Source organism: Streptomyces sp. enrichment culture (assembly GCF_964272895.1).
Classification (GTDB): Bacteria; Actinomycetota; Actinomycetes; order Streptomycetales; family Streptomycetaceae; genus Streptomyces.
Window position 1 is genome coordinate 6,296,890 of the sequence record NZ_OZ186832.1, and the last position, 57,671, is coordinate 6,354,560.

Consider the following 57,671-nt stretch of genomic DNA (forward strand, 5'->3'; position numbering starts at 1 on the left):
AGGAACGCGTCCTCGCCGACACCCTCGGCACCACGCCCCAGGGACAGGTCCACATCGACGACGTACCGGCCCTCGGCGACTGGAAGACCGCCTGGGACCACATCGCCTTCGACGGGTTCCTCGGCACCCGCATGGTCCTGCAGACCATCTGGCAGGGCTGCGACTCCGCTCTCGCCGCCCCCCTCGTCCTCGACCTCGCCCGCCTCGCCCTCCGGGCCCACGAAGCCGGCCTCTGTGGCCCCCTCACCGACCTCGCCTTCTACTTCAAGGACCCCCTCGGCGACGGTCCCGCCTCCCTCGGCGAGCAGTACGCCGCCCTCCTGTCCTTCGCCGCCCGGCTACGACCGGCCCCGGCGGGCGTCCCGGAGGACCGGCGATGAGCGCGCCCACCCGCCGATCCCGGCCGCGCGGCGCGACCGAGCCGCCTGCCGTCACCGCCGAGCACCCCCGTGGCGCCGCCGAGGCGCCCCCGCGCCGACCGAGCCCGCGGGCCTGGGCCGAACTCCTCCGGCTCCCCGCCCTGTTCTCCGTCCCCGGCGACGCCCTGGCCGGAGCCGCGGCGGTCGGCGCGCGCCCGAACCCCCGCACCCTGCTCGCCATCGGCTCCTCCCTGTGCCTGTACGAGGCCGGAATGGCCCTCAACGACTGGGCGGACCGCGAGGAGGACGCCCGAGAACGCCCCCACCGCCCCCTTCCCTCCGGCCGGATACGCCCGGCCTCGGCCCTGCTGGCCGCGGGCGCCCTCACCGCGGCGGGCCTCGCCCTGGCCGCCCGTGCGGGCCGCCCCGCCCTGGCCGTCGCGACACCGCTCGCGGCCACGGTCTGGGCGTACGACCTCGCCCTCAAGCACACCCCGGCCGGCCCCGCGGCCATGGCCGCCGCGCGCGCCCTCGACCTGCTCCTCGGCGCCGCGGCGACCACCGGCCGGCCCCGTCCCGCGCTGCCCACCGCCGCACTGCTCGCCTCCCACACCCTCGCCGTCACCACCGTGTCCCGAGGCGAGACCACCGGCACCTCCCCGGCCCCACCGCTCGCCGCCCTCACCACGACCGCCCTGCTGACCCACCTCCTGACGAACACCACCCCCACCCGAGGGCCCGGCCCCGCCCCTGCGCACCGCCGCCCCCTCCCGCAAGCCGCCCGCAGCGCCCTCGGCACCGCCTACGCCCTCACCACGGCCCGCCCCTACTGGCACGCCGCCCTCAACCCCGCGCCCCCTCTCCTCCAGCGAGCCGTCGGCGCCGGTGTCCGCGCCACCATCCCGCTCCAGGCCGCGCTCGCCGCCCGCGACGGAGCCCCCGGCACCGCCCTGCTCATCGCCGCACTCGTCCCACCGGCCCGAAGGGCGGCGAGGCGGGTGAGCCTCACATGATCGACCGTCACGTGGCAGACCACCGGCCCCCGAACAACCCCCTCCGCTTCGGCTACGGCACCAACGGCCTCACCGACCTCCGACTCGACGACGCCCTGGCCCTGCTCGCCGACCTCGGCTACGACGGCGTGGGCCTGACCCTCGACCACATGCACCTCGACCCGCTGGCCCCCGACCTCGCCACCCGCACCGGACGCGTCGCCCGCCGGCTCCACGCGCTGGGCCTGGAGGTAACCGTCGAGACCGGGGCCCGCTATGTGCTCGACCCGCGCCGCAAGCACGGCCCCTCCCTGCTGGACCCCGACCCCGCGCAGCGGGCGCTTCGGACCGACCTGCTGATCAGGGCCGTCCGCGTCGCCGCCGACCTCGGCGCGCACGCCCTGCACTGCTTCAGCGGTGTGACCCCGCCCGGCACGGACACCGACACGGCCTGGAAACACCTCGCCGACGCGCTCACGCCCGTCCTCCACGCCGCCGACACCGCGGGCGTCCCGCTCGCCGTGGAACCCGAACCCGGCCACCTCCTCGCCACCCTCGACGACTTCCACCACCTGCGTCACCTCCTCGGCGACCCCGAGCCCCTCGGGCTCACCCTCGACATCGGCCACTGCCAGTGCCTGGAACCACTGCCACCCGCCGACTGCGTCCGCGACGCCGCGCCCTGGCTGCGCCACGTCCAGATCGAGGACATGCGCCGCGGCGTCCACGAACACCTCCCCTTCGGCGACGGCGAGATCGACTTCCCTCCCGTCCTCGCCGCCCTGACCGCCACCGGCTACCAGGGCCTGACCGTCGTCGAACTGCCCCGCCACTCCCACGCCGGCCCCGACCTGGCAGCACGCTCCCTTCCGTTCCTCCACCACGCGGCCACCCCCGGCGACCGCCCCGCACCCGCCCCGGCGACCACCCCGCCCCAAGGCGCACCGCGCCCCGCCGACCCGGCTTCCGCCCCCCGAGAAGGGAGCCCCCGATGAACCACCCGCGCCCACACGACCTGGACACGCCCCGCCCCACCCGAGCGACGCCCCCCACCGACTCCTCACCCGCACCTTCCGAACCCCGACCGGCCTCCACCGCCCCCTCACCCCTGCCGGCAGACACCCCGCCCGCGCCCGCACACACCCGGCCCGTGCCCGCAGACACCTCACCCGCCCCTCTCGACGCCCTCCGCGCCCGTCTCGACGCCCAGCTCGACGGCGCCGCCCGCGCCTGGCTCGACCAGGCCCTCGCCGAGGCATCCGCGCATCCCGGCGCGCACGGCCCGATCTCCGTGTGGGAGCTGCGGATCGCCGAGGCCGGCCGGCGCTGCGGCGCCGAGTACGCCGACGCCGCCCGCGTCCTCATCCTGGACGCCGCCCGCGCCGACCCGGCCGCCCTCACCCGCGTCTACGTCCAGGGCACCGGCGCCGAACGCCGTGCCGTCCTGCACGCCCTGCCCCACCTGGTCGCCGGCCCCGACGCCGTGCCCCTCGTCGAGGACGCCCTGCGCACCAACGACACCGGCCTCCTCGCCGCGGCCGTGGGCCCCTACGCCGCCCGGCACCTCGACCCGCACTCCTGGCGGCACGCCGTCCTGAAGTGCCTGTTCACCGGTGTCCCCGTCGACGCGGTGGCCGACCTGGAGCGACGGGCCCGCGGCGACGCCGAACTCGCCCGCATGCTCACCGACCACGCCGCCGAACGCACCGCCGCGGGCCGCCCCGTCCCCGCCGACCTGCACCGCGTCCTGGCCCTCGCCGACACCCCCGCGACCGGCCCGGCCCGGCACCGCACGGGCGACGACCCCCACGGCAAGGAGTCCTGATGCGCCTCTTCGACCCGCACATCCACATGACCTCGCGCACCACCGACGACTACGAGGCCATGCGCGCCGCCGGCGTCCGCGCCGTCGTCGAACCCTCCTTCTGGCTCGGCCAGCCCCGCACCTCGCCCGCCTCCTTCCTCGACTACTTCGACTCCCTGCTGGGCTGGGAACCCCACCGCGCCGCCCAGTACGGCATCGCCCACCACTGCACGCTCGCCCTCAACCCCAAAGAGGCCAACGACCCGCGCTGCACACCCGTCCTCGACGAACTGCCCCGCTATCTCGTCAAGGACCACGTCGTCGCCGTCGGCGAGATCGGCTACGACTCCATGACCCCCGCCGAGGACACCGCCCTCGCCGCCCAGCTCCAACTCGCCGCCGACCACGGCCTGCCCGCCCTGGTGCACACCCCGCACCGCGACAAGCTCACCGGCCTGCGCCGCACCCTGGACGTGGTGCGCGAGTCCGCCCTCGACCCGAGCCGGGTGCTGCTCGACCACCTCAACGAGACGACCGTCGAGGAGGCCAAGGACAGCGGCTGCTGGCTCGGCTTCTCCGTCTATCCCGACACCAAGATGGACGAGCGGCGGATGGTCGCCGTGCTGCGCACCTACGGCCCCGAGCGGGTCCTGGTCAACTCCGCCGCCGACTGGGGCCGCAGCGACCCCCTGAAGACCCGCGCGGTCGCCGACCTGATGCTGGCCGAGGGCTTCGACGAGGACGACGTCGACCGCGTCCTGTGGCGCAACCCCGTCGCCTTCTACGGACAGAGCGGCCGCCTCGCCCTCGACGCCCCGGCCCCCGCCGCCACCCACGCCGGCAACTCCATCCTGCGCGGCGGTGAGTGAGCCATGCGCTTCCGCCATGCCGACGGCTCGGTCGTCCACCTCGCCTACTGCACCAACGTCCACCCCGCCGAGACCCTCGACGGCGTCCTCGCCCAGCTGCGCGACCACTGCGAACCGGTGCGCCGCCGGCTGGGCCGCGACCGCCTCGGCATCGGCCTGTGGCTCGCCGCCGAAGCCGCCCGCACCCTGGACGCCGACCCGGCCGCGCTGCGCACCCTGCGCGCCGAACTCGACCGCCGGGGCCTGGAAGTGGTCACCCTCAACGGCTTCCCGTACGAGGGGTTCGGCACCGCAGAGGTCAAGTACCGCGTGTACCGGCCGGACTGGACCGACCCCGAGCGCCTGGAGCACACCACCGCCCTGGCCCGGGTGCTCACCGCACTCCTCCCCGACGACGTCACCGAGGGCTCGGTCTCCACGCTCCCCCTGGCCTGGCGCACTCCCTGGGACAGCCGTCGTGCCGAGGCCGCCCACCGCGCCCTGCGTACCCTCGCCGCACGTCTCGACGCCCTGGAGGACCTCACCGGCCGCCATGTCCGCGTCGGCCTCGAACCGGAACCGGGCTGCGTCGTGGAGACCACCGGCGACGCTCTCGCCCTGCTGGCCGCGATCGGCCACCCGCGCCTCGGCGTCTGTGTCGACACCTGCCATCTCGCCACCTCCTTCGAAGACCCGGACACCGCCCTGGACGCCCTCGCCCGAGCGGGTGTCCCCGTCGTCAAGTCCCAGCTGTCCGCCGCCCTGCACGCCGAGCACCCCCATCTGCCCGAGACCCGCGCGGCCCTCGGCGCCTTCGCCGAGCCACGCTTCCTGCACCAGACCCGCACCCGCACCGCCGCCGGACTGCGCGGCACCGACGACCTCGGCGAGGCGCTGGCCGCCGACGCCCTGCCCGACGGCGGCCCCTGGCGCGCCCACTTCCATGTCCCGCTGCACGCGGCCCCCGCCGATCCCCTCACCTCCACCCTCCCGGTGCTGGAGCGCGCACTGGCCCGCCTGGTGGGTGGCCCGCACCCGCTGACCCGCCACCTCGAGGTGGAGACCTACACCTGGCAGGCCCTGCCGCCCGCCCTGCGCCCCCGCTCCCGCGCCCAGCTCGCCGACGGCATCGCCGCCGAGCTCGCGCTCGCCCGTGATCTGCTGACCGACCTCGGTCTGAAGGAGCTGCCATGACCGGGCCCACCCCGCTGCTCGTGCTCGACGTGGTCGGCCTCACCCCCCGTCTCCTCGACCACATGCCTCATCTCCAAGCCCTCGCCGACACCGGCTCCCGGGCACCGCTCGGCACCGTCCTGCCCGCGGTGACCTGCGCCGCGCAGTCGACGTTCCTCACCGGCGCCCCGCCCCGCGAACACGGCATCGTCGGCAACGGCTGGTACTTCCGCGACCTGGGCGAGGTGCTGCTGTGGCGCCAGCACAACGGCCTGGTCTCCGGCGACAAGATCTGGGACGCCGCCCGCCGCGCACACCCCGGCTACACCGTCGCCAACATCTGCTGGTGGTACGCCATGGGCGCCGACACCGACTACACCGTCACCCCCCGGCCGATCTACTACGCCGACGGCCGCAAGGAACCCGACTGCTACACCCGCCCGCCGGCTCTCCACGACGAACTCACCGCCGAACTGGGCACCTTCCCCCTCTTCCACTTCTGGGGCCCGGGCGCGGACCTGGTCTCCAGCCGGTGGATCATCGACGCCACCCGCCACATCAACGCCACCCGCCATCCCGACCTGACCCTCTGCTACCTCCCTCACCTCGACTACGACCTGCAGCGCCACGGCCCCGACGACCCGCGGTCCCTGAAGGCCGCCGCCGACCTGGACACCGCCCTGGCCCCGCTCCTGGACGACGCCCGCGCCGAGGGCCGTACCGTCGTGGCCCTCTCCGAATACGGCATCACCCGCGTCAGCCGCCCGGTCGACATCAACCGCGCCCTGCGCCGGGCCGGGCTGCTGGAGGTGCACACCCAGGACGGAATGGAGTACCTCGACCCGATGGCCTCACGGGCCTTCGCGGTCGCCGACCACCAGATCGCCCACGTCTACGTACGCCGCCCCGAGGACATGGCCGCCACCCGCGCCGCCCTGGCCGCACTCGCCGGGATCGAGGAACTCCTCGACGACGAGGGCAAGAAGCGGCACGGCCTGGACCATCCGCGCTCCGGTGAGCTCGTCGCCGTGGCGGAGCCGGACGCCTGGTTCACGTACTACTACTGGCTCGACGACCACCGCGCCCCCGACTTCGCGCGGCTGGTCGAGATCCACCGCAAGCCCGGCTATGACCCCGCCGAGCTGTTCATGGACCCCTTCGACCCCTACGTCAAGGTCAGGGCGGGAACGGCGCTGGCCCGCAAGAAACTCGGCATGCGCTACCGCCTGGCCGTGGTGCCCCTCGACCCGACGCCTCTTCGCGGCAGCCACGGCCGCCTGCCCATGAGCGACGACGACGGTCCGCTCATCATCTGCTCCACCCCCCGCGCTGTCGGAGACCGCGTCGCGGCCACCGACGTGAAATCCCTGCTGCTCCATCTGGCCGGTCTGTCCTGACCTGTCATCAGTGAAGCACTCACCCCTGACAACGCCCCGCGATCACGAGGAGTTCCAGACATGAGCCGCTTTTCCCCGACCGATCCCGAACTCGTCCACCGCCTCAGCAGACGAGGCATGCTCGGCGTCGCCGCCGGCGCCACCGCGGCCGCACTGCTGGGCACGGCCGCCACCCCCGCGGCCGCCGTCACCGGCACCGCGAGCGGCGCCGCCGGACGCGGCCGCCCCGTCCTGCCGCCCGGCCGCCTCGGCATCCAGCTCTACAGCCTGCGCGACAAGGTCTCCACGCTCGGTTTCGCACCCGTCTTCGCCGAGCTGGAGAGGTACGGCTACGACGAGGTCGAGTTCGCCGGCTACACCCAGGGCTCGGCCGGGCCCATCACCCTCGCCCAGCTCCGCCGGCTGGCCCACGACCACGGCCTCAACCCGATCGGCAGCCACGTCGGCTACCACTCCAGCGACCCGAACGCCTACACCTTCGCCCAGAACCTCACCAAGGTCCTCGACGACGCCGAGGCCCTGGGCCTGAAGCACATCGGCACCGCCTCGAACCCGTTCCGCTACGGCTCCACCGTCGACGCCTGGAAGCGCGCCGCCGAGGACTTCAACACCTACGGAGCGGCGGCCCGGGCCCGCGGCATGAAGTTCTACCAGCACAACCACTCCGAGGAGTTCTCCTTCGCCACCGACGACCCCAAGGTGCGCCTGTACGACGTGCTGCTCGCCGAGACCGACCCGGACCTGGTGTTCCTGGAGATGGACATCTTCTGGGCGTACGTCGGCCAGTTCCGCTTCTCCAAGCGGCCCGACGGCACCGCCGCACCGTTCGAGCCCCTGGACTACGTACTGCGGCAGCCGCACCGCTACCCGCTGTTCCATGTGAAGGACGGGGAGAGGGATCCGTCGACCCAGTTCGGCTACCGCATGACCGACGTCGGCGACGGCGACATCGACTACCGCAAGTTCATCTCCGGCGTCACCCGGCTGCGGGGCGAGCGTCTGGCCCACCACTGGCAGGCCGAGCACGACCAGCCCGCCGACTCCTTCGCCTTCGCCCGCCGCTCCAGCGAGCATCTGCACTCCCTGCGCGAACAGTGCTGATCCGCCGGCCCAGGTGAGGGGGCCCTCCCCGCCACCGGGAAGGGCCCCTCACCTGGACGGCACCGGCCTCGGTCACTGTCGGTGAGGGATCGGGGCCGGAGCGTGGGGCAGGGCGCCGACCTGCGGTGGTGTGCGGATACGCAGGTGAAGGGCACTCCGAAACCTTGGTATTGTTGTCCATGTCGCCGCGGGGAACGCCCCGCGCAAGGCGGCAGACACCTGGTCCGGGTGGCGGAATGGCAGACGCGCTAGCTTGAGGTGCTAGTGCCCTTTATCGGGCGTGGGGGTTCAAGTCCCCCCTCGGACACCACAGAGAGTAACCGCAGCGTGTGCGGGTCGGGCAGGGTCCCGGCCCGCACACGCTGCTTTGCCGTGCCGCCCGCGGGCCCGGCTCAGGGGGCGGTGAGCGGGGTGTCGGGAGCCGCGGCGAGCTCGGTGAGACAGCCGAGGAAGGACTCGGCGAGGGCGCGGGCCGTGGCCTCGGTGAACAGGTCCGTGGCGTAGCCGAGGTGCCCCCGGATCGTGCCGTCCGGCATCTCGTCCAGGTGCAGTCCCAGATCGAACTTGGCCACGGACAGCGCTGCCTGGTCGGTCCGGCCGCGCAGCCCCGGCATCGCCACCGGCTGGTGCGCCCCGCCGCCGAAGGCGAGGGCGACCTGGAACAGCGGGTGGTGCGCGGAGGTGCGGCGCGGATTCAGGGCGCCGACCAGCTTGTCGAAGGGGACGTCCTGGTGGGCGTACGCCTCCAGGTCGGCGGTGCGGACGCGGGCCAGCAGTTCGCGGGGGGTGGGGGCGCCGGAGGTGTCGGTGCGCAGGACGAGCAGGTTCACGAAGTGACCGACCAGGTCGTCGAGGTCGGTGTGGCCACGGCCGCTGACGGGCGTGCCGATGGGGATGTCCTCGCCCGCCCCGGCCCTGGTGAGGGAGACCGCGAGGGCCGCCTGGAGCACCATGAAGAGCGTGGCGCCGGTCTCCTGGCCCAGCGCCTTGAGCCGGCCGGTGAGCTCGGCGTCCACGGTGAGCGGCTGGGCCGCGCCACGACAGGAGGCGACGGCAGGACGCGGCAGGTCCGTCGGGAGCGGCAGCGGGTCGGGCAGTCCCGCGAGGGCGGGCCGCCAGTACGCCAGCCGTGACTCCAGGGTGCGGGCGGCACTCTCGCGCTCCCACAGGGCGAAGTCGGCGTAGCGGACCGGCAGCGGGGGCAGCTGCGGGGCACGGCCGGCCAGCCGGGCGGCGTACGCCTCACCCAGATCGCGGACCAGCGGACGGACCGACCAGCCATCGCCGACGATGTGATGCATCACCAGCATCAGCACATGCTCACCGGGCTCGTCCTCGACCGTGAGCAGCGTGGCCCGCAGCGGTGGCGCGGTCAGGATGTCGAAGGGGTGCCGGGCGGCCGCCGCCTCGGCCTCGGCGAGCCCGGCGCGCGGGCAGCGGAGCGTGTGCAGCACCGGCCGGGCCTCCTCCGCCGGGAGGACGCGCTGGTGGGGTACCCCGCCGACCTCCGGGAAGACGGTGCGCAGCGGCTCATGACGGGCCACGAGGTCGCCGAGCGCCGCCTCCAGGGCGGCGGGGTCGAGCTCGCCGGACAGGCGTACGGCGACGGGGACGTTGTACGTGGGGCTGGGTCCGCCCAGCAGGGCCAGGTACCACAGGCCCTCCTGGCCGAAGGACAGCGGCGGGCGTTCGGGGCAGGGGAGGCCGCCGAGCACCGGCGCCTGCGCGGCCTGAGCCGGTGCCGGTCCGGCGGGCCCGCCCAGCGCTTGGGCCAGGGCGGCGACGGAGGGGTTGCGGAACAGGGTGCGGATGCTCAGCTTCAGGCCGGGGACCGACCGGGAACGGGTGACCAGGCGCATCGCGGCCAGGGAGTCGCCGCCCAGGTCGAAGAAGCTCGCGTCGTCGGGGATGCCGGAGCGTCCGAGGGTCTCCTCGAAAAGGGAACGGAGGGTCTCGGTGAGACCGGTGGAGGGGCCGGCGGTCGGGGTGTCCGGGGCGGTGGTGGGTGTGTTCATCGGTGGTCCTTGGAGCCTTGGAGGGGCGCTTGGCGGAGATCTCTCGGGGGAGGTCTCCTGGCGGAGACCCCCGGCGGCGTCGCTCAGAGGGGGTCGTGCAGCGGCGGCTCGGCGACGACTCCGCGCAGCAGCCGGTCGAGGGCTTCGCGGAATCGGCCGGTGAGCTCGTCGGCGTGGGCGTCGGTGAAGGCGTCGGCCGACAGGCGCAGTTCGCCGCGCATATTGCCGACGACGCCCCAGCCGAACTCCCAGTGGGCGGGGAACACCACCCAGGTGCGGGGCGCCGGCAGGGCTGTGCAGCGGGCGCCGTCGAGGCGCAGTCGCAGCGGCTCGTGGTCGATGTTGACGACGTGCAGGAAGAGGGGTGCCGCGTCGAGGGAGCGGCGTACGCCGGCCGCGTGCACGATCCGGGAGAACGGCAGCTCCTTGTGCGTCAGCGACTCCTCGATGGCGGCCGCGTGCGCGCGTACGGCGTGGGCCGGTGCGTCACCGGGGCCGAACCGGGTGCGCACGGGCAGGGTGTTGAGCAAGGGGCCCATGGCGGAGCGCAGTTCCGGCCGGTCCCGCAGGGCGGTGGGCAGGCCGATCACCGTCTCCCGTTCGCCCGGCCCCGCCGTGGCCAGGGAGACGGCCGTGAACAGCACCGCGGACGGTGAGACCCGGGCGATGCGGGCCAACTCCCGTACGCCCGCGGTGTCGTCGGCGTCCAGACGCAGGTCCCGTGAGATACGGGAGCAGCGCTCGCTCTCCGGCGGCGGGACGCGGCGCGGGAAGGGCCGGGGAGCGGTGCCGTGCAGCCGCTCGGCCCACCAGTCGGTGGCCGGTCCGCTCCGCGCCGCCGCCTTCTCGGCGCGGGCGTGCGCGAAGAAGTCGGGGGCCGGTTCGGGCCGAGGCGGCCGTCCGTCGCGGCGGAGCGCGCGGTACGCGGTGCCGAGGTCGCGCAGCAGGACGGCGAGCGACACGCTGTCACCGGCGACATGGTGGACCGCCAGGGCGAGCCGATGCCGGTCCGGGCCGACGCGGGCCAGGGCGGCCCGTATCGGGATCTCCCGCTCCAGGTCGAACGGCGCCCGCCAGAACGCGGCCAGCGCGGCGGAGACGCCGGGGGCCGCCGCGGTGTCCGGCTCCGCCGGGTCGACGGGCCCCAGCGCCCTGAGGAGCCCCGGCACGATCGCCTCGTCGGGCCCGGCCGGGGCACCGGCCTCCGCGTCGAGCCGTACCAACGGCGGGAGCGGGGCGGTGTCACCGAGCACGTGGGCCTCGACGCCGTCGTAGAACGAGCACAGGACCGGATGGCGCAGGATCACCTGGTGCAGGGCGCGTTCGAGGAGGCTGGGGTCGAGCGGGCCGGTGATGTCGTGGCAGAGCGGCATCGTGTAGATCGGCAGCTCTTCCAGGGCCTCGTGGGCGAGCATCGAGCGCTGCATGTCGGACAGCGGGACACGGTGTCCGGGCAGGGCGGGGGAGTGCGGTGCGGTCAGGGTCGCGGTCATCGGCTCACAGCTCCGGCGGATGGGGTCGCAGGCCGGCCGAGCGGACCCAGCCGGCGAAGTCCGGGGCGCGCAGCAGGCTGCTGGGCGGCAGTTCGAGGCCGGTGGTCTCGCGCACCCGGCCGACGATGCGCAGGGCGAGGAGCGAGTGCCCGCCGAGGGCGTGGAAGTCGTCCTCGTCGCGGACGGCGGCGACCCCGAGCGCGCGGCGCCAGATCTCCCGCAGCCGTTCCGCGGTGGCCGGGCCGGTGCCGGGGTCCTCCGTGGTCTCGCTCGTGCCCTCGGCCGGGCGGGGCAGACCGGCGCGGTCGACCTTGCCGTTGGCCAGCCGGGGCAGTTCGGGCAGCAGGACCGTCCGCTCGGGCCGCAGCGCGGGCGGCAGGGCCTCGGTGGCGTAGGCGCGCAGCTCGTCGGGTTCGAGGTCCCCGGCCGGTACGACGTAGGCCACCAGACGGGGCCCGGTGTCGGCGACGACGACCGCGTCGAGGACCGCGGGGTGGCGGGCGAGCACGGCCGCGACCTCGCCCGGCTCCACCCGGACGCCGCGGATCTTGACCTGGTCGTCGGTGCGACCGTGGTATTCGAGGTAGCCCGCCGGGTTGAGGCGGACCAGGTCACCGGTGCGGTACAGGGTGCCGGGGCCGCCGGACGGGTCGGGCAGGAAGCGTTCCGCGGTGAGTCCCGCGTCGAGATAGCCCTCGGCGACGGGGGTGCCGCCGACCCACAGTTCGCCGGTGTCGCCCGGCGGGACGGGTCTGCGGTCGGGGCCCAGGACATGGAGCGCGGCACCGTCGACCGGCCGGCCGATGGGGGCGATCGCCCCGTCGTGTCCCTCGCGGGCGTCCCAGTAGGAGACGTTGACGGAGGTCTCGGTCGGCCCGTACTGGTTGAAGAGCAGGCATTCGGGCAGGGTGCGGCGGAACTCGCGGACGAGATCCATCGGCAGGGCCTCGCCGCCGCAGAACAGCAGGCGCAGGTCGAGGCAGTCGGCGAGCTCCGGCTCGGCCAGCAGATAGCGCAGCACGGACGGCACGAAGTGGGCGGTGGTGATCCGCGCGTCCTGCATCAGCCGGACCAGGCCCAGGCTGTCGTACTGCAGGCCGGGCGGCGCGACGACCAGGGTGCCGCCGGCGCACAGCGGGGCGAAGATCTCGTGCAGCGACGCGTCGAACGAGATCGACGCCTTGTGCAGGACCCGGTCGCCCGCGTGGAAGGCGTACTGCCGCTGCCCCCAGCGGATGCGGTTGACCAGTCCGGCGTGGTGCAGCCGCACGCCCTTGGGCCGGCCGGTGGAGCCGGAGGTGAACAGGATCATCGCCGGCCGGGCGCCGTCCTCGGGGTCGGCCGGGGGGACGTCCGGGGGCGGGAGTGCGGCCGACGTCCTCAGGGTGGTCCAGCGTTCCGGGGCGCGGTCCTGGTCGGGGTGCGGTGCGGTGTCCCGGCCGCGCAGGACCAGGCGGGGCCGTGCGGCGGTGAGCATCAGGCCGATGCGCTCGGCCGGGTACTCGGGGTCGAGCGGTACGGCGACCGCACCCTGGGCGAAGGCGGCGAGCAGGGCCACGACGTAGTCGGCGGAGCGGTGGAAGTACAGGCCCACCGGGTCGCCGGGGCGGATGCCGCGCGCGGCCAGGAGGGCGCGGGTGGTGTCGATACGGCGCCAGAGTTCGGCGTAGCCGATCTCGCCGTCCGCACTGAGCAGGGCGGGCGCGGAGCCGTGCTGGCCGGGGCCGGGCCGGTGGACGAGGTCGGTGAGGCACACGGCACCGAGGGGACGGCCGGCGCCGTTCCCCTCCCCGAGGCCGCCCCTGAGGCCGGCTCCGGCCCCGGCGCGGCCCGCGACGGCGGAGGTGAGGGCGGTGGTCACGGGGCGTCCGTCCGGGCGGCGGCGGCCCGGCGGCGAGGGCCGGTCATGACCTCGCGCAGGACTCCGCGGTAGAACGTCCAGTAGCTGCGGTCGGTGTGCTTGGCGAACCGCAGCACCTCCTCGTGGCGTTCGGGCAGCCGGTTGATCGGCACGGTCATCGCGGCATGGTGCTCGACGTGCAGGTTGTTGCCGTTGGTGTACCAGGTGCTGAACCAGCTGCCGCTGATGGAGCGGGTGTTGCGCAGCACATCGGTGGTGTCGTTGTCGCAGCGGATGTGCTCGGGCAGTTCGACGAGGAAGTGCAGCGGCGTGGCGACCAGCAGCATCGGCAGCAGCCACAGCGTCAGGACGTACTCCCCGTGGCCGGCGACGCAGAGGGCGGCCGCGGCCACCGCGGCGGCACCCATCAGGCGGTACTCGGCGACGGTGTCCGCCTTCATCCGCTCGGAGATCCTGCCCGCGTCGTACTCCCAGGTGCCGCGCCAGGCGCGGTAGCCGTCGCGCGCCACCGTGACCAGCCTCGGATAGTCGAACATGTAGCGGAGCATCACCCCGAGGGTGAGGGGCTGCCGGGTGTCGAAGCCGAAGAACTCGGTGTCCTGGTCGGTGCCCAGATAGCGGTGGTGCTGCAGGTGGCGGACCCGGTAGTGGCTGTACGACACGAGCAGCGGCAGGCCGAGGAGGACACCCACGGTGCGGTGCGGGGGGCCCTTGACGAACGCGGAGTGGTGCAGGCACTGGTGCTGGAGCTCCACCATGTGCGTGTACAGGGCGCCCAGCAGGAAGATGCCGGCGACGAGGGCCAGCGGGTGCCCCGCGAGCACCAGGGCCACGCCGGCCGCGCCCAGGGCGAGCACGATTCCCAGTTTGCCGATGAACACGGCCTGATCGCGCTGTGAGGTGCGGGCTCTCTCGAATATGAGCTGCGGGGACACCGGGGCGTCGGCGACCGTTTCGGACACGGTCTCGTCTCCTTTTCTGTGCGGATGATCGGCGGTACGGCCGTACGCCGGCGTCAGACGCCCGCGGCCGCGGCGTGCGCGATCAGGGCGGCGGGGCGCAGGTCGGTCCAGTGCTCCTCGATGTAGTCCAGGCAGCTCTGGCGGCTGCTCTTCGGGGTCACCGGCTCCCAGCCGGCCGGGACGGGGTGGGCGGCGGGCCACAGCGAGTGCTGGCGTTCGCCGTTCACCAGGACCAGGAAAGTGCCGTCTTCGTTGTCGAACGGATTCGCCATGCCGGTCTTCTCCTTATCGGGGCGGCATCAATTGCCTTCGACTGAAAAGCTAGTTGTGGTGCGAAATTCCATGCGGCACAAATGCCGGTAGCTTTGCGGCAGTTATGGATTCCTGCAGCGGCGAAACGGCAGCGGTGACGGCGGTGAGCAGCCGGAGGCCGTCGGGGCCGCAGCGATGGACCAGGCCGCGGGCGAGCAGGTCCCGGACGGCACGGCCCGCCTCCCAGCGGGACAGGGGTGCCTCGGCCGGCGTCCAGGGCCGTTCCCGCCCTGCCGCCCAGGACAGCAGCCGGGCCGGGGCGTCGGGCAGCTCGGCGACGGCGCGGACGGCCGCCCGCACACATCCGGGGACTCCGCCCTGCCGCCACGGCGGCTCGGTCAGCAGCAGGGGATGCGCGCGGGCCGCCTCCAGCAGCTCGCCGGGCGGGGCGAGCGGAAACCAGTGGGCCGCGGCCTCCAGGGAGCGGGGCAGGCCGTCGAGGAGCCGGGCGAGCTCGGCGATGCGGGGGCCGTCCGCGGACCTCGGGTGAACCGAGGGGCCGAGCCGGCCCACGGCCGCCGTCAGCAGCTCGTACGCCGGGTCGGGGGCGTCGGCACCGCAGGCGGCGAGGGGGAGGAGCGGAGCGAGGGCGAGACGGTGGTCCACGCGCACGGGGGCCGGGGCCCGGCCGACGAGCAGGATCCGGGCCTTCGGCCACCGCTCACCCACGGCTTCGACCACCTGCGCGCCGGCAGCACCGGCTTCGACCACCGACGGGACGGCAGCGCCGGGGGCGCCCGGACCTTCGCCGGCTCCTTCCGGCACCCCGAGCGCCGCCTCACCCGCCTCCCCCGCCGCGTCCGCCGGACTGTCCAGGACGAGCAGGAACGGTCGGTTCTCCGGCGCGTGGGCGGCGAGGTGGGGGAGACCGGGGGCGGGTCGGGCGGCGATGCGATGGACGGGCCAGCCGGTCTCACGGCCCGTCCACAGGGCGACCTCGCGGGCCAGCGCCGTCTTGCCGACGCCGGCGAAGCCGGTCAGCTCGACGGTGCGCGGCCCGCCGTCGGTGAGCGCCGCGTACAGCTCGGCCGCCTCGCGTGCCCTGCCGTACAGGGAGAGGTCGGGCTGGCCGGACACGGACGGGTCAGCGCTCCTCGCCGGGCGCCGTCTCCGGCATGTCCCGCATGCCGCGCAGGGGCGAGCAGTAGACGAAGAGGGCGGCGCTCCAGGTGCCGAGCACACAGATCAGCAGGGCCGTACGCAGCCCCAGGGCGCTGGCGAGCAGCCCGCCGGTCAGGGCACCCAGCGGAATGGCGCCGTAACAGATCCACAGGAACGAGGCGTTGACCCGGCCGAGCAGCTGCGTGGGCGTGATGGACTGCTGGTACGAGGTGGCCGCGACGTTGTAGAGCACCGCGTTGGCGGAGAAGGCCGCCAGCCCCAGCCCGTACAGCAGCACGCCCCAGCCGGGCTGCGCCAGCGGCATCAGCAGATACAGCGGGCCCGGCACGGCCATCGAGACCCAGATGATCCGGGCCGTGCCCACCCGCTGGGAGATGCGCTGGGTGAGTGCGCCGACGGCCAGACCGCCGACCGCGCTGACGCTGAACACCAGGCCGACCATCCACGACGGCGCGCGCAGCTCCCGCACCATGAAGGTGACCTCGATGGAACCGGCCGCCATCACCCAGAAGTTGGACGTCGTGGTGCACGCGAGGATCTTGCGCAGGATGGGCTGGCGGCGGATGAAGGACAGCCCCTCGGTCATCTGCGTGCGCAGCGGCGTCCGGTCCTGTTCCTCGGCGTCGCGCTCCACCGGGCCGGCGCCGGGCGGCTCCTTGATGAGGAACAGCGTGACCGCGCTGACCAGGAAGGCCAGTCCGTTGCCGAAGAAGGTGCGGGTGGCGCCGACCAGCCCGATCAGCACACCGCTGATGCTGGGGCCGATCAGCTCCGCGAAGTCCTTGCTCATCGACAACTTGGCGTTGCCGTCGACCAGTTGGTGCGCCTCCACCATGCGGGGCAGCTTGCTCTTGTAGGCGATGTTGAACAGCACGGTCAGCACACCGGTGAGGCCCACCACCGTGTACAGGTGCCACAGGCTCAGCTCCGACACCAGCGCGACCACCGGCAGCGAGGCCATCAGGGCCATCCGCCCCAGATCGCACCAGATCATCAGGCGCCGCTGGTCGACACGGTCGGCGATCACACCGGCCGGCAGCGAGAACAGCAGGTACGGCAGCCAGGACAGGAACGTCAGCAGCGAGATCTGGAAGACGCTCGCCTTCAGCGTGGTGGCCGCGAGCAGGGGCACGGCGACCGTGGAGATCTGCGCGCCCAGCTCGCCCACCGTCTGCCCGGTCCACAGCAGCAGGAAGTTGCGGCTGCGCCACAGCGACGGGCGGCCGGGCCCGGCCGCCTCCTCGCCCCCGGCGGGCACATCGGGTGCCGGGGCGGTGGCCTCGGGGGCCAGTGTGGTCGTTTCTTGCATCGGTCGGCTCACCTGTTCTCGGGGACATCAGCGGGGACGTCAGGGGACATCAGGGGGAACGTCAGGGGGAACGTCAGCGGGGAGGTCAGTGGGGACGTCAGTCGGATCGGTCACGGGGAGGGAACGGGCGGCGCCGCTCACACCGGACGCAGGCTCACCCGCGCCCGCTTGAAGCCGCCGATCACCGTGGAGGCCAGCCGGACGGGCGGCTCGAGGAGCTCCGCCGAACCCACCCGGTCGCACAGCTCGTCCAGGAACAGCCGCAGCTCCAGCGAGGCCAGGGCGGCACCGATGCAGTAGTGCGGACCGGAGCCGAGGGCGAGGTGCGGGACGTCGCTCACGCGACCCACGTCGAACACATCGGGGTCGGCGAAGGCACGGCCGTCGCGGTTGGCCGAGAAGTGCCAGATCGCCACCTCCTGGCCGGCCCTGACGGTCTGTCCGTGCAGCTCCACGTCCCGCTCGGCCCGGCGCAGCACATGCTTGCTCGGGGACACGTACCGCAGCACCTCGCCGACGGCGGGGTTCAGCAGCCCGCGGTCGGCGCGCAGCCTGCGCCACTGGTCGGGGTGGTCCATGAGGGCGAGGAGGGCGCCGACGGCCCCGTGGCGGGTGGTCTCGTTGCCGCCGAGCAGCAGCAGGTCGAAGAAGAGCATCGCGTCCTCCTCGGTGAGCTTGCCGGTGCGCTGGGCCTCGACCAGCCGGGTCACGATGTCGTCGCGCGGGGCGATGCGGCGCTGGTCCATCAGGTCCTGGCAGTAGAGCAGCAGCTGGGCGTGGGCGGCCGCGGCGGCGGCCCGGGCACTGGGGGAGAGCTGCACGTCCTGGTCGGCGGAGCCGAACGCGGCGGTCGTCAGGTTCAGCAGCAGCCGCCAGTCCTCCTTCGGGATGCCGAGCAGCGCGGCGATCGAGGCGACCGGCAGCAGGGCCACGGTGTCCACGAAGTCGACCTCGCCGGCCTCCAGCGCCTCGTCCAGGGACTCCACGACGACGGAGCGGATGTACGGCTCCAGCCGGCCGATGGCACGCGGGGTGAACGCACGGTTCACGATCTGCCGCAGCTCGGTGTGGCGGGGCCCGTCGACATGCGTGAGCATCCGCCCTGAGCCCTCGTCGCCGGTCCAGCGCTGGGCGCCGAGGGTGTTGGTGCCGGCCGAGCTGAAGGTGACGCCGTCCTTCTGGACCGCGAGACAGTCCTCGTAGCGGGTGACCGACCAGAACCCCGGCTCGCTGCCCTCCGGGTTCCAGTGCAGCGGGGCGTGATCGCGCAGATAGCGGAAGATGCGGTGGTGGTCGGGGTCGGTGAAGACCTGGGGGTCGGCCAGGTCGATGTGGTCGAGGGCGCTCTTGACGGCGGTGGCGGGGGACAACGTGACCTCTTCGAGGGGGAGGGCGGCACAGGCCGGGGGAGAGGGATCGAGCGGGTCGGCGAGGCGTCAGCCGGCCATCATCTTCTGGATCTCGTTCATGAGCATGGTCAGCGCGGCCCGCTCCGGCGGCGTCGTGTCCGGGTGCCACAGGTCGGCCAGCAGACAGGTGCGGGTCCGGTCGCCGCCGTTCCACGCCTCGTGCTCGAAGGAGTAGTCGAAGAGCAGGCACTTGCCCTCCTCCCACTCCCGCGTCTCCTCGGCGACACGGATCGCCGCGCCGGACGGGATGTCGATCGCCAGGTGCAGATTGATGCTGAAGTTCCACAGGTCGCAGTGCGGCTTGATGGCGGCACCGGGCAGCAGCGTGGAGAAGTGGGACTCCAGCAGCGGGCAGATCACGCCGGTGTCGACGGCGTTCTCCTTGAGCACCTTGTACGCGGTCGGAGCCAGCGGCTCGGCCTGCGGGTTGAGGGCGCCGTCACGGTAGAGGTAGAGCGCCTGCCAGTTCTGCTGCCGCACCAGATAGTGCTCGTAGTCGGAGAACTCCGCGCGGCGCCGCTCCCAGGCCAGCTCCTGCTCGGCCTTGATCTGCGCGTGGCTGGCCTCCAGCGCGGTGACCAGCGGAAGCAGTTCCGGGTAGGCGTACGGGTCGTGCCAGGGCACCTGCGGGATGCCGGGCAGCACCCACTTGGCGGCCTGCTGCAGCGGATGACGCTGCTCGCTGCGGCGTCTGGGCTCCAGCATCTCCTCGACGCGGTCGAGGCAGTCGGCGCCGTGCTCGGCCTTCAGCCGGGCGAAGTGCTCGTCGATCTCGGGGGTCATGCGGGTCTCCAGTGGCTGGGGCGGGGCGGCGCGCGCGAGCGGCAGCGCGCGCCACCCCGCAGGGGGAGGGCTCGGACGCGGGGGCGGTGCGTGTCATCCCGTGGAGGGCAAGGGGCTCGTACGCGGGTGGCGGTGCGTGTCACCCCGTAGTGGGCCAGGGGCCCGTACGCGAGTGGCGGCGCGTGTCACCCCGTAGTGGGCCAGGGGCCCGTACGCGAGTGGCGGCGCGCGCCACCGCGTCGCGTAGGGGGACTCAGGCGCCGCGGCGGACCAGTTGCGGCCGTGCCGCCGCGGCGGCCGGCGTCTCGTCGGCGAGGCTGGCGACCACGCCCGCCACGGTCGGGCTGCCGAACAGCTTCATCAGGTTCACCTCGGCACCCAGCACCGTGCGGATACGGTTCACCAGCCGGGTCGCCAGCAGCGAATGCCCGCCCAGCTCGAAGAAGTTGTCGTCGAGTGAGACGGAGTCGACCTTCAGGATCTCCGCGAAGAGCTCGGCGACCTGCCGCTCCCGCTCGGTGCGCGGGGCCCGGCCCGCCGACCGGGACCCGTAGTCCGGCACCGGCAGGGCACGCCGGTCCAGCTTGGCGTTACGGGTCAGGGGAAGGGCGTCCAGCAGCACGAAGGCCGAGGGGATCATGTACTCGGGCAGCCGGGTGGCGAGGGCGGAACGCAGCTCGGACAGGTCGACGGCGGCGCCCCTGGCCGGCACCAGATAGGCGACCAGCCGCTTGTCGCCCGGCGTGTCCTCGCGGACGACGACCGCCGCGTCCGACACCTCGGCGTGCCCGGTGATCGCGGTCCGGATCTCCCCGAGCTCGATCCGGATGCCCCGCAGCTTGACCTGGTCGTCGGAGCGCCCGGCGAAGATCAGGTACCCGTCGCGGGTCCAGCGCCCCATGTCGCCGCTGCGGTACATCCGCTCGCCCGGCTCGCCGAACGGGTTGGCCACGAACCGCGCGGCGGTCTGCCCCGGCCGGCCCAGATAGCCGCGGCCCAGATTGGCGCCCGCCAGGTAGATCTCGCCGAGCACACCCGGCGGCACCGGGTTGAGGTGCTCGTCGAGGATGTGGATCGCGGTGTTGTGCACGGGCCGGCCGATGGTGGCCGTCGGATGGTCGGGCAGGGCGCAGCCGGACGCCTCGACACAGAACTCGCTGGGCCCGTAGTAGTTGTAGGCCGTCGTGTGCGGGGCCTTGCCCAGGTCGCTCCACAGGGCCTCGCCGACCGCCTCGCCGCCGAGCATCAGGGTGCGCGGGGCCTGCTCGCCGTCCAGCACGCCCTCGGAGAGCAGCTGCGCGGCGAAGCTCGGGGTGACGTCGAGCTGGCCGATGCCGTGCCGGGTGACGTAGTCCACCAGCAGCCGGGGGTCACGGCGGGTCAGCTCGTCCAGCAGGTGCAGCTCATGGCCCGCGACCATGGCCAGGACACCCTCCCAGGAGGTGTCGAAGGCGAGCGAGGCGGACAGGGCGACCTTCACCCGGTCCTCGGGCCCGGCGGGCGGCGGGAAGGTGATCCCGGTGTGGTACGTCCACAGGTTGACCAGCGCCCGGTGCAGCACGGTGACGCCCTTGGGCAGGCCGGTGGAGCCGGAGGTGTAGATGATGTACGCCGCGTGGTCGGGGAGCAGCGGCACCGGCCGGTCGGCGTCCGTCGGGTCGTGCTCGGGCCGGCCGGCCTGGACGTGCTCGGTGACCAGCGGCGGAAGCCCGGCGTCCGGGCCGAGGGACGCGGCGATGTCCGCCGTGGTGACCAGGACCGCGGGGCGGGCGTCGGCGAGGACCTGACGGATCCGCTCGACCGGGTTCTGCGGGTCGATCGGGGTGTACACGCCCCCGGACTTGGCGACGGCCAGCCAGGCGACGACCGCCTCCGCGGTGCGCGGCATCGCCACGGCGACCACCGAGTCGGCGCGCACACCCATGCCGATGAGATGGTGCGCGAGCCGGTTCACCCAGGCGTTGAGCTGCGCGTACGTCAGCTCGGTCGAGCCCGCGACCAGCGCGACGGCGTCCGGGGTGAGCGCCGCCCGCCGCGCGAACAGGTCGCCGATGGTGCCCTCGGGCAGCTCGCGGGCGGTGGAGTTCCACTCGGCGAGGAGCTCCCGCTCGGCCGGGGTCAGGATCCCGGCGGCGCCGATCGGGGCGTCCGGCGCGGCGACCGCGGCCTCCAGGAAGCGCACCAGCCGCTCGGCGAGCGCCGCCGCGGTGTCCGCGTCGAACAGATCGGTGGCGTACTCCAGGGTGCCGTCGATGCCCAGCGGTGTGCCGTCGGCGGCGGTACGGTCCCGCAGCACCACGGACAGGTCGAACTTCGCCACCGACATCTTCAGGAACTCGACACGCGTCTCCAGCCCGCCCAGGCGGATCTCCCGCCCGCCGCTGTGCAGTTCCAGACCGACCTGGAACAGCGGGTGACGCGCCCGGTGCCGCACCGGGTTCAGCTCCTCCACCAGCCGGTCGAACGGCAGGTCCTGGTGGGAGTAGGCGTCCAGGCTGGTCTCCCGGACCCGCTCGACGAGCTCCCGGAAGCTGGGGTCACCGGAGGTGTCGGTGCGCAGCACCTGGGTGTTGATGAACAGCCCGACGAGGTCGTCCAGCGCCTGGTCGGTGCGGCCGGCGATGGAGATGCCGAGCGGGATGTCCGTACCGGCGCCGAGCCGGGTCAGCAGTGCGGCGACCGCGGCCTGCACCACCATGAACAGGGTCGTACGGGTCTCCTGCGCCGTCTCCAGCAGCTTGGCGTGCGCCTGTGCCGAGACGCGGAAGCCGACGTCGGCGCCACGGAAGGTGCCCGTCTGCGGGCGGGGCCGGTCGAACGGCAGCGGCAGCTCCTCGGGCAGGTCGGCCAGTGCCTCGCGCCAGTAGGCCAGTTGACGCCCGGCCAGGCTGTCCGCGTCGTCGGCGGCACCCAGCAGGTCGCGCTGCCAGAGCGTGTAGTCGGTGTACTGCACCGGCAGCGGCTCCCAGGCCGGCGCGCGGCCCGTGCTGCGGGCGTCGTAGGCGGTGCCGAGATCGCGCAGCAGCGGGTCCACCGACCAGCCGTCGCAGGCGATGTGGTGCAGCACCAGGGCCAGCACATGCCGGTCGGGCGCGGTGCGGAACAGGGTGGCCCGCACGGCGGGTCCGGCGTCCAGGTCGAACGGCACCTCGGCCTCGGCGCGCAGCGCCGACTCCAGCTCCTCGGCCGGTACGTCGGTCACCTCCAGCGGCAGCGGCACCTCGGCCGCGGGCAGCACCCGCTGCCGGGGCTCGCCCTCGTGCTCCACGAACACCGTGCGCAGCACCTCGTGCCGTTCCAGGACGTCGCCCAGGGCCGCACGCAGCGCGGGAACGTCCAGGTCCCCGCCGATCCGGGCGAGGATCGGCACGTTGTACGTGGGGCTCGGGCCCTCCAGGCGGTTGAAGAACCACAGCCGCTGCTGGGCGAACGAGAGCGGGAACAGACGCGCCCCCTCGGGACGGAGATCATTGCTCATGCCGGGAACCTCGGGATTCGTGATGGTGGGAAGAGCGCGGGGAGCGCGGTGTTCAAAGGCGCGGAAGAGGCGTCAGGCCGAGCGCCGCACCAGCCGCGGCCGGGCCGGCGCCCGCTCCGCCGGGGCGAGGCGGCGCAGGCTCGCCGCGAGACCGGCGACCGTGGGGGTGTCCAGGACCTGCCTCAGCTCGAAGTCCACGCCGAGCTCGGAGCGGAGGCGGCTCCACACCCGGATGGCCAGCAGCGAGTGCCCGCCCAGGGCGTAGAAGTCGTCGTCGGGACCGACCCGGGGGACGTCCAGCACCTGAGCGAACACGGCGGCGACGGCCGCCTCGAACGGGTCCGCCGGGGCGGGGGCGTCCGCCACCGTGTCCGGGTCGTCCGCGACCGGTTCCAGCGCGGCCAGCGCGGCCCGGTCCGCCTTGTGGTTGCGGGTCAGCGGGATCACGTCGACCTGCCGGAACCCCGACGGCACCATGTGCTCGGGCAGTTCACGGCCGAGCGCCGTGCGCAGGGCGTCCAGGTCGAGCCGGCCCTCGGAGGTGACGTAGGCGCACAGCGCGGGCGTACCGTCCGGGCGGGGCCGCAGCAGGACCACGGCCTCGCGCACCTCGGGCAGGGCGGCCAGCCGGCTCTCGATCTCGCCGAGTTCCACCCGGTAGCCGCGGATCTTGACCTGGTTGTCGGCCCGGCCCAGATACTCCAGCAGCCCCTCCTCGTTCCAGCGGGCGATGTCGCCGGTGCGGTAGAGCCGTTCGGGGTCGCCGGTGCCGCCCGTGGTGAACGCGCGGGCGTCGAGCTCCGGCCGGCCGAGATAGCCGTCGCTGAGCCCGTCCCCGCCGACGTGCAGCTCCCCGGCCACCCCGACGGGCTGCGGGTTGCCGTCGCGGTCCAGGACGTAGGCGGTGGAGTTCGCGATCGGCGTGCCGATCGGGATCCGGTCCGGGTACGGGCGGGTGATGCGGTGGGCGACGGAGAAGGTGGTGTTCTCGGTCGGCCCGTAGCCGTTGATGTACGTGGCGGTGGGCGCCGCCTCCAGGGCCGCGGCGATGTGCCGGGGGGACAGGGCCTCGCCGCCCACCAGCACCTGGCAGCCCGCGGCCACGGCCGGGTCCTGGTCGACGAGCTGGTTGAACAGCGCGGCGGTCAGCCAGAGTGTGTTCACCCCGTGCCGGTCGATCGCGGCCCGCAGCTCGGCGGCCTCCAGCACGGTCCACGACGGTACGAGGACCAGGGTGCCGCCGTTGAGCAGCGGCCCCCAGTACTCGAACGTCGTGGCGTCGAAGGCGACGGCGCCGGTCTGCAGGAGGACGGTCTGCGGCGACAGGTCGGCGTAGTCGGTGCCGGTGACCAGGCGGACGACGGCACGGTGGTTGATCTGGACGCCCTTGGGGGTGCCGGTGGTCCCGGAGGTGTACATCAGGTACGCGGTGTCCAGCGGGCCGGCCGCGGGCGCGGGGAGCGCGGCGGCCGCCCGGTGCGGCCTGCTGAGGTCCAGGACCGGGACGGGGGCGGTGACGTCCGGGTCCTCCGTCAGCAGCAGGCAGGCGCCGCTGTCGGCGAGCAGGAAGTCGCGCCGCTGGTCGGGCAGTCCCGGCGTCAGCGGCACATAGGCGGCGCCGATCCGCAGGACGGCGAGGATCGCGACCGGCAGCCGGTCCGTCTTGTCCAGCAGCAGCGCCACCCGGCTGCCCGGCCCGGCGCCGTGCGCGTGCAGCACGGCGGCCAGGGCCTCGGCGCGCTCGTGCAGTTCGCGGTAGGTCAGGGTGGCGCCGCCGTCGTGGACCACCGCGGGGTGGTCGGCGCGGGCGGCGGCCCGTGCCGCGAACAGGTCGTACACCGAGGCGTCGCGCGGATAGTCGGTACGGGTGCCGCGCAGCGCGTGCAGCCGCGCCCGTTCGGCCGGGGTCACCAGCGCCAGCGACCCGATGCGCGCGCCGGGCGTCCCGGTGAGCGCCTCCAGCAGCCCGGCGAGGTGCCCGAGGGCCCGCTCGGCGGCCGGTGCCCCCAGCAGGTGGCCGTGGGCGTCGGCGTGCAGGACGGTGCCGTCGGCGGTGTGCTCGGCGGACACGGTGAGGGCCGCCGGGGTGCCCCGGTCCCGGCCGGCCGGGGTGTCCGGGTCCCCGCCGTCCGGGGCGCCCTGGTCGCCGCCGGTGGCGCCGGCCGGGCCGTCGAGGACGCAGACCAGCATCGGCGGCGCCTCCCCGGTGCCGTCGGGGAGCGCGGCCAGCGCCTGCGTGACCCGCTCCAGATGCTCCCCGGCCGTGCGCTCCGAGGGCATCTCCAGGGCCAGTTCGCCGGTACGGCCCCCGGCGCGGCGCACCCCGGCCCGGAAGCCGGTGGCGTCGGCGTACTTGCGGCCCAGCAGCAGGACGGCGGCGAGCAGATGCTCGGCGGTCCGGCCGGCCAGCGTCGTGGAGAGGGCGGCCGGCAGGCGCAGCGAGCGGCGTACCGTCGCGCAGTCGTCGCCGGGCGGGCAGGACCCGGCGACGGGGAACCCGGACGGGATGCCGTCGGCTCCGGACGGCGTCACCTCTGCAGCAGCCATGGTCATCAGTCCTGATTCGTTCTCTGTGGGGTGTGGGCTCGACGTTAGGCCGCGGGCCCGCGGGCACTGCGGCACAAGGCCGGGTAGTTCACCGGCAGTTGGGGGAGGTCACCAGCGGCGCGTCTCACCGAAGAAGTCGGGGACGGTCAGCAGCCTGCCCTCGGCGCGGGCCCGCTCGTACAGGTAGTGGCCGACGGCGAGGTCGAGGACACCCAGCCCGAACGGCGAGAACACGGTGGCCCGTCCGGGGTCGGGACGCACCTCGCCGTTGATGACCTGGGCGAGGGTGCCGGTGACGAAGTCCCGGCCGCCGGTGAGCTGTTCGGCCAGGTGCGGTGAGGTGTCGGCCTTCATGCAGTGCTCGACGTCGTCGAAGACGTTGTTCGTCCGCAGCAGCGTCTGCGGGGCGAGGTCCCGCAGGGACACGTTGAGGATCAGCTGGTCCGCGCGGAAGGCGCGGTCCGCGGGGATGTGCGGGCGCAGCGCGGTGGTGGCGAGGACCACGAGGTCGCAGTCCAGGGCCTGGTCCGCCGTGGCGGGCCGTGCCGTCGCCCCGTAGCTGTCGGTGAGGTGGGTGCTGAGGGCGGCGGCGGAGGGCTCGTCGACGTCGTGGCAGCGGACCTCGGTGAGCGGGGTCCCGGTGCGGTGCAGATAGCGGCAGATCGTCCGGGCGATCACCCCGCCGCCCAGCACACCGACCGTGGCGGGCGGGCGGCCGGCCAGTGTGGTGGCGGCCAGCGCCGCGGAGGCCGCGGTGCGCGCGGCGCTGATGCCGGCGGACTCCAGCAGGGCGAACGGGTAGCCGGTGGCGTAGTCGTTGAGGACGAGCACCGCGGAGGCACGGGGCAGTCCGGACGCCACGTTCTTCGGGAAGCTGGCGATCCACTTGATGCCGGCCACGTCCCGCTCGCCGCCGAGGTACGCGGGGAGCGCGATGATGCGGGAGTCCGGTTTGTCCGGGAACCGCAGGAAGTAGCTGTCGGGATTGACGGTGGCGCCGGCCTCATGGGCGAGGTAGGCGGCCCGCACCCGGTCGACGACCTCCTTCTCGCTGCCGTCGAGGAGCCGGACGATCTCCCGGCCGCCGAGCACGGAGAAGTCGAGCTGCACGGTGTGTTCCTTTCGCGGGCTGATCAGATGCCGATCAGGTGGTTCACGGTCGTGGTCGGGGCGTCCAGGACGGCGGGGCCGAAGCGTTCGGTGACCCATTCGTCGCTGTAGACGGTGTCGAGATAGCCCTCGCCCATGTCCGGGGAGAGCGCGAGGACGCGGCTGCCCGGCGGGATCCGGTCGCGCAGGGCGTGCACCGCGGCCAGCGCGCTGCCGGAGGAGCCGCCGAGCAGCAGACCGTGCTCGCGGGCGACGCGCCGGCACATGCGGACCGTGTCCACCTCGTCCACCAGCACCTTCAGAAAGCTGCCGTCGTCGTGGAAGAGCTCCGGCACCCGGCTCGCGCCGATCCCCGGGATCCAGCGCGGTCCGGGCACATCGCCGAAGGTGATCGAGCCGACCGCGTCCACGGCCACCACCTGCGTGGGCAGGCCGAGTTCACGCAGCCGCCGGACGCAGCCCATCAGCGTGCCCGAGGTCCCGGTGCCGACGAACAGCCAGTCCGGTACGCCGAACCCGTCCAGGATCTCGGCGACCGTGTGCCGGCTGTGGGCGGTGGCGTTGGCGGGATTGGCGTACTGGTTGAGCCAGACCAGCGAGGGGTCGGCGGCCAGCCGCCGCCGGATGTACGCGATCCGGGTGCGCAGATATCCGCCGGCGCTGTCGCGGTCGGTGACGGTGACCACCCGGGCGCCCAGCGCCCGCATGAACCGTACGCTGCGGGCGTTGGCGTTGGGATCGGTCACCAGGGTGACGGGGTAGCCCTTGGCCGCGCAGATCGACGCGAGCGCCACCCCCAGGTTGCCGGACGTGGATTCGATGAGATGGCGGCCCGGCGCGACGGCGCCCTGCGCCTCGGCCGCCTCGATCATCTCCCGGGCGGCCTTCAACTTGATGGACCCGGCCGGGTTCAGGCCCTCCAGCTTGACCGTCGTCGAGAAGTCCGGGTGGAAACGCTCCAGACGAAGGAAGCGGTCGCCGGCGGTGAGGTCGTACGTTCGGGTGGCTATCAATGCCCCTCCAGGGGTGCGCGGTGCGGCGTGTTGCCCGCCGTGCTCACGCTAAGAGCGGGCCACCGGACGCCACGGGCACAACCGACGGCACAACGGGGGCAGTTGCGCCGCCGGCCGTCGCGGCCGCAACCAGCCGTGCCGCAGCACGGCGTTCACAGGAGCAGGCCGGCGGTGATCTCGGCGGCCACCGCGTCGACGTTCGCCTCGTCGAGGAGGTAGAAGTGGCCGCCCGGATACAGGCGGCGGCGCAGCGGACCGCGTTCGGCCCACCCGTCCAGCTCGGCGGGCGGGACCAGTTCGTCGTCGAGCCCGCCCAGCACGGTGGGCGGCACCGGCAGCGGACGCCCCGCCGTGCGCTCGGCCAGCCGTCTGCCGAGGATCAGATCGCAGCGCAGCACCGTCAGCAGATGGTCACGCACGAACGGGTCGGCGAGCAGTTCCTCGGGCGTGCCGCCGCCGAGCCGGACGACGTCCAGCAGATCCTGCTCGCTCCACTGCGCGGCGCGGCCCGCCCGCGACTCCAGAGCGGGGTGGCCGCTGAGCACCAGCTTGCGGCACAGCGACGGCTCGGCCAGGGCGAGGGCCGCCGCGAACGCCGCGCCCATGCTGTGGCCGAAGTACACGGTCGGCAGCGGCCGTTCGGCGGCGAGCTCGGCCAGGACCGCCGCCAGCACCGCGTCGATGTCGTGCCGCGGGCCGACGCACGGCTCGGTGAACCGCCGCTCCCGGCCCGGCAGCGTCACCCCGAGCACCTCCGCGTCCGGGTGCAGCCGGCGCAGCAGCGGCAGCAGCGCGTTGGGCCCGGATCCGGAGTGCGCCAGAACGACGACCCGCACGACCGGGACGCCCCGCGCGGGGCGCACCGGGGTGATCCAGCGAGGCGCCTCAGGCGGCCCGGCGGACGGAACGCAGGGCAGGGCGGGTGTCGGTGCGGTGGGCGGGTTCGCTGGGGGCATGCGGGTGCTCCTGGTCGGCGGAGGGGGCGGGGTGGTCCGCGTCGGGCCGGGCCGGGGTGGCGGCGGACTCGGGGGCGGGCAGACAGCCCCGTACGAGGGTGAGGAGGTCGAAGGCGACGGTCCGCTCGGAGGCGGTGCGCCGCACCAGGCCGCTGTGCAGCAGGGCGTGCACGGCCGCGGCCGCCTCGCCCAGGCCGTTGACGGCGCCGCCCGCCGAACCGGTCGCCAGCTCCTCCATCGTCCAGGGCCGGCCCCGCGCGGCGAGGCGGTGCAGCAGGTCGCGGTGGGCGGGGGACAGCGCGGCGACCGCGTGCCGGGCGGCCTCGTGCACCCAGCCGCCGGCCGGATCGCCGGTGCCGGGCGGGGTCGCCAGGACGTGCGGCTCGCTGCGCGCGGTGCGCACGAGTTCGGCGGGGGTGGACAGCAGCAGCCAGTGCGCGGCGGATTCCAGGGCGCGCGGCACGCCGTCCAGGCGGGCGCAGATCTCCAGCAGATCGGCGAGGGTCCCGGGCCCGGTGCCGACGTCGGCCCGCAGTTCGGCGGCGCGGTCCAGGAGCACGGCCAGCGCGGGACCGGGCTCCTGTGCCGCCAGGGACGTCGGAGCCGGAGCGGGCAGCGGCCCCAGCGCGAGGGTCGGTTCCCGGTGGCCGCCGCGGGGGTGCCGTACCGTCTCCACGACCCGCAGATTGCGGCAGCCGTCCAGCAGGCGCTCGACCGTACCGGCCGGAACCAGACCCTCGTCGTCGCCGTCGAGGACCAGCAGCACGGACCGGTCGCCGATCAGCCGTGCCGTCTCCGCGGCCGCGGCCTCACCGGCGAGCAGGCCGGTCCGCACCGCGGACGGCAGCCGGCCACCGGACGCGCCCCGGCCGTCGGCACGGTCGCCGTCCGACAGCGCGACCCACAGCACCGGCATCCGGTCCTCCGTGCGCAGCACATGCGCCGCGGCGAGGGCCACCCGCGTCTTGCCGACCCCGCCCAGCCCGGTGACCCGGATCCGGGCGCGCGGTTCGGCGCGCAGCCACTCCACCAGCCGTCCCACCTCCCGCGCACGGCCGTGCACCGGGCGCGCGGCGAGCGCCGGCCGCGGGGGCAGCGCGTCGAAGGAGGCGTCGTCGGCCTCGTGCCCCGCGGCGAGCAGCAGCGCGGCCCGCTGCTCCCCGGCGAGCCGGAGCGTGTCGGCGAGCAGCCGGACGGTCTCCCGGCGCGGGTTCCTCGCCCGGCCGAGTTCCAGGTTGCGGATGGCCCGCACACTGACGGTGGAGAAGCCCGCGAGCTCCGTCTGCGTGTAGCCGATCCTCCTGCGGTACTGCTGGAGCAACGCGCCGAAGCGCGTCGGTTCACCGATGGTCTGCATCCCATCCCCGTTTTCTGTCTGTGGAGCACACCGCCTCGCCGGGCCGGCGGGCGGCCGTGAGGGCGGTGCCCGGCCGGCCGGCGGCCGGTGCCTTGTGCGGTCGGCGGCCGTGGAGGCGGCGCCGCGTGGGCGGCCGGTGGCGTCGGTCAGCCGGCCGAGGCCGTGAAGGCGGTCAGCGCCCGGGCGAGCAGCCAGGGGTCGTCCGTCCCGCACAACTCGCGGGGCGTGTACGGCGACAGCGCCGCCACACCCGCCTCGACGGTGACCGGCACGGCCGGCCCGGCCGGTCCGGGGCGCCCGCCCCCTGTGGCGCCCGCGTCGGGGACGTACGTCTGCCAGGGCACGCCCGCCCGCTCGCAGGCCGCGGCGAACGCGGCGAACCCCCGTCCGCCGGTGCTGTCCGGGCGCCGCGTGTCCAGGGTGACGACCGGTCCGCCGTTGGGCAGCGGCCGGTGTCCCGGATCGTGCAGCTCGGGCCGGTCCGGGTGCACGGCGGGGACGAGCCCCACCCGCACCCGGCGGCCGCCCGCCAGCGCCCGGTACCACTGCTCGCGGTCCGCTCCCCGCGCCTCGGCCGCGCGCCGCAGGACGTGTCCGGCGAAGACACCGGCCGCGTCGTCCCCGTGGCCCGCGCTGCCGGCGGCCACCAGTACCGGCACCGTGTCCGCCTCCGTACCGCGTCCGGGGCCCGGACGGGCCGCGGCGGACAGCGCGGCGACCCCCGCGTGCAGGGCGAGCAGCCCGTCCAGGCGCGCCGATACGAGGAACTCGCCCCGCCCGCCCAGATATCCGGGCTCCTGCACGTCGTGCAGCATCAGGTCCCAGCCGAGCACCTCGTAGGCGTCGGTGCCGCACTGCTCGGCGACGCGGGCCAGCAGCGCGCCGGGGTCGGTGCCGCCCAGCCCCCACAGCGGCGCGGGGGAGCGGGGCGGGTCGCCGTCCGGCGGGGCGGGCAGCCGCAGCAGCGGCTCGTCGAGACAGGCCAGCCGGGTCGTGCCGTCGCGCAGCAGGAGCCGGCCGGACACCCCGAGATCCCGGTCGTACCAGGGCTGCGGGCGGCACCCGGCGTAGGGCGTGGCGGTGATGCGCCGCCAGCCGGCGCTCGCGCCGTCCGGTGCCGGGTGGATCCGCAGGTTCGGGGCGTCGGTGCGCGCGCTCACCACCGCGAGCGGGGCGTGGGCGGGCGCGGCCGGGTGGGCGTGCCAGGCGACGAGGGCACCGTCCCGGACGACATAGCAACTGCCCGTAGTGTCCCGCCAGTTGTCGGACTCCGACAACTCCCGGAATCCCGCCTTCTCCAGTCTGAGGGCCGCCTCGGCGACCGCGTGGTAGGGCGAGGGGCTGGCGGTGACGAACGAGATCAGGTCATCGCTGTGGGCGCGGCGGGTGTCCGGGAGCATGTCGCGGAACTCGTCGGTGCGGCCGGCGCGCGGCTCAGTGGCGAGGCGCGGCGGGCTTGTGACCGTTGCCCCAGGCGGAGTCGCCCTTGACGGCGTCGACCGGGAGGACGCTGGTCAGCGTGGTGGCACCGACCGTGAGCGCGAGGGTCACGCCGGCCGAGGCGGCCAGGGTGCGGACGGTCGAGCGGAGGGTGCGAGCGGTCGTGTTGCGCATGATTCTCCTAGTTCCCCTGTGAGGGCCGAAGGCGTTTTTCGGCCTGAGGAGATCCTGGACCAGGCCAACGGCGTTCCCCAGGGCTCGCAGCACGCGCATGTGTAACCTGCATAGTTGTGAACCGAGCACAACCCAGCTCACTTCCGTGCAATTGCGACACTTCTCAACCCGATGACGTGTGCGACACCGCCCTGGAGACCTACCGCACCCTCTCCGCGGGCCCGCTGCCGTGCGACGAAGTGCCCGCATGTCTGTGGAAGTTGAATCTCGTCGCCGAGGCACCGGACACGCCCGGCCGGGCGGTGGCCGTCCCCCCGGCCACCGCCGCCCACTGCGTGCTCGCGCCGCTGCGCGAAGAGGTCGCCGAAGGACAGCGCCGGTTGCAGACCACCAATGCGCTGTTCTCCCGCTTCACCGACGTCTACCTGGACGTACGGCGGGGCGAGCAGGCGCCGCTGACCCTGCTGACCGGCGGTGAGGTGATCAGCCGCACCCTGGAGGCGGCGGTGGACGGCTGCCGGGAGGAACTGCTGACGGCCCAGCCGGGCGGCGGCCGCTCCCCGGACCTGCTGGCCGAGGCGCTGCCCAGGGACCTCAGACTGCTGGCGCGGGGGGTGTCGCAGCGCACGATCTACCAGCACACCGTGCGCTCGCACCCGGCGACCATCGCCTACATCGAGCGGATCACCGAGGCCGGCGCCGAAGTGCGCACCCTGGCGGAGGTGTTCGAGCGGATGATCATCTGCGACCGGGAGACCGCGTTCATCCCGGTGGCCGAACCACGGGGTGCGGCCGCGCTGCAGATCCATCACCCGGCGCTGGTGCGGCTGCTGACCCGGTTCTTCGACAACGCCTGGTCCCGGTCCATCCCCGTCGCCCCGGAGACCGCCCCGCTGCGGTCGACGGCCGCGACCACCGATGTGCGGCGGGCCATCCTGCTCGCGGTGGTCGCCGGTGAGACGGACGACTCCATCGCCCGCCGACTGGGGATGAGCCGGCGCAGCGTCGCCGAGCACATCCGCAAGGTCTCCACCCAGCTGGAGAGCAACAGCCGCGCCCAGCTCGGCTATCTGCTGGCCACCTCCGGCATGCTCCGCGACCCCGACGACCCGGAACCAGGGCACCTGGGCTGAACCCCGGCCCGGCACAGCCGGCGCCCCGAGATCAGCCGCGCCCGGCCCCACAGCCGGCGCCCCGAGATCAGCCGCGCCCCGGCCCCGCGCAGCCGGCGCCGAGATCAGCCGCGCCCCGGCAGGAACCCCGTACGGCCGAACCAGGTGAACCACCGCTCCAGCAGCGCGGCGTCGACGCGCGGGCACTCCAGGCCGCTGCCCGCGAGCCCCCGTACCAGGTTGGTCCGGTCGAAGACGTCCGGATAGCGCCCGGCCGCGCTCTGCTCGGTGCCGGTCAGCAGCGCGACCGCGGGAATCGAGCTGCCGCGGGCGCCCGGCAGTCCCGCCGGATCCGCGGCGGCCCGCTCCCGCAGCCGCTCCAGCCACTCCTCGTACGGCAGGTCCTCCATCGCGTACCCGGCGCAGCGCAACTCGTCGAGGACGGCCGACAGCTCGACCTGCTCGGCGGCGACCAGGCTGTACACACGGCCGTCCGCCGGACCGGTGAGCGCCAGGTGCACATAGGCCCGCGAGACGAAGTCCACCGGCACCATGTTCTCGCGCAGACCTCCGCCGTCGGCGCCGGCGGCGGGCCGGGCGCCGAGCTCGGCACAGGCCCGGACGTAGTGCCAGAACGCGTCGTCACCGCCGACCGCGCCGGACACCGAGTCACCGGCGATCCGGGACGGACGGTGCACGGCGACCGGCACCCCCCGCTCCCCGGCGATCCGCAGGATGCCCTCGGCCACCCACTTGCTGCGCACATACCCGTACGGGTCGATCAGCGCCGGGTCGCTCACCCATGACTCGGGCAGCACCCGCGGGTCGTCGGGGCCGGCGACCACCGTGCTGATGGTGGAGACGTAGTGCACCGGCTTGGTGCGCCCGCGCACGGCCAGCCGCAGGATCTCGCGGACGCCGTCGACATTGGCGGCCTTCAGCCGGGTGTACGACTCCATCAGGTTCACCCGCGCGCCGTTGTGCAGGATCAGCTCCACCGCCCCGGCGAGCGCGTCGAACCGCTCCTCGCCCAGCCCCAGCAGCGGCCGGCCCAGATCCCCGGCCACCGGCACGATCCGCTCCCGCAGCCGCTCCTCCCACAGCCCGTACCGGGCGAGCGCGCCCTCGATCCGCCGCATCGCCTCCGCGTCGTCGGCCGCCCGGACCAGACAGTGCACGGTCGCCCGGCTGTGGGCGAGCAGATCACGCAGGACGAAGGAGCCGAGGAAGCCGGTGGCGCCGGTCAGCAGCACGGCCTTCGGACCGCCCTCGGCGGTGGCGTCGTAGGCCGGCGGGCCCGTCGGACGGATCTCCTCGTCCAGCCACACGTCCGCCGACAGCCGGGCGCCCGCCGGACCGGCCGGCACCAGGGCGTCCCCGCCGAGCAGCCCGGCCAGCGCGGCCGGCGTCTGCCGTTCGAAGACGGCACCCACCGGCAGCCGTGCCCCGAGCCGTTCGGCGACCACGGTCGCCAGCCGGATCGCCAGCAGCGAGTGGCCGCCCAGGTCGAAGAACCCGTCGTCGACACCGACCCCGTGGACCCCCAGCACCTCCTCGAACGCCTGGCACAGCTCCTTCTCCTCCGCCGTGCGCGGGGGCCGCCCGGCGGAGCGGCCCGCCAGGTCCGGCACCGGCAGCGCCTTGCGGTCCAGCTTGCCGTTCGCGGTGAGCGGGAACGCGTCGAGCGGCATGAGCACGGCGGGGACCATCGCGTCGGAGAGCATGCCCGTCAGCGCCGCCCGCACCTCTTCCGGCGCGGGAGTGCCGACGTAGTACCCGGCCAGCAGGGGCTGCCCGGCCGGGCCGGTGACCACGCACACCGCCGAGTCCCGCACGCCGGGCACCCGGCGCATCGTGAACTCCACCTCGCCCAGCTCGATGCGCTGGCCGCGGATCTTGACCTGGTGGTCCTGGCGCCCGAGGAACTCCAGCTGCCCGTCCCGCAGATACCGCACCACATCGCCCGTGCGGTACATCCGGCGGCCGGGCTCCCCGCAGAACGGGTCGGGCACGAAGACCGCGGCGGTGCGCACCGGGTCGTCGAGATAGCCCAGGCCCACCCCGACACCGCCGATGTACAGCTCGCCGGGGACCCCGTCGGGGACCAGGTTCAGGTGCTCGTCCAGCACGTACAGCGTCATGCCGCGGGTGGCGACGCCGATCGGGCTGCGGGCGCCGTCCGGCGCGCCGGCCGCCGTGATGACGGCCTGGGTGACGTCGTCGGAGCACTCCGTGGGGCCGTAGCAGTTGACCAGCGGAACGTCCGGGTAGCGGGCCAGCCAGCGGCGGGCCACGTCACCGGGCAGGGCCTCGCCGGTGACGGCCAGCGCGGTCAGCGGCAGCCGGGCGGGCGCCTGTCCGCGGGCGTCCCAGTCGTCGAGGGCCGCCCGCAGCAGGCTGGGCACCACCTGGAGCACGGTCGTCCCCGACTCCACGACCAGGGCGAACAGCGCGCGCGGGTCACGGGCGGTGTCCTGGTCCACGGCCTGCACCCGGCCGCCGAAGATCAGCGCGGTGAGCATCTGCCACACCGAGATGTCGAAGGTCAGCGGCGCGCTGGAGGCGACCACATGCCCGGCGTCGGCGATCCCGATCGCCTCCGCCTCCCCGAGCAGGTTGTTGACCAGGCCGCGGTGCGCGACCATCGCGCCCTTGGGCCGGCCGGTGGAACCGGAGGTGAAGATGGCGTACGCCAGGTCGTCCGGGCCGTGGGCGATCGGGGCGAGGGCGTCCAGCGGATCGGTGGGCGCGTCGGCACCGCCGTCCAGGACGACGACCTCCACCCGGTGGCCGACGGCGGCGGCGATCTCGCGAGCCCGGTCGGCGTGCCGGGCGTCGGTGAGCAGATGGGCGGCCCGTGTGTCCGTCAGCCGGTCGGCGTTGCGGACCAGCGGGGCACGGGTGTCCAGCGGGAAGTAGGCGCATCCGGCGCCCAGGATGCCCAGCAGCGCGGTCACGGCGACGGACCCCCGGTCGGCGAGGACGGCCACGAAACCGCGCGGTGCCTCGGGCGCGGGCCGCAGCCGGCGGCCGAGGGCGCTGGCCCGGCCGACCAGCCCGGCGTAGTCCAGGGTGCGGCCGTCCGGGTCGGTGACGGCCGGCGCGTCGGGCCGGGCCAGGGCGTGCTCGCGGATCCGGGCGACCACCCCGTGGGTGAGGTCGGCGTGCTGCGTGCGGTGCCGGTCCACCAGCAGGCCGGTGCGCTCTGCCTCGGTCAGCAGCGGCAGCCGGGACAGGGGAGCGGCCGGATCGGCGGCCGCGGCCGTCAGCAGCCGGCGCAGCAGCACGGCGAGCTGTTCGCCGGTCTCGTCGTCGAACAGGTCGCGGGCATAGGCGAGTTCACCGGTGACCGTGTCGGCGGTCTCGAAGAAGTCCCAGGTCAGGTCGAGCTTGGCGACACCGCCGAGATCGGCGGGCAGTTCCGTGCACTCCAGCCCCGGCCAGCGGGCCGCGGCACCGCCCGCCGCGTGCAGTTCGACCGACACCTGGACCAGGGGGTGCCGGGAGCGGGAGCGCACCGGGTTGAGCTCCTCGACCAGCCGCTCGAAGGGGACGTCCTGATGACCGTACGCCGCCAGGTCGGTGTCCCTGACGCGGGCCAGCAGCTCGGTGAAGGCCGGATCGCCGGAGGTGTCGGTGCGCAGCACCAGGGTGTTGACGAAGAATCCGACCAGGTCGTCCAGCGCCTCGTCGGAGCGGCCGGCCACGACCGTGCCCAGCGGGATGTCGGTGCCGCCGCCGAGGCGGGTCAGCAGCGCCGCCACCCCGGCCTGGAGCACCATGAACAGCGTGGTGCCGGTGGCCCGCGCGGTCTGCCGCAGCCGGGCGGTCAGTTCGGGCCCCAGATCGAAGGAGACCTGACCGCCGCGGTGCGTGGCGACGGCGGGCCGCGCGCGGTCCGCGGGCAGCGGCAGCTCCTCCGGGAGGCCCGCCAGCGTCCGGCGCCAGAAGCCGAGCTGCCGGTTGAGCAGGCTGTCCGGGTCGTCGCCGCCGCCGAGCAGGTCGCGCTGCCACAGCGTGTAGTCGGAGTACTGCACCGGCAGCGGCTCCCAGTCGGGCGCCGCGCCGCCCGCGCGGCAGGCGTAGGCACGGGCCAGGTCCCGCAGCAGCGGCGCCATCGACCAGCCGTCGCTGACGATGTGGTGCATGACCAGCACCAGCACGTGCTCCTGCGGCCCCACGGCCAACAGGTGCGCCCGCACCGGGAGGTGCGCGGCCAGATCGAACGGGGCCGACTGCAGGGCGCTGAGGGTGGCCGCGAGGTCGCCGGCCGCGCAGTCGGCGGTGGCGAGTGCGAGTCGGGCGTCGTCCGCCGGGAGCACGATCTGCCGGGGCTCCCCGTCCCGCTCCGCGAAGCGGGTGCGCAGGCTCTCGTGGCGGTCCAGGACGTCACGCCAGGCGGCGGCGAGCGCGCCGGGGTCGAGCCGGCCGGACAGCCGCAGGGTGAGCGGGGCGTTGAAGGTGGCGTTCGGTCCTTCCAGCCGGTTGAGAAACCACAGCCGCTGCTGGGCGTAGGACAACGGGAACACGGGATCTCCTCTGGTACGGGACCGGCCGGGGGCGCGCGCCGTGCCAGGCTAGGCGCGGGCCGACGGGGGGTTCCGGCACTCGGGCAGGCACTGTGGGGGCATTTCCCGAGGGGGGACGAGGAGAGGAGGGCGGGGCGGGGGACGCGCCGCAGGGCCCATGCGGAGGCGGGCATGAGGAGGGCGGGGGCCACCCGGAGGCGGGCAGGGCGCAGGAGCCGCCCCGAGGCGGACATGGCGAAGGGCCCACCCGGAGGCGGGCCCTTCGCGGCGTGTGTCAGAGCGCGGGCTGGATGTCCGTCCGCAGCCAGTAGCGGCCGCCCTCGCGGCCGAGCAGACACAGGTCGACGAGATAGCGGCGTACCGTCACATGGTCGGTGTTCGCGCCCTCGCACCACGCCTTCAGCTTCTCGTTCACCGTGCGCTCGTCGTACGTGGTGTCCGTGGCGAACGTCCGGTGCGTCAGGTGCTGGAGCACCACCCGGCGCCGGCCCCACTGCGAGGGCAGCTTGATCAGCCGGTCGCCGCGTACGAAGGTGCGCAGCAGCGACTCGACCTGCTCGTCGGCGTAACCGTGCCGCTCGGGCTCCTCGGTGGTGCGGTTCTCCCGCACGATGCCCTTGAACTGCTCGGCGTGGGCGACCAGCCGGCCGTCGTCCTCGCTGACCAGGCCGCCGGCGCGCAGCCGGCGCAGTGCCACGGCGGTCTCCTTGGCGTTCACACCCGCCGCCTCCGCGACGGCGGACGGGGTGGACGCCCCGAGGACGACGGCGGAGAACACCCGCAGCCGGCTCGGCTCGGCGAGCAGCGCGACAACGTCTTCTGGCCTCATCGGAGGGTCACTCTCTTCTCGTACGGGGGTCTCGTGCGGGGCGGCGCCTGCGGGGTACCGCACGACACAGCCGCTCCCGATGGTCCGAGCGCGGCCCGGCGACCGTCAACGGAATAACCGCAAACTGCCGCCGAGCTGCCTCCCGGCCCCGGCCGAGCTGCATCCCCGCCAAGCCGTACGCCCCCGGCCCTGCCCGACGTGTCACCGAGGGGCGTACGCCTTCGGCAGTCGCATGCCGCGGTCGGCCATGATCTTCCGTACGCGGTCGGGGTAGTTGGTGATGACGCCGTCCACGCCGAGGTCGATGAGCGCCGCGACGGTCGCCGGGTCGTCGCAGGTCCAGGGCACGACCCGCAGGCCGCGGGCGTGGGCGGCGGTGATCATCGCGCGGTCGGGATAGAAGCGGAAGCCGGGGTCGCCGACCTTGCCGTTCTGCGGGAAGCCGTAGTTGGGGGAGAGGACGCGGACGCCGGGGACCGTGGCGGCGGCCTTCACGAAGTCGCCGTCGTAGTCGTCGGCGTCGATCCCGCCGAGCCAGGGGCTCGCGCCCGGCCTGCCGACCTGGAGGAAGTCGTGGTTGGTGAGCGCGACCAGGGGCCAGTGCGGGGCGAGGCGGTGCATGACCTTGAGGGCGCCCCAGTCGAAGGACTGGATCGTGACCTGGTCCTCGATGCCGGAGGCGTGGATCTCCTCGTACACCCGGCGGACGAACAGCTCGCGCGGGGCGGTCTGTTCGGGCGCGCCCGCCTCGACCTTCGTCTCCACGTTCAGCGTCACCTGCCGGGCCTTGTACCGCTTGACCAGGTCCAGCACCTCCCGCAGCTCCACCATCCGCAGGCCCTTGATCTGCTCCTGCTCGGGGTGGCCGGGCAACTGCTGGAAGCCGCAGTCCATCGTCCTGATCTGAGCCAGCGTCAGATCTTTGATGTACTTGCCGACGTACGGATACATCGGGTCACCCGGCACGACCGGCGCGGTGTCCCGGCACTTGACGGCGCTGACCTGCCGGTCGTGGGTGACGACCACCTTGTGGTCGCGGGTGACCTGGGTGTCCAGCTCCAGGGTGGAGACGCCGAGCCGCAGCGCCTTGGCGAAGCCCTCCAGGGAGGACTCGGTCGTCATGCCGAGGCCGCCGCGGTGGGCCTGGAGGTCGAAGTGGGTCTTCTGCGGCGGCACCTGCTCCGTGGCCCGCGCGGTCGTGGGGAGCGCGAGCACCGGCAGCAGGACCAGGCCGGCCAGGAAGTGTCGGACGGACATCGCAACCTCACTCGTGTCGGACGGGGCGACGCCTGGACGCTAGTGCGGTCCCGGTCGCTTCCAGAAGACCGCGGCATGAGGGCGTCGTGAACGCCCGCGGAACGGGACCGCGCGGAAAATCCCCGGTGACCCCGGCCGCCCACGGGTCATCATGGCTGCTCCCGGCCGCTCGGCCGGCCACGCACCGCCTCGGGGGGTTCCATGACCGTCACCAACGTCCTGCTGTCCGGCGTCGTCGGCTCCACCGCCTACGGGTTCGCCCACGCGGGCTCCGACGTGGACCGCCTCGGTCTGTTCGCGGCACCCACCGAGGAGCTCCACGGGCTGCGCCCCCCGAAGGAGTCCCACGTCACCACGGACCCCGACCGCACCCTGCACGAGGCCGGCAAATGGTGCCGGCTCGCCCTGAGCGGCAACCCGACCGTCATGGAACTCGTCTGGCTGCCCGACGCGTTGTACGAGGTGCGCACCCCGCTCGGCGACGAGCTGATCGGCATCCGCACCTCCTTCCTCAGCGCCCGGCGCGTCCGCGACGCCTATCTCGGCTACGCGACACAGCAGTTCCGCCGGCTGCTCGCCCGCGGCGACGGCTCCTTCAGCGCCGACACCCGCAAGCGCACCGCCAAGCACGCCCGGCACCTCAAGCGGCTGTGCGAGCAGGGCTACGAGCTGCACCGGACCGGCCGGCTGACCGTCCGGGTCGACGACCCCGCGGCCTACCACGCCTTCGGCGAGCAGGTCGCCGCCGACCCGGAGGCCGCGGAACCGCTGCTCAGCCGCTTCGAGACGGCCTTCGCCGAGACGCCGAGCGCCCTGCCCGAGGAGCCCGACGAGGCCGCCGCCGAGGCATGGCTGCGGCGCGTGCGCCGGCACTTCTACACGCCGGACCTGAGCACCGTATGAGACGCGTGGGGTGAAAAACCACGTGCTCGGGACCGCCCGCTCTCCCTACGATCGGCACACCACCGCGCGCCGCCCCCGAACCGGCGGCGCGCCACCGTGTCGAGCGAGGGGAGCCGGGCCGTGCGTGACCGCACCGCTGTCGTCGTTCCCCGCTCCCGGTCCGAGGTGATCCTGGTGTCCTCGTCCGCCCGGTGCCCGCTGCGCGGCCGGCACCGGACGCCGTGACGAACACCCCCCGGCACAAGGCCGGTTGACCCGACGCCGTCGTCCCGGCGAATCGCGCCGCCCTTTTCCGCAGTTCCCGAAAGGCAACGGCCGTGACCGCCCATGTCACCCACTCTCCCGCCACCGTCCGCAACCTGGGCATCCTCGCCCATGTCGACGCCGGCAAGACCACCGTCACCGAACGGATCCTGTACGCCACCGGCACCACCCACAAGCGCGGTGAGGTCCACGACGGCACCACCGTCACCGACTTCGACCCGCAGGAGCGCGACCGGGGCATCACCATCTTCGCCGCGGCCGTCAGCTGCGCGTGGGACGGTCACCGGATCAATCTGATCGACACCCCCGGACACGTCGACTTCGCCGACGAGGTGGAGCGCTCGCTGCGCGTCCTGGACGGCGCGGTCGCCGTGTTCGACGCGGTGGCGGGCGTGGAGCCGCAGAGCGAGTCGGTGTGGCGGCAGGCCGAGCGGCACGGCGTGCCGAGGATCGCCTTCGTCAACAAGCTGGACCGCGCGGGCGCCGACCTCGACCGGGCCGTCGACTCCATCAGGGAACGGCTGCACCCGGCCCCGCTGGTCGTGCAGCTGCCCATCGGCCGGGAGAACGGCTTCACCGGCGTCGTCGACCTCGTCCGGATGCGCGCGCTGCTCTGGCCCGACGGCGCCGACCGCCCCGTCGAGAGTGCCGTACCGTCCGATCTGCGCGAGGAGGCGGTACGCCGCCGCCGGGCGCTGGAGGAGGCCGTCGCCGAACGCCACCCGGCCGCGCTGGAGGAGTTCTGCGACCGGGAGACACTGTCCGCCGCGACCCTCGCGGCCGCCCTGCGCGACCTGACCCGCGGCGGCGAGGGCGTGGTCGTGCTGTGCGGCTCCGCCTACCGCAACCGCGGCATCGAACCGCTGCTGGACGCGGTGGTGGCGTATCTGCCCTCCCCGCTGGACGTGCCCCCGGTGCGCGGCGAACACGACGGCGCCGAACGGGAACGCCCCGCGGACCCGGCGGCACCGCTCGCGGCCCTCGCGTTCAAGGTGCACGCCACCGCGACCGGGCGGCTGACGTTCCTGCGGCTGTACTCCGGCACGATCGAGAAGGGAGACACGGTGTGGGACCCGACCGCGCGCCGCACCGAGCGCATCGGCCGCATCCTGCGCGTCCAGGCCGACCGGCACGCCCCGCTGGAGCGGGCCGTCGCCGGGGACATCGTGGCCGTCGTCGGGCTGAAGTCCGCCCGCGCGGGCTCGACGCTGTGCGCGCCCGACGACCCGGTCGTGCTCGAACCGCCCGGCGTCGCCGACCCCGTGGTCTCGGTGGCCGTGGAGGCCCGTGCCTCCCGCGACACCGGCCGGCTGGCGTCCGCGCTGGCCCGGCTCGCCGAGGAGGACCCGTCGCTGCGGGTGCGCACGGACGCGGAGACCGGTCAGACGGTGCTGTCCGGGATGGGCGAGCTGCATCTGGAGGTCGCGGTGGAGAAGCTGCGCCGTGAGCTGGGGCTGGAGGTCAATGTGGGCCGTCCCAGGGTGAGTTACCGGGAGGCGGTGGTGCGCGGGGTGTCGGGTCTGGTGTTCCGGCACGTCAAACAGGACGGCGGGGCCGGCCAGTTCGCCCATGTCGTCCTCGACGTGGAGCCGCTGGACGGTACGGGTTTCGCGTTCCGTTCCGCCGTCGTCGGCGGCCGGGTGCCGCAGGAGTACGTCCGTGCCGTGGAGGCCGGCTGCCGGGACGCCCTCGCCGAGGGTCCGCTCGGCGGGCATCCGGTGACCGGGCTGCGGGTCACCCTCACGGACGGGGCGACCCATGTGAAGGACTCCTCGGAGAGCGCCTTCCGCACGGCGGGTCGGCTCGGCCTGCGCGAGGCCCTGCGCGCCTGCGCCCTGGTGCTGCTGGAGCCGGTCGCCGAGGTGACCGTCACGGCACCCGAGGACGCCGTGGGCGGGGTGCTCGGCGACCTCGCGGCCCGCCGCGGCCGGGTCACCGGCCAGGACACGCGCGCGGGTGCCGCGGTCGTCACGGCGACGGTGCCGCTGGTCGAACTCTTCGGCTACGCGACGCGCCTGCGCGGCCGCACCCAGGGCCGCGGCACCTTCACGGCCCGGCCCACCGGGTACGCGCAGGCACCGGCGGACGCCGCGGCGGCGACACGCTAGCCCGTGCCGCGCCCTCGGTGGCCCCCCTCTCGCGGTGGGGCCACCGAGGCCCAAGTCTTGGGTGGGGAACGGGTTTACAGGTCCGGCCCCTACCCATATAGTTCGTAGTACGAACTGAATTCACGCGGGGGCAGACATCACCATGACCGAACGCAAGCCGCTCTTCGGCACCGGCGGTCTCACCGGATTCCACGAGGCCGAGGCCACGCTCCGGCAGGCCGAACAGGCCGACCGTCAGGGCCTGGACCTGTTCACCGTCTCCGATCACCCCTACCTCGGCGGTCGGCTCGACGGCTACTCCATCCTCGGCGTCGCGCTCGGCCGCACCCGGCGGATCTCCGGCCTGGTCAGCGTCAGCAACCTGCCCACCCGCCCGGCACCGATGCTCGCCCGGCAGGTCGCCTCGCTCTCCGCGCTGACCGGAGGCCGTCTGGTGCTGGGCGTGGGCGCGGGCGGCCTGTGGGACGACATCGCGAAGACGGGCGTACCGCGTCTCGGTGCCGCGGCGGCCGTACGGGCGATGGAGGAGGCGATCACCCTGATCCGTGCGCTGTGCGGCGGCGGTGAACCGGTCACGTTCGAGGGCGAGTTCTACCAGGTGCGCGACCTGGAGCCGGCGCCCGTGCCCGTCCCGCCGGTCTGGGCGGGCTCGGTCGGCCCGAAGTCCCTCGGGGTGGCGGGCCGGGTGGCCGACGGCTGGCTGCCGGGGTACGCGGCGGACTGGCTGAGCGATCGCTACCGCCAGTCGCGTCCGCTGATCGACGAGGCCGCCGTGGCCGTGGGCCGCGACCCCTCCGAGATCATCACCGTCTACAACCTGCCCGGCCTCATCACCGACACCCCGCTCGACTCCCCGCGCGACAAGGACGGCCGCTGGGTGGGGGGTTCGGTCCGGCAGTGGGTCGAGGAGCTGACCGGCGCGGTCCTGGAGCACGGTGCCGCCGGTTTCGTGCACTTCCGGGTCGACGGCGACCCGAACCCGTACGACGTCACGCTCGGCCGCTGGGCCGAGGAGATCGCCCCGGCGGTACGGGAGGCGGTGCGGGCGGCCCGCGGCTGAGAGACCGGTGGGGAGAGGAAGCGTGGCGGAGCCTCCCGGGCCGCTTATTGCATATAGTGCGCAAGTGCAGCAGTGTGACTACAGCATCAGGACGGCGAGGCCGCAGGACGTGGACGGGGCCCGGGCCGTCATGCTCGACACGGTCTACCACGACTTCGGAACCGGTTACGTGCCCCGCTGGCACGGCGACATCATCGACCCGGCCGCCGCCTATCTGGTCCCGGAACGCCACACCCTGCTGGTCGCGATCGACCCGGCCGACGGTGCCGTGGTCGCCACGGCGGCGCTCGACTCGCGGGGGCCGGCGTGCCCGCCGAACCCCAGGAGCGTCGCCGAGCGCTTCCCGAGCGGGACGACCGCGCAGGTGCGGCGAGTCTGTGTGCGGCCCGGCCATCGCCGCCGGGGGCTGGCGCGGCGGCTCGTCGGGGAACTGCTGCGGTTCGCGGCGGCCGACGGCGGCTACCGGGCCGTCTATCTGCACACCGACCCGGCCGTGCCCGGCGCGGAGGCGTTCTGGCGTTCGCTCGGCAAGGTCGTGCACGACGAGCGCGAGCACGGCGGCGCACACGGCGTCGTGCACTTCGAGCTGGAGCCGGGGCGGTGAACCGCGCGCCGACGCCGGCCCCCTGATTCCGGGCCGGCGTCAGCCGCCGACCGACTCCAGCTCCCGCACCTCCACGGCAGCGCGCCGGGTGCGCGCCACGCGCCACAGCCACCGCACATCCCGCCCGAACGACCACACCAGCGCCCCCAGCGCCACCAGCACCACCCCGGCCGTCACCGGACGCGGCAGCAGATCCGAGGCGGCGACCAGGAGGAACACCCCCTGCACGGCGGCCACCGTCTTGCGGGCCGTGGACGGCGGCAGCGGCGCGTTCAGCCACGGCCACACCCGGGCCGCGGCGACGAACGCGTACCGCATCACGCCGATCAGCAGCACCCACGCGCCCAGCGCCAGGGAGACGTACACACTCAGCACCAGGATCAGAAACGCGTCGACCTCCATGTCGAAGCGCGCCCCCAGCGGCGTCGACGTCCCCGTGCGCCGGGCGACCTTGCCGTCGACGCCGTCCAGGATCAGCGCCACCGCCGTCAGACCCACGAACAGCGACAGCGGTGGCGGGCTCTGGAAGGAGTCGGCCACCAGTGCCGTCACCGCGCCGACCAGGATGGCCCGGCCGAGGGTGACCCGGTTGGCCGGGCCGAAGGAGCGCGGCCGGGTGCGGTGCAGCGCACGGGAGAGCACCGCCCAGGTGGCGAACGCGAAGACCAGCCCGGTCAGCCAGCCCGCCGGCCCCATGCCGATCGCCGTGCCGAGCAGGGCCAGCAGCACCAGCTGCACCCCCGCCCCGACGGCGGTCTCCTGCTGGACCGGCCTCGCGTCGTACAAGTCGTTCAGGGCCACCGCACATCCTCCGGCCGTGTGACAGAGTCGATCGACGCCGCGTACGTACCAGGTGCGCGGCCGTGCACTTCTCGGTACGCGCACACCATCCCGAACGTTCAGGAGGATGTGGATGAACGGCACCGCACAGGCGTTCTGGCTCGCCGCTCCGGGGGACGGCGCGATACGCGAAGTGGCCCTGCCCGAGCCCGGCGAGGGCGAGGTGCTGGTGCGCACCCTGTACTCGGGGATCAGCCGCGGCACCGAGACCCTCGTCTTCCGCGGCGGCGTCCCGCACAGCCAGCACACGGCGATGCGGGCGCCGTTCCAGGAGGGCGACTTCCCCGGCCCCGTCAAGTACGGCTATCTGAACGTCGGCGTGGTCGAGCAGGGCCCGGACCGGCTGCTCGGCCGCACCGTCTTCTGCCTCTACCCGCACCAGTCGCGCTACGTCGTCCCGGCCTCCGCCGTCCATCCCGTGCCCGAGTCCGTGCCGGCGTCCCGCGCCGTCCTCACCGGCACCGTGGAGACCGCCGTCAACGCCCTGTGGGACGCCGCCCCGCTGGTCGGCGACCGGGTCACGGTGATCGGAGGCGGCATGGTCGGCTGTTCGGTGGCCGCCCTCCTCGCCCGCTTCCCCGGCGTCCGCGTACAGCTCGTCGACACCGACCCGGAGCGCGCGAAGACCGCCGAGGCGCTCGGCGTCGGCTTCGCCCCGCCCGAGGACGCCCTCGGCGACCGCGACCTCGTCGTGCACGCCAGCGCCACCGAACAGGGCCTCGCCCGCGGCCTGGAACTCCTCGCCGCCGAGGGCACACTCCTCGAACTGTCCTGGTACGGCGACCGCACGGTGCGCCTGCCGCTCGGCGAGGCGTTCCACTCCCGCCGCCTGACCCTGCGCGCCAGCCAGGTCGGCACCGTCTCCCCGGCCCGCGCCCGCCGCTCCTACGCCGACCGGCTCGCCCTCGCCCTCGACCTGCTCGCCGACCCCCGCCTGGACGCCCTGATCACCGGCGAGTGCGCCTTCGACGAACTCCCGGACGTCATGCCGCGGCTCGCCTCCGGAGAGCTGGCCGCGCTGTGCCACCTCGTGCGGTACCCGGGCGCCTGACCTGAGAAAGGAGTGAGAGAGCGCTGAACACGGGGAAGCGAAGAGCCGTACTACTCGGCATCCCCCGGCAGGAACCGCGGGGGACCTCACGCGCCGCACCTGGAGGGTCGCCCGTTGTTCAGCATCACCGTCCGCGATCACCTCATGATCGCCCACAGCTTCCGCGGCGAGGTCTTCGGCCCGGCGCAGCGCCTGCACGGAGCGACGTTCCTGGTGGACGCCACCTTCCGGCGCGAACACCTGGACGAGGACAACATCGTCGTCGACATCGGCCTGGCCACCCGTGAACTCGGCGCGGTCGTCGGCGAGCTGAACTACCGCAACCTGGACGACGAACCGGACTTCGCGGGCGTCAACACCTCCACCGAGTTCCTGGCCAAGGTCGTCGCCGACCGCCTCGCCGAGCGGATCCACCGGGGCGCCCTGGGGGAGAGCGCCAAGGGCATCGCGGGTCTCACGGTCACGCTGCACGAGTCGCATGTGGCCTGGGCGAGTTACGAGCGTGCCCTGTGACCGACACCAGCGTGGAGCGTCCGTCCGCGCCCGCCACGATCACCGGGTCCCCCTCCGCCCACCCCACGGAACTGGTGCCCATGACGCTGCGCACCGTGCACTTCGTCCAGCCGGCCGGCGTCGCCGACCCGACCCGGCCGAGCGGCGGCAACGCCTACGACCGGCGGGCCGGCCTCGATCTGCCCGGCTTCGGCTGGCAGGTGCAGCAGCACCTCGTGTCCGGCGGCTGGCCCCGGCCGGACGCGGCGGCACGGGCCGAACTCGCCCACCTGCTGGGCACGCTGCCCGACGGCTCGGTGGTCCTGCTGGACGGGCTGGTGGCCTGCGGGGTGCCCGAGGTGGTGGTCCCCGAGGCCCGGCGCCTGCGGCAGGCCGTGCTGGTGCATCTGCCGCTGGCCGACGAGACCGGCCTCGACCCGGCCCTGGCCGCCGAACTCGACGCCCGGGAACGGGCGGTGCTGCGCGCGGCCGGCGCGGTGATCGCCACCAGCGACTGGGCGGTGCGCCGCCTCGTCGCCCACCACGGCCTCGCCCCCGACCGCGTGCACGCCGCACCGCCCGGCGCCGACATCGCGCCGCTCGCCCCGGGCACCGACGGCGTCTCCCACCTGCTGTGCGTCGCCGCCGTCACGCCCCGCAAGGGCCAGCACCGGCTGGTCGAGGCCCTCGCCGCGGCCGACGACCTGCCCTGGACCTGCACCTGCGTCGGCGCGCTCACCCAGGACCCGGTCTACGTCACCCGGCTGCGCGAGCTCATCGCCCGGCACGGCCTCACCGACCGCATCCACCTGGCCGGCCCCCGCGCGGGCGCCGAACTCGACGCCGCCTACGCCGCCGCCGACCTCATGGTGCTCACCTCCTACGCCGAGACATACGGCATGGCGGTCACCGAAGCACTCGCACGCGGCATTCCCGTACTGGCCACGGATGTCGGCGGCGTCCCCGAGGCGGTCGGCCGCGCCCCCGACGGCGGCGTCCCCGGCATCCTCGTCCCCCCGGAGGACCCCGTCGCCCTCGCCGCGGAACTGCGCGGCTGGTTCGGCGAGCCGGACGTGCGCCGCCGCCTGAAGTCCGCGGCCCGCGGCCGCCGCGCCGCCCTCGGCGGCTGGGCCACCACGGCCCGCACCCTGGCCGGCGTACTCCACCGGCTCTCCGGCACCCCTTGGAGGACGGCATGAGAAATCCCCCGACGACCGCACCGGAGGAAGGCGGGCCCATGAGCAACGGATCCGGGCCGGTCTCCGGGGGCGGGTCCCCGAACGCCGGTTCCGCACCGCCTGCCACGGACGAGGCCGTGATCGCCGGGGCCGGGCTGGTGTCCGGGGGTGAGGCGGTGGGTGCCGGGGCCGGGCTGGTGTCCGGGGGTGAGGCGGTGGGTGCCGGGTCCGGGCTGGTGTCCGGGGGTGAGGCTGGGGGCGCTGGGTCCGGGCCGGTGTCAGGGGGCGCGTCTGGCATCGACGGGTCCGGGCCGGTGGCCAGGGGAGAGGCCGTGCGTGCCGGGGCCCGGCCTGCCTCCACAGGCGGGATCCTGAACGCCGGGGCCGGGCCGGTGGCCGGGGGCGGGTCCGTCATCGTCGGGCCCCCACCGGTTTCCGCGGGCGGGGCCGTGATCCCCGGTGCCGGGCCCGTGGCCGGTGGCGAGCGGGCCACCGTACGGCTGCGGGAGGCCGGGCCCGAGGAGGAGCCGCGCTACGCGCCCGAGTGGCTGGAGCTGCGGGAGGGGGCCGACGGGGCGGCCCGGTCGGCGGAGCTGGTGGACCCGCTGCGGATCCGGCTGGCGAACCTGCCGGGCCGGGCGGCGGACGGACTCGTGGTGCACGACCTGGGGTGCGGCACCGGCTCGATGGGCCGCTGGCTGGCCCCCCGGCTCGACGGCGCCCAGCACTGGGTGCTGCACGACCGCGACCCCTACCTCCTGCACTTCGCGGCCGCGGGCTGCCCGAAGGCCGCCGCCGACGGCAGCCGGGTCACCGTCGAGACCCGCCTCGGTGACCTCGCCCGCCTCACCGCGGACGCCCTCACGGGTGCCTCCCTGGTCACCGCCTCCGCCCTGCTGGACGTCCTCACCCGCGCCGAGGTCGAGGCCCTCGCGACCGCGTGCGCGGACGCGGGGAGCCCGGCGCTGCTGACCCTGTCCGTGGCCGGCCGCGTCGAACTGACCCCCGCCGACCCGCTGGACGCGGAGATCACCGACGCCTTCAACGCCCACCAGCGGCGCGGCGGTCTGCTCGGCCCCGACGCGGTCGGCACGGCGTCCGAGGCGTTCACCGCGCGCGGCGCCACCGTCCAGGTGCGGCCCAGCCCTTGGCGGCTCGGCCCCGCCGACGCCCCGCTGATCGTGCCGTGGCTGCGCGGCTGGGTCGGCGCCGCGGTGGAGCAGCGCCCCGAGCTGCGGGCCCCCGCCGAGACGTATCTCGCGGCCCGCCTGGCCGCCTGTGCCATGGGCGAACTCCATGTCACCGTCCACCACACCGACCTCCTCGCCCTGCCCCGACCGACGGGCCCGCACTCATGACGCGGACGCGGACGGGGGTCGGTGCGATCGCGGCCGACGTACATGCGACGGAGACCCGCGTACCCGGCGCACAGGCCCGCACACCGGCCGACGGCCCCGAAGGCGCCCCTCCCGTCACCGGCCCGGCCGCCCCGTCCGCCCTCCGCGAGCCCCGCGCCCGCGTCCCGCTGCGCAGGCACCTCGGTACGCTCGCCGGGCTGGTCGTGCTCGGTGCCGTCACCTGGCGGCTGGGCACCGGCGCCTTCCTGGACGGGCTGCGGCGGGTCGACGCCCCGGCGATCCTCGGGGCGCTCGGGATCGGGCTGGTCACCACCGTGTTCAGCGCCTGGCGTTGGCGACTGGTCGCGCGGGGCCTGCGGATCGGGCTGCCGCTGGGCACGGCCGTGGCCGACTACTACCGGGCGCTGTTCCTGAACGCGGCCCTGCCCGGCGGTGTCCTCGGCGATGTGCACCGGGCCGTGCGGCACGGGCGCAGCGCGGGTGACCTCGGCCGGGGAGTGCGGGCGGTGGTGCTGGAGCGGACCGCGGGGCAGGCCGTGCTCGCCGTGGCGGGCGGGATCGTCCTGGCGACCGTACCGTCCCCCGTACGCGACGAGACCCGGCAGCTCGCCGCACTGGCCGCGGTCGCCGCCGCCGGGGCGGGAGCGATCGCCGCCGCCCTGCGCATGAGCCGCCCCCGCGCGGCCGCCCGCAGGGGACGCGCACTCCTCGCCGAGGCGCGCGAGGCGCTGCTGTCCCGCCGCAACGGCCCCGGCGTCCTGGGGGCCTCGGCCGTCGTGCTGGCCGGGCACCTCGCCATGTTCCTGCTCGCCGCGCGGATCACCAGGACCGGCGCCTCCGCGCTGGTCCTGCTGCCGCTCGGGGTGCTCGCCCTGCTGGCGATGAGCCTGCCGCTCAACGTCGGCGGCTGGGGCCCCCGCGAGGGCGTCACCGCGTGGGCGTTCGGCGCCGCCGGGCTCGGCGCCGGCCACGGGCTCGCGGTCGCCGTCGTGTACGGCGTGCTGAGCTTCGCCGCGAGCCTGCCCGGCGCGGCCGTGATCGCGCTGCGCTCCTACGGCGTCCGGCGCGTCCGGGGAACCACGGACCCCTCGCCCCCCGGAGCCGGCACGGACCCCCCGCCCTCCGGAGCGAGCAGCGAGAAATACGTGCCGAAGGATTCCCCGAGGCTCGCCAGCAATGCCTTTCCCTTTTCCGCGGACCCCAGGGAAGGACGGCCGATGACACCCGAATCGGTATAGGCGGACATTCCCACGGTGAGCAGATGCCGCCGGTCGTCGGCGACGAAATCCGCGGACTCATGACCGGGCCGCACGCATTCAGGATGAGCGTGCAGAAGGATGGAGGTCTCTATTTCCCCCGCGTGCATGTCGGTGAGCAGCGAGGTGCGCACCCCGGCCCGTTCCCGTGCCGTCTCCCAGTCCTCCGCCGCCGGGAACAGCGCCATCCGCTCCCCGCGCGCGGAGGACTCCTGGACCACGTTGCCCAGGACGTAGTTCCCGCCGTGCCCGTTGACCAGCACCAGCGCGTCGACGCCCGAGCGGCGGAGCGACGCCGCGATGTCCCGTACCACCGCGTGAAGGGTCACGGAGGAGATGCTGACGGTGCCCGGCCAGGCCGCGTGCTCGTGCGAGCAGGAGACCGTGACGGCAGGAAGGAGGTGCACCGGGTACGCCGCGGCGATCTCCCCGGCGATCGCGCAGGCGACGAGCGTGTCGGTGGCCAGCGGCAGATACGGACCGTGCTGCTCGAAACTCCCCACGGGCAGCACCGCGATCCGCGCACCGCGCGCCCGGACGTCCTCGGTGGTGTCCGCCGGTACCACCCCGTACGCCGCCGACCGTATGTCCGAACCACTCATCTTTTCACGGCCTTTCGTCTCAGCTGAGGAACAGATCATGACAGAGAACATCGGCGTACTGACCCAGAAGTCCGCCCCCGCCGGGAATTCGGCATCGCGTACCGGTGTGGAACGCGTGGTGAATGCCCCGCTGCCCACCGTGTACGGGCAGTTCACCGCGGTCGGTTACCTCGACCACGACCGCGGCGACGAACAAGTCGCCCTGGTCCACGGGGACATCACGGGCGAGGACGTGCTGACCCGGCTGCATTCGGAGTGCCTGACCGGTGACGCCTTCGGCTCCCGGCACTGCGAGTGCGGCGACCAGCTCGACTCGGCCCTGCGCGCGGTGGCCGGCGAGGGCCGCGGTGTGGTCGTCTACCTCAGAGGGCACGAGGGCCGCGGCATCGGCCTGCTCGCCAAGCTGCGGGCGATGGCCCTCCAGGCGGAGGGCCTGGACACCGTGGAGGCGAACCTCGCCCTGGGCCTGCCGGTGGACGCCCGCGACTACGCGGTCGCCGCGGAGATCCTGCGCGACCTCGGCGTGCGCTCGGTGCGGCTGATGTCCAACAACCCGCGCAAGCGCGAGGCGCTGGTCCGGCACGGCATCCGGGTCGCCGAGGACGTGCCGCTGCTGATCCCGCCGTGCGAGAGCAACATCACCTATCTGCGCACCAAACGCGAGCGGATGGACCACCACCTGCCGCATCTGGACGCGGTGATGGCACGCCTCAGCCCGTGATCGCCTCGTGGACCAGGCGGCGGACGGCGGGGAAGACGCTGTTGGAGCCGCGCGCCCGCACCTGCGTCAGGAACTGCGCGGTCACCCCACGGCCCGGATCGACGAAGAAGGTGGTGGAGGCGACCCCGTTCCAGCCGAACGTGCCCGCCCCGGCGGGCGCCTTGGTGCGGGCGGGGTCGATGACCACCGAGACGCCGAGACCGAAGCCGATGCCCTCGTTGCCGGGCTCGTCATGGGCGGGCCGGCTGCCGAAGGAGCGCAGATCGGCGCCGCCGGGCAGCTGGTTGGCGGTCATCAGGTCCACCGTGCCGGGCGCGAGCAGCCGTACGCCGTCCAACTCGCCCCGGCGGCGCAGCATCTCCATGAACCGGTGGAAGTCATGGGCGCTGGCCACCAGGCCGCCGCTGCCGGACAGGAACCGGGGCCGTCCGCCGCGCAACGGCAGCCCCGGCACCGGCGCGATGCCGCCGCCCTCCTGCTCGCCGTACAACTCGGCGAGCCGCGGCGCCTGTTCGTCCCGCACCTGGAAACCGGCGTCCGTCATCCCGAGCGGCCGGAAGATCCGCTCGGCGAAGAACTCGTCCAGCGGCCGGCCCGACACCACCTCGATGATCCGGCCCAGCACATTGCTGGCCACCGAGTAGTTCCACTGCGTTCCGGGGTCGAACTGCAGCGGCAGGCTCGCGTAGACCTCGATCGTCCGCGCCAGATCCGCGCCCGCCGGCACCGAGGACTCAAGGCCCGCCTCCCGGTAGAGGGCGTCGACGGGGTGGCAGTGGTAGAAGCCGAAGGTGAGACCCGCGGTGTGGGTCATCAGGTGCCGCACGAGCAGGGGCCCCGCGGCCGGGCGGGTTCTCACCTCTGTCCCGGACCCCTCGACGTACACCCGAGGGTCGGCGAATGCGGGCAGATGGCGGGCGACCGGATCGTCCAGCGACAGCCGGCCCTCCTCGACGAGTATCAGCGCGGCCACCGCGGTCACCGGCTTGGTCATCGAGTACAGCCGCCACAGCGTGTCGGCCTCCACGGGCAACCCCGCCGCGATGTCCCGCAGGCCGTACGTCGTCAGATGCGCGACCCGGCCGCCGCGCGCCACCGCCACCAGGAAGCCGGGCAGCCGCCCCTCGTCGACCTCCCGGACGAAGTGCCGGTCCAGGCGCTCCAGCGCCCTCGCGTCCAGCCCTGCCTCGTTCGGCTCGGCCTCCTGCCGCAGCTGTGCCATCGCTCGCCTCCGGTTCCGTTCGACGGGGTGCGAAGCGACATACCCCGCCGGGAGGGCCTCAGACCTCATGATCGCGCAGGGATCGCGCCGGACGCGCGTCCACGGCGCGGTCCGCCTTCGTCGCCGGTCGAGTACCCCCGCTGCCGGGAAGCAGCAGGGCCGCCGTCGCGCCCGCCGCGGCGAGGGCGGCCAGCACCGGCAGCGGGAACCGCAGACCGCCGGCCCCGGCGAGGGCGGCCGCCGCGGCGACGCCGAGCACGGGCCCCACGTTCAGCGCGGTCTGCTGGAGGCCGCCCGCGACCCCCGCCGACGCCACCGGGGCCTGGCGTACGACGACCTGGGTGGCCGCCACCATCACCGTGCCGAAGCCCGCCCCGACCAGCGCGAACCCGGTGCACAGCGGCAGCGTGCCGGAGGACCGGGCGAGCAGCAGGATCCCGGCGGCCAGGACGGCCATCGCCCCGGCGGTCGCACGGCGGGCCCCCACCCGGCGCAGCAGCAGCGGGCACAGCACGGCGGCCGCCACCATCAGCACCGCCAGCGGCAGGCTGCGCACGGCGCTCTCGAAGGGGTCGAGGGTCTGCTGGAGCAGATACACACAGGCGAACAGCGCGCCGTGCAGCGCCGCGGACGCGGCCACCAGCACGGCGAGCGCCGCCGCGATCGGCCGCGACCCGACGAGGTCCGCCGGCACCAGCGGATCGGCGGCCCGCCGCTCCTGCCGTACGAACGCCAGGCCGGCCGCGCCCGCCACCCCGAGGGCGACGCCGCTCGCGGCCGTCCAGCCGGAGTCGGGCAGGCCGACCAGGGCGTGCACCAGGCAGCCGAGGGCCACCGCGAGCAGCAGGGCGCCGGGCAGGTCGAGGCGGGCCGGCGGGTGCGGGTGAGCCCGGTCGTCGCTGTACGGGACGGCGGCGGGGCGGGTGCCCTGCCGCATGCCGGACAGGCCGCCGTCCGGGCTCGGCCGTCCGTCCGCCCGCCACCCGGCCAGCGCGAGCGCACCGAACGTCAGCGCCGGGAGCACGTTGAGGAAGAACACCGCCCGCCAGCCCAGCCACGTCACCAGCGCCCCGCCCAGCACCGGGCCCACCGCGGCTCCGAGGCCGATGGCCGCCGTGCGCACGGCCAGCGCGGTGCGCAGCCGCTCGGGTGGATACATGGCGCGGAGCATGCCCAGCGTGGCCGGTTGCAGCAGCGCCCCGCACACCCCTTGCAGCACGCGCAGCGCGATCACCGAGCCGATGCCGGGCGCCAGCCCGATCGCGGCCGAGGCCGCGCCGAAGCCGAGCATGCCCAGACCGAACAGCAGCCGGTGCCCGTACCGGTCGCCGAGCCGGCCGCCGAACACCAGCAGCCCGGCCACCGCGACGAGATACCCGGTGCTGGTCCACTGCGCCTGCGCGAAGCCCGCCCCCAGATCCCGCTGGAGCGTCGGCTGCGCGACCGTCAGGACGGTGCCGTCCAGCGCGACGATCACCGCACCGGCCACGCTGCTCGCCAGCGTCAGCCGGGGCCTCACCGGCCGCTCGCCGGACCGAGGTGGGCCTCCAGAGCGGCGTCCAGCAGTGGGGTGAAGTCCTCGGCGCCGGTGGCCAGTTGGAGGCTGCCCCAGCCCCACAGCTGGGCGATGCCGTGCAGGTTCGCCCACAGCGCGCCCGCCACGGCACGCGCGTCGGCGTCCGGCCGTACCGCGCCGACCAGCTCCACCAGCACGGCGAACAGCGGCAGACTGGTGTCGCGCAGCCCCAGATGCCCGCTCTCCAGCAGGTCGTGACGGAACATCAGCTCATACATGCCGCGGTTGTCCAGCGCGAACTCCAGATACACCCGGGCGAGCGCCCGGAGCCGGTCGCGCGGATCCGTCCCCTGGTCGGCCGGCACTCCCGCCGCGCGCTCGGCGAGGTCGGCGAAGCCCCGCCGCGCGATCGCCGACAGCAGCTCCAGGTGGGTGGGGAAGTAGCGGCGCGGCGCCCCGTGCGAGACACCGGCCCGGCGGGCGATCTCCCGCAGAGTCAGCGCCTGGACGCCCTCGCGCGCCACCAGCTCCACACCGACCTGGACCAGGCGGGCCCGCAGGCCGGTGTCGGGCGCGGACGGGGACGCGGACGCGGGCGATCCGCGATCAGGGAACTCATGCATAGACACTGTCTACCAAGGGCCGGTAGACAGTGTCTACCGACTCTGGGCCGGCTCCGTACGCGCGCCAGGTCCGGGGTTGAGCCGCCGTGGCCGCCCCTCGTCCTCTCGCCGCGGATCGGGCCGCTCCTCGTCCTCTCGCCGCGGATCGGGCCGCCCCGACCAAGGTCACTGGCGGCTGACCGAGCGGCTGACACCGGCCACCACCGTCGTCGCGAGGATCCAGCCGGTGACGACGAGCACGTACGACAGCCACTGGTACCAGCCGCGCGGCCCGTAGGCGGCCTCCTGCCCGAAGGAGAGCACCGGCACCAGCAGATCGAGGGTGTAGAACACCGGGTTGAACTCCGGCGCCTCCCCGGCCTTCAGCGCCCGCGGCGGACGCACCCCGTACACCACCGAGCCCACCGCCACCAGCGACAGCAGCCACGCCGCCGCCCGCAGCGGGCGGAAGCCGTAGCCGACGGTGGCGTCCTGGACATGGCCCCAGAGCCGGCCGTACCAGGGCAGGGTCGTGCGGTGCCGCCGCTCCTTGGCGAGCCGCACCAGCCGGGCGGCCCGCTCGTCCCCGATGCGCAGATAGGAGGCGGCCAACTGCTCGTAGGCGTGCGGGACATAGCCCTCGCGGTCCCGCTCCACCATCGGCAGCCGCCGCTCGGCGGGCTCCTGCGGGGTGAGGGAGGAGTACACGAGCCCGTTGAGCAGCACCTGCTCCGGCACCGACTCCGGCTCCAGGAACAGCACATCGATCTGCGCCCGGCGCAGATTCAGCGCGCCCTCCATGGCGGGGCTCTTGCGCAGCCACAGCTCCCCGATGGCGCTGCTGCTCGCCCTGAGCGCCGTGGCGCCGGGGTGCGAGAGTCTGCTGTACGTGAGGTCGAGGCGTCCGGCGATCCGCGCGCCCCGCAGCCCGAACCATCCCTCCACCTCCGCGTGCCGCACGAGCATGTCGCCCTCGACGGTGAGCGTCTCGGCGTCCAGCGCGGCGTGCTCCGGGTGACCGAGCCGCGCCTCGTTGAGGTTGACCGTGCCGGCGACACCGGCGCCGTTGAGCCGGATCTGTCCGCGGGTGCGCAGTCCCGGTGCCCACAGATCGGCGCCGATCGCGGACTGGTTGAGCTGGAGGACCGGCTCCTCGGCGGCGGGCGCGTCGATCCGGGCGCTCTCCAGATACAGGCTGCCCCCGATCTGCGCCCCGCCGAGCCGGACGGTCCCGGTGAACCGGGAGCGGGTCATCCGCAGCGCTCCGTCGACCTGCACGGAGTGGGCGACGAGTCCCGGCAGGACCGACTCGCTCAGATTGAGCTCACGCAGCCGGGCGGCGTAGCAGCGCGGGGGTTCCTCGAAGAGGCAGTGACGCAGTCGCACCGGGGGGTCGATCGTGGCGTACTGGAGGTCGAGCCGCCCGGTGACGCGCGCACCCGCCAGGCTGAGCGCCGGTATCTCCCCGTCCCGCTGGGGGCCGTTGAGCAGCAGAGCCCGCAACACCTCGGCGCGGACGGTCCGTTCGGGCCCCCAGTCGGCGTGGCCGGGGTCGTCCGGCTCACGGAAGTCCACCGCCTCGCCCCGTGGAAAGGCCCGCCACACCCGCTGCTCGGCCGGGGTCAGGTCGTCGATCTCCATCAGCGGGGACTCTGACCCGGCCGCACGGCGGGTGTCAACTCGCGCCTTGGGGCCTGCTGTTCCACTCCGCGATGACAGGGCGCCCGTGCTCCGTCGACAGCCGGCTGACGGTGCCCGTGGCGAGCTGGAACAGCCGGCCCTCGGCCGGGGTGAGGCCCAGGCGGCGGGCGGTGAGGACGCGCAGGAAGTGGGCGTGGGCGACGAGGACGACGTCCCCGCCGGGGAGGGCATCGGCCACCCGGGCGAGTACGCGGTCGGCGCGCAGGCCGACCTCCGCCGGGCTCTCCCCCCCGGTGCTCGGGGCCGGGCACCACACCGTCGCACCACAGGTCCCAGTCGGGGCGGGTGCGACGGATCTCGGCGGTGGTGATGCCCTCGTAGCCGCCGTAGTCCCACTCGTGCAGGTCGGGGTCGGTGACGGCCCCGGCCAGACCCGCGAGTCCGGCGGTGCGGACCGCGCGGGCGAGGGGGCTGGTGAGGACGAGCGAGAAGGTCCGGGCGGACAGGAGCGGAGCCAGGGACCTGGCCTGCCCCTCACCGTCGGGGGTGAGGGGCAGGTCGGTGAAGCTGGTGTGGCGTCCGTCCCGGCTCCACTCCGTCTCGCCGTGGCGGACCAGCAGGAGATCCCCCACGGCGCGGCCTACTTCTTCTCGACCGCGTGGCCGCCGAACTGGTTGCGCAGCGCGGCGATCATCTTCATCTGCGGGGAGTCGTCCTGGCGGGAGGCGAACCGCGCGAACAGCGAGGCGGTGATCGCCGGGAGCGGGACCGCGTTGTCGATCGCGGCCTCCACCGTCCAGCGCCCCTCGCCCGAGTCCTCGGCGTAGCCGCGCAGCTTGTCCAGGTGCTGGTCCTCGTCGAGGGCGTTGACCGCGAGGTCCAGCAGCCAGGAGCGGATGACCGTGCCCTCCTGCCAGGAGCGGAAGACCTCGCGGACGTTGTCCACGGAGTCGACCTTCTCCAGCAGCTCCCAGCCCTCGGCGTACGCCTGCATCATCGCGTACTCGATGCCGTTGTGGACCATCTTCGCGAAGTGCCCCGCGCCGACCCGCCCCGCGTGGACATAGCCGTACGGGCCCTCCGGCTTGAGGGCGTCGAAGACCGGCTGCACCCGGGCGACGTTCGCGGGGTCGCCGCCGACCATCAGCGCGTAGCCGTTCTCCAGGCCCCAGACACCGCCGGAGACTCCGGCGTCGACGAAGCCGATGCCCTTCTCGCCGAGCTCCTTGGCGTGCTTCTCGTCGTCCGTCCAGCGCGAGTTGCCGCCGTCGACCACGATGTCACCGGGGGACAGGAGGGTGCCGAGCTCGTCGACGACCGACTGGGTCGGGCCGCCGGCCGGGACCATCACCCAGACCACACGCGGCGCTTCGAGCTTGTCGACCAGCTCGGCGAGGGAGCCGACGTCGGCGAGGTCGGGGTTGCGGTCGTAGCCGATGACGGTGTGGCCGGCGCGGCGGATCCGCTCGCGCATGTTGCCGCCCATCTTGCCGAGACCGATGAGACCGAGC

General features: G+C 74.3%; 45 protein-coding genes, 1 tRNA gene and 2 pseudogenes (2 of these 48 only partly in view). 20 read left to right on the forward strand and 28 right to left on the reverse strand.

Translation table 11 applies throughout. The annotated features are described in order from the left end of the window. The 9 genes from ACSU6M_RS28145 to ACSU6M_RS28185 form a co-directional block, all read left to right on the forward strand. Window positions 1–380, forward strand: the final stretch of a protein-coding gene (locus ACSU6M_RS28145; RefSeq protein ID WP_437073350.1) for an inositol-3-phosphate synthase. 772 nt of this gene lie to the left of the window's left edge; only the last 380 of its 1,152 coding nucleotides appear in the window; its start codon lies off the left edge, out of view; the stop codon is at window positions 378–380. After that, window positions 377–1,372 (forward strand): SCO3242 family prenyltransferase, encoded by a 996-nt coding sequence (locus tag ACSU6M_RS28150; RefSeq protein WP_437073352.1) that lies wholly within the window; start codon window positions 377–379, stop codon window positions 1,370–1,372. The genes ACSU6M_RS28145 and ACSU6M_RS28150 overlap by 4 nt, the downstream gene beginning before the upstream one ends. Beyond that, on the forward strand, window positions 1,369–2,346 hold the full coding sequence (locus tag ACSU6M_RS28155; RefSeq protein ID WP_437073354.1) for a sugar phosphate isomerase/epimerase family protein: 978 nt from the start codon (window positions 1,369–1,371) through the stop codon (window positions 2,344–2,346). The genes ACSU6M_RS28150 and ACSU6M_RS28155 overlap by 4 nt, the downstream gene beginning before the upstream one ends. Further along, window positions 2,343–3,176 carry an EboA domain-containing protein gene (locus ACSU6M_RS28160; RefSeq protein ID WP_437073356.1) on the forward strand — a complete coding sequence of 278 codons (834 nt, stop codon included), beginning with the start codon at window positions 2,343–2,345 and terminating at the stop codon, window positions 3,174–3,176. Before ACSU6M_RS28155 ends, ACSU6M_RS28160 begins: the two co-directional genes overlap by 4 nt. After that, window positions 3,176–4,024, forward strand: coding sequence for a TatD family hydrolase (locus ACSU6M_RS28165; RefSeq protein ID WP_437073358.1), 849 nt, complete (start codon window positions 3,176–3,178; stop codon window positions 4,022–4,024). Before ACSU6M_RS28160 ends, ACSU6M_RS28165 begins: the two co-directional genes overlap by 1 nt. 3 nt (window positions 4,025–4,027) lie before the next feature. Beyond that, window positions 4,028–5,197, forward strand: a complete 1,170-nt coding sequence (eboE, locus tag ACSU6M_RS28170; RefSeq protein WP_437073360.1) for a metabolite traffic protein EboE — start codon at window positions 4,028–4,030, stop codon at window positions 5,195–5,197. Continuing rightward, on the forward strand, window positions 5,194–6,573 hold the full coding sequence (locus ACSU6M_RS28175; RefSeq protein ID WP_437073361.1) for a nucleotide pyrophosphatase/phosphodiesterase family protein: 1,380 nt from the start codon (window positions 5,194–5,196) through the stop codon (window positions 6,571–6,573). Before eboE ends, ACSU6M_RS28175 begins: the two co-directional genes overlap by 4 nt. Window positions 6,574–6,633: 60 nt before the next feature. Further along, the gene (locus ACSU6M_RS28180) at window positions 6,634–7,674 is read left to right on the forward strand and encodes a sugar phosphate isomerase/epimerase family protein (RefSeq protein WP_437073363.1); all 1,041 of its coding nucleotides are present in this window, start codon (window positions 6,634–6,636) and stop codon (window positions 7,672–7,674) included. Between the two features lie 222 nt (window positions 7,675–7,896). Then, window positions 7,897–7,984, forward strand: a tRNA-Leu gene (locus ACSU6M_RS28185). A gap of 82 nt (window positions 7,985–8,066) precedes the next feature. Here ACSU6M_RS28185 and ACSU6M_RS28190 read toward each other — a convergent pair. The 17 genes from ACSU6M_RS28190 to ACSU6M_RS28270 form a co-directional block, all read right to left on the reverse strand. Further along, window positions 8,067–9,689: a condensation domain-containing protein gene (locus tag ACSU6M_RS28190; RefSeq protein WP_437073365.1), complete on the reverse strand. Its 1,623-nt coding sequence runs from the start codon at window positions 9,687–9,689 to the stop codon at window positions 8,067–8,069. Window positions 9,690–9,772: 83 nt separating this feature from the next. Further along, entirely contained in the window at window positions 9,773–11,182 is a 1,410-nt protein-coding gene (locus ACSU6M_RS28195) for a condensation domain-containing protein (RefSeq protein ID WP_437073367.1), read from the reverse strand. A gap of 4 nt (window positions 11,183–11,186) precedes the next feature. Further along, window positions 11,187–13,043 (reverse strand): non-ribosomal peptide synthetase, encoded by a 1,857-nt coding sequence (locus tag ACSU6M_RS28200; protein ID WP_437073368.1) that lies wholly within the window; start codon window positions 13,041–13,043, stop codon window positions 11,187–11,189. Then, window positions 13,040–14,005, reverse strand: a complete 966-nt coding sequence (locus tag ACSU6M_RS28205; RefSeq protein ID WP_437073370.1) for a fatty acid desaturase family protein — start codon at window positions 14,003–14,005, stop codon at window positions 13,040–13,042. Before ACSU6M_RS28205 ends, ACSU6M_RS28200 begins: the two co-directional genes overlap by 4 nt. 53 nt (window positions 14,006–14,058) lie before the next feature. Next, window positions 14,059–14,277, reverse strand: a complete 219-nt coding sequence (locus ACSU6M_RS28210) for an MbtH family protein (RefSeq protein ID WP_437073371.1) — start codon at window positions 14,275–14,277, stop codon at window positions 14,059–14,061. A 49-nt stretch (window positions 14,278–14,326) separates the two neighbouring features. After that, window positions 14,327–15,394: a hypothetical protein gene (locus ACSU6M_RS28215; protein ID WP_437073372.1), complete on the reverse strand. Its 1,068-nt coding sequence runs from the start codon at window positions 15,392–15,394 to the stop codon at window positions 14,327–14,329. Between the two features lie 7 nt (window positions 15,395–15,401). After that, complete coding sequence (locus tag ACSU6M_RS28220) at window positions 15,402–16,748, reverse strand: MFS transporter (protein ID WP_437073374.1); 1,347 nt, start codon at window positions 16,746–16,748, stop codon at window positions 15,402–15,404. 137 nt (window positions 16,749–16,885) lie between these two features. Further along, window positions 16,886–18,118: a cytochrome P450 gene (locus tag ACSU6M_RS28225; RefSeq protein WP_437073376.1), complete on the reverse strand. Its 1,233-nt coding sequence runs from the start codon at window positions 18,116–18,118 to the stop codon at window positions 16,886–16,888. A gap of 66 nt (window positions 18,119–18,184) precedes the next feature. Then, window positions 18,185–18,940 (reverse strand): aspartyl/asparaginyl beta-hydroxylase domain-containing protein, encoded by a 756-nt coding sequence (locus ACSU6M_RS28230; protein ID WP_437073378.1) that lies wholly within the window; start codon window positions 18,938–18,940, stop codon window positions 18,185–18,187. A 253-nt stretch (window positions 18,941–19,193) separates the two neighbouring features. Further along, window positions 19,194–22,418: a non-ribosomal peptide synthetase gene (locus ACSU6M_RS28235; RefSeq protein WP_437073379.1), complete on the reverse strand. Its 3,225-nt coding sequence runs from the start codon at window positions 22,416–22,418 to the stop codon at window positions 19,194–19,196. Window positions 22,419–22,490: 72 nt separating this feature from the next. Beyond that, window positions 22,491–24,965 (reverse strand): non-ribosomal peptide synthetase, encoded by a 2,475-nt coding sequence (locus ACSU6M_RS28240; protein ID WP_437073381.1) that lies wholly within the window; start codon window positions 24,963–24,965, stop codon window positions 22,491–22,493. A 108-nt stretch (window positions 24,966–25,073) separates the two neighbouring features. After that, a complete protein-coding gene (sbnB, locus tag ACSU6M_RS28245) occupies window positions 25,074–26,075 on the reverse strand; it encodes a 2,3-diaminopropionate biosynthesis protein SbnB (RefSeq protein WP_437073383.1) in 1,002 nt (333 codons plus the stop codon). Between the two features lie 23 nt (window positions 26,076–26,098). Beyond that, entirely contained in the window at window positions 26,099–27,088 is a 990-nt protein-coding gene (gene sbnA / locus ACSU6M_RS28250) for a 2,3-diaminopropionate biosynthesis protein SbnA (RefSeq protein ID WP_437073384.1), read from the reverse strand. A 152-nt stretch (window positions 27,089–27,240) separates the two neighbouring features. Further along, on the reverse strand, window positions 27,241–28,044 hold the full coding sequence (locus ACSU6M_RS28255; protein WP_437073386.1) for a thioesterase II family protein: 804 nt from the start codon (window positions 28,042–28,044) through the stop codon (window positions 27,241–27,243). Then, window positions 27,974–29,401: a helix-turn-helix domain-containing protein gene (locus tag ACSU6M_RS28260; RefSeq protein ID WP_437073388.1), complete on the reverse strand. Its 1,428-nt coding sequence runs from the start codon at window positions 29,399–29,401 to the stop codon at window positions 27,974–27,976. The genes ACSU6M_RS28255 and ACSU6M_RS28260 overlap by 71 nt, the downstream gene beginning before the upstream one ends. A gap of 146 nt (window positions 29,402–29,547) precedes the next feature. Then, window positions 29,548–30,801, reverse strand: a complete 1,254-nt coding sequence (locus ACSU6M_RS28265; RefSeq protein ID WP_437073390.1) for a M18 family aminopeptidase — start codon at window positions 30,799–30,801, stop codon at window positions 29,548–29,550. A gap of 34 nt (window positions 30,802–30,835) precedes the next feature. Further along, a complete protein-coding gene (locus ACSU6M_RS28270; RefSeq protein ID WP_437073392.1) occupies window positions 30,836–31,015 on the reverse strand; it encodes a hypothetical protein in 180 nt (59 codons plus the stop codon). A gap of 176 nt (window positions 31,016–31,191) precedes the next feature. Here ACSU6M_RS28270 and ACSU6M_RS28275 point away from each other — a divergent pair, with 176 nt between their 5' ends. After that, entirely contained in the window at window positions 31,192–32,148 is a 957-nt protein-coding gene (locus tag ACSU6M_RS28275; RefSeq protein ID WP_437073393.1) for a LuxR C-terminal-related transcriptional regulator, read from the forward strand. A 104-nt stretch (window positions 32,149–32,252) separates the two neighbouring features. On the opposite strand, the gene ACSU6M_RS28280 is transcribed toward ACSU6M_RS28275, so the two are convergent. The 3 genes from ACSU6M_RS28280 to ACSU6M_RS28290 all read right to left on the reverse strand — a co-directional run bounded on the left by ACSU6M_RS28280 (window position 32,253) and on the right by ACSU6M_RS28290 (window position 38,742). Beyond that, window positions 32,253–36,656 (reverse strand): non-ribosomal peptide synthetase, encoded by a 4,404-nt coding sequence (locus ACSU6M_RS28280; protein WP_437073395.1) that lies wholly within the window; start codon window positions 36,654–36,656, stop codon window positions 32,253–32,255. Window positions 36,657–36,930: 274 nt separating this feature from the next. Further along, window positions 36,931–37,485: a DUF2087 domain-containing protein gene (locus ACSU6M_RS28285; protein ID WP_437073396.1), complete on the reverse strand. Its 555-nt coding sequence runs from the start codon at window positions 37,483–37,485 to the stop codon at window positions 36,931–36,933. Between the two features lie 201 nt (window positions 37,486–37,686). After that, on the reverse strand, window positions 37,687–38,742 hold the full coding sequence (locus ACSU6M_RS28290; protein ID WP_437073397.1) for a glycerophosphodiester phosphodiesterase family protein: 1,056 nt from the start codon (window positions 38,740–38,742) through the stop codon (window positions 37,687–37,689). Window positions 38,743–38,943: 201 nt separating this feature from the next. Between ACSU6M_RS28290 and ACSU6M_RS28295 the strand changes: the two genes are divergently transcribed. The 4 genes from ACSU6M_RS28295 (at window position 38,944) to ACSU6M_RS28310 (ending at window position 43,681) form a co-directional block, all read left to right on the forward strand. Beyond that, the gene (locus ACSU6M_RS28295) at window positions 38,944–39,645 is read left to right on the forward strand and encodes a nucleotidyltransferase domain-containing protein (RefSeq protein WP_437073398.1); all 702 of its coding nucleotides are present in this window, start codon (window positions 38,944–38,946) and stop codon (window positions 39,643–39,645) included. 317 nt (window positions 39,646–39,962) lie between these two features. Further along, entirely contained in the window at window positions 39,963–42,017 is a 2,055-nt protein-coding gene (fusA, locus tag ACSU6M_RS28300) for an elongation factor G (RefSeq protein WP_437073399.1), read from the forward strand. Window positions 42,018–42,159: 142 nt separating this feature from the next. Continuing rightward, window positions 42,160–43,077: an LLM class flavin-dependent oxidoreductase gene (locus ACSU6M_RS28305; RefSeq protein WP_437073400.1), complete on the forward strand. Its 918-nt coding sequence runs from the start codon at window positions 42,160–42,162 to the stop codon at window positions 43,075–43,077. Window positions 43,078–43,207: 130 nt separating this feature from the next. Beyond that, window positions 43,208–43,681 (forward strand): GNAT family N-acetyltransferase, encoded by a 474-nt coding sequence (locus tag ACSU6M_RS28310; RefSeq protein WP_437075390.1) that lies wholly within the window; start codon window positions 43,208–43,210, stop codon window positions 43,679–43,681. Window positions 43,682–43,720: 39 nt separating this feature from the next. On the opposite strand, the gene ACSU6M_RS28315 is transcribed toward ACSU6M_RS28310, so the two are convergent. Continuing rightward, complete coding sequence (locus tag ACSU6M_RS28315) at window positions 43,721–44,482, reverse strand: CDP-alcohol phosphatidyltransferase family protein (protein ID WP_437073401.1); 762 nt, start codon at window positions 44,480–44,482, stop codon at window positions 43,721–43,723. A gap of 112 nt (window positions 44,483–44,594) precedes the next feature. Here ACSU6M_RS28315 and ACSU6M_RS28320 point away from each other — a divergent pair, with 112 nt between their 5' ends. The 5 genes and pseudogenes from ACSU6M_RS28320 to ACSU6M_RS28340 form a co-directional block, all read left to right on the forward strand. Further along, window positions 44,595–45,572 (forward strand): 3-hydroxyacyl-CoA dehydrogenase NAD-binding domain-containing protein, encoded by a 978-nt coding sequence (locus ACSU6M_RS28320; RefSeq protein ID WP_437073403.1) that lies wholly within the window; start codon window positions 44,595–44,597, stop codon window positions 45,570–45,572. Window positions 45,573–45,686: 114 nt separating this feature from the next. Next, the gene (locus ACSU6M_RS28325) at window positions 45,687–46,085 is read left to right on the forward strand and encodes a 6-pyruvoyl trahydropterin synthase family protein (RefSeq protein WP_437073405.1); all 399 of its coding nucleotides are present in this window, start codon (window positions 45,687–45,689) and stop codon (window positions 46,083–46,085) included. After that, on the forward strand, window positions 46,082–47,263 hold the full coding sequence (locus ACSU6M_RS28330) for a glycosyltransferase family 4 protein (protein ID WP_437073407.1): 1,182 nt from the start codon (window positions 46,082–46,084) through the stop codon (window positions 47,261–47,263). The genes ACSU6M_RS28325 and ACSU6M_RS28330 overlap by 4 nt, the downstream gene beginning before the upstream one ends. A 371-nt stretch (window positions 47,264–47,634) precedes the next feature. Then, window positions 47,635–48,600, forward strand: a complete 966-nt coding sequence (locus tag ACSU6M_RS28335) for an SAM-dependent methyltransferase (RefSeq protein WP_437075392.1) — start codon at window positions 47,635–47,637, stop codon at window positions 48,598–48,600. Then, a pseudogene (locus ACSU6M_RS28340) lies at window positions 48,597–49,562 on the forward strand (lysylphosphatidylglycerol synthase transmembrane domain-containing protein); the annotation flags it as partial. The gene ACSU6M_RS28335 and the pseudogene ACSU6M_RS28340, both read left to right, overlap by 4 nt. Before the next feature lie 89 nt (window positions 49,563–49,651). Here ACSU6M_RS28340 and ACSU6M_RS28345 read toward each other — a convergent pair. After that, window positions 49,652–50,458 (reverse strand): creatininase family protein, encoded by an 807-nt coding sequence (locus ACSU6M_RS28345; RefSeq protein WP_437073409.1) that lies wholly within the window; start codon window positions 50,456–50,458, stop codon window positions 49,652–49,654. Between the two features lie 37 nt (window positions 50,459–50,495). Between ACSU6M_RS28345 and ribA the strand changes: the two genes are divergently transcribed. After that, window positions 50,496–51,179 carry a GTP cyclohydrolase II gene (gene ribA / locus ACSU6M_RS28350; RefSeq protein WP_437073411.1) on the forward strand — a complete coding sequence of 228 codons (684 nt, stop codon included), beginning with the start codon at window positions 50,496–50,498 and terminating at the stop codon, window positions 51,177–51,179. On the opposite strand, the gene ACSU6M_RS28355 is transcribed toward ribA, so the two are convergent. The 6 genes and pseudogenes from ACSU6M_RS28355 to gnd all read right to left on the reverse strand — a co-directional run. Continuing rightward, on the reverse strand, window positions 51,169–52,401 hold the full coding sequence (locus ACSU6M_RS28355) for a serine hydrolase domain-containing protein (protein ID WP_437073412.1): 1,233 nt from the start codon (window positions 52,399–52,401) through the stop codon (window positions 51,169–51,171). The genes ribA and ACSU6M_RS28355 overlap by 11 nt on opposite strands. Window positions 52,402–52,459: 58 nt before the next feature. After that, window positions 52,460–53,920, reverse strand: coding sequence for an MFS transporter (locus tag ACSU6M_RS28360; protein WP_437073414.1), 1,461 nt, complete (start codon window positions 53,918–53,920; stop codon window positions 52,460–52,462). Further along, on the reverse strand, window positions 53,917–54,540 hold the full coding sequence (locus tag ACSU6M_RS28365; protein WP_437073415.1) for a TetR/AcrR family transcriptional regulator: 624 nt from the start codon (window positions 54,538–54,540) through the stop codon (window positions 53,917–53,919). The genes ACSU6M_RS28360 and ACSU6M_RS28365 overlap by 4 nt, the downstream gene beginning before the upstream one ends. A gap of 165 nt (window positions 54,541–54,705) precedes the next feature. Next, window positions 54,706–56,160: a membrane-associated oxidoreductase gene (locus tag ACSU6M_RS28370; RefSeq protein ID WP_437073416.1), complete on the reverse strand. Its 1,455-nt coding sequence runs from the start codon at window positions 56,158–56,160 to the stop codon at window positions 54,706–54,708. A gap of 34 nt (window positions 56,161–56,194) precedes the next feature. Beyond that, window positions 56,195–56,792 (reverse strand): annotated as a pseudogene (locus ACSU6M_RS28375) (histidine phosphatase family protein). 8 nt (window positions 56,793–56,800) lie between these two features. Further along, window positions 56,801–57,671, reverse strand: the 3' portion of a protein-coding gene (gene gnd / locus ACSU6M_RS28380) for a phosphogluconate dehydrogenase (NAD(+)-dependent, decarboxylating) (RefSeq protein ID WP_437073418.1). The gene runs 5 nt beyond the window's last position; the window shows 871 of its 876 coding nt (coding positions 6–876); its start codon lies beyond the right edge, outside the window; the stop codon is at window positions 56,801–56,803.

What these genes read in the sequence shown, in the direction of transcription:
- ACSU6M_RS28150 (WP_437073352.1), top strand. Translation starts at nt 377, where the DNA reads ATGAGCGCGCCCACCCGCCGATCCCGGCCGCGCGGCGCGACCGAGCCG.
- ACSU6M_RS28155 (WP_437073354.1), top strand. Translation starts at nt 1,369, where the DNA reads ATGATCGACCGTCACGTGGCAGACCACCGGCCCCCGAACAACCCCCTC.
- ACSU6M_RS28160 (WP_437073356.1), top strand. Translation starts at nt 2,343, where the DNA reads ATGAACCACCCGCGCCCACACGACCTGGACACGCCCCGCCCCACCCGA.
- ACSU6M_RS28165 (WP_437073358.1), top strand. Translation starts at nt 3,176, where the DNA reads ATGCGCCTCTTCGACCCGCACATCCACATGACCTCGCGCACCACCGAC.
- eboE (WP_437073360.1), top strand. Translation starts at nt 4,028, where the DNA reads ATGCGCTTCCGCCATGCCGACGGCTCGGTCGTCCACCTCGCCTACTGC.
- ACSU6M_RS28175 (WP_437073361.1), top strand. Translation starts at nt 5,194, where the DNA reads ATGACCGGGCCCACCCCGCTGCTCGTGCTCGACGTGGTCGGCCTCACC.
- ACSU6M_RS28180 (WP_437073363.1), top strand. Translation starts at nt 6,634, where the DNA reads ATGAGCCGCTTTTCCCCGACCGATCCCGAACTCGTCCACCGCCTCAGC.
- ACSU6M_RS28190 (WP_437073365.1), bottom strand. Translation starts at nt 9,689, where the DNA reads ATGAACACACCCACCACCGCCCCGGACACCCCGACCGCCGGCCCCTCC.
- ACSU6M_RS28195 (WP_437073367.1), bottom strand. Translation starts at nt 11,182, where the DNA reads ATGACCGCGACCCTGACCGCACCGCACTCCCCCGCCCTGCCCGGACAC.
- ACSU6M_RS28210 (WP_437073371.1), bottom strand. Translation starts at nt 14,277, where the DNA reads ATGGCGAATCCGTTCGACAACGAAGACGGCACTTTCCTGGTCCTGGTG.
- ACSU6M_RS28220 (WP_437073374.1), bottom strand. Translation starts at nt 16,748, where the DNA reads ATGCAAGAAACGACCACACTGGCCCCCGAGGCCACCGCCCCGGCACCC.
- ACSU6M_RS28230 (WP_437073378.1), bottom strand. Translation starts at nt 18,940, where the DNA reads ATGACCCCCGAGATCGACGAGCACTTCGCCCGGCTGAAGGCCGAGCAC.
- ACSU6M_RS28235 (WP_437073379.1), bottom strand. Translation starts at nt 22,418, where the DNA reads ATGAGCAATGATCTCCGTCCCGAGGGGGCGCGTCTGTTCCCGCTCTCG.
- ACSU6M_RS28240 (WP_437073381.1), bottom strand. Translation starts at nt 24,965, where the DNA reads ATGGCTGCTGCAGAGGTGACGCCGTCCGGAGCCGACGGCATCCCGTCC.
- ACSU6M_RS28255 (WP_437073386.1), bottom strand. Translation starts at nt 28,044, where the DNA reads ATGCCCCCAGCGAACCCGCCCACCGCACCGACACCCGCCCTGCCCTGC.
- ACSU6M_RS28260 (WP_437073388.1), bottom strand. Translation starts at nt 29,401, where the DNA reads ATGCAGACCATCGGTGAACCGACGCGCTTCGGCGCGTTGCTCCAGCAG.
- ACSU6M_RS28265 (WP_437073390.1), bottom strand. Translation starts at nt 30,801, where the DNA reads ATGCTCCCGGACACCCGCCGCGCCCACAGCGATGACCTGATCTCGTTC.
- ACSU6M_RS28270 (WP_437073392.1), bottom strand. Translation starts at nt 31,015, where the DNA reads ATGCGCAACACGACCGCTCGCACCCTCCGCTCGACCGTCCGCACCCTG.
- ACSU6M_RS28285 (WP_437073396.1), bottom strand. Translation starts at nt 37,485, where the DNA reads ATGAGGCCAGAAGACGTTGTCGCGCTGCTCGCCGAGCCGAGCCGGCTG.
- ACSU6M_RS28290 (WP_437073397.1), bottom strand. Translation starts at nt 38,742, where the DNA reads ATGTCCGTCCGACACTTCCTGGCCGGCCTGGTCCTGCTGCCGGTGCTC.
- ACSU6M_RS28295 (WP_437073398.1), top strand. Translation starts at nt 38,944, where the DNA reads ATGACCGTCACCAACGTCCTGCTGTCCGGCGTCGTCGGCTCCACCGCC.
- ACSU6M_RS28305 (WP_437073400.1), top strand. Translation starts at nt 42,160, where the DNA reads ATGACCGAACGCAAGCCGCTCTTCGGCACCGGCGGTCTCACCGGATTC.
- ACSU6M_RS28310 (WP_437075390.1), top strand. Translation starts at nt 43,208, where the DNA reads ATGCTCGACACGGTCTACCACGACTTCGGAACCGGTTACGTGCCCCGC.
- ACSU6M_RS28320 (WP_437073403.1), top strand. Translation starts at nt 44,595, where the DNA reads ATGAACGGCACCGCACAGGCGTTCTGGCTCGCCGCTCCGGGGGACGGC.
- ACSU6M_RS28345 (WP_437073409.1), bottom strand. Translation starts at nt 50,458, where the DNA reads ATGAGTGGTTCGGACATACGGTCGGCGGCGTACGGGGTGGTACCGGCG.
- ribA (WP_437073411.1), top strand. Translation starts at nt 50,496, where the DNA reads ATGACAGAGAACATCGGCGTACTGACCCAGAAGTCCGCCCCCGCCGGG.
- ACSU6M_RS28355 (WP_437073412.1), bottom strand. Translation starts at nt 52,401, where the DNA reads ATGGCACAGCTGCGGCAGGAGGCCGAGCCGAACGAGGCAGGGCTGGAC.
- ACSU6M_RS28365 (WP_437073415.1), bottom strand. Translation starts at nt 54,540, where the DNA reads ATGCATGAGTTCCCTGATCGCGGATCGCCCGCGTCCGCGTCCCCGTCC.
- ACSU6M_RS28370 (WP_437073416.1), bottom strand. Translation starts at nt 56,160, where the DNA reads ATGGAGATCGACGACCTGACCCCGGCCGAGCAGCGGGTGTGGCGGGCC.